Here is a 56,675-nt window from a genome sequence, read left to right as displayed (position 1 = left end):
CCGCCTCGGCGCGTTGAGCCACAGCAGCCAGACGATGCCCGTCGCCAACATCGCGAAGAAAATATCGACACGCCAGCGTTCCGGGATCGGATAGGAGCCGTAGACGAAATAAGCGGCGCGCTCCTTGACGAAGGGCCAGCAGGCGCCGACCACCGGCTGTGCCGGACTGGCGAGACAGGCCTCGCGATCCGCGCCGCTCCACACCGCGGTGAAGATGAGGAAGTCCAGAATCTCGTAGATCACCCAGACCGCCAGCGCCGTCATCACGACGGTCAGGATGACGTTGAGGATCGACGACAGGAGATTGTCGCGGACCCAGGCGAGCGGTCCGGTCGTCATCGCCGGCGGCGGCAGCGGCGCGATCTGCTCGCGGCGCACGAAGGCGAGTTCGGTGACGGCGAGATCCCCTTCCGACATCGTCATGCCGCCGCCCTCACCGTTCCACCAGCGCGACGCGCCGGTTGTAGAGGTTCATGGCGAACGACGTCACGAGGCTGATCGTCAGATAGACCGCCATGGTGATGGCGACGACCTCGACCGCCTGGCCGGTCTGGTTCAGCACCGTGCCGGTGAAAATCTGCACCAGATCGGGATAGCCGATCGCGACCGCCAGCGAGGAATTCTTGGTCAGGTTGAGATATTGGCTGGTCAGCGGCGGCACGATCACCCGCATCGCCTGCGGAATGACGATGAAACGCAGCGCCGGACCCGGCCGCAGGCCCAGCGAATAGGCGGCCTCCGTCTGCCCGTGCGGCACCGCGCGGATGCCGGCGCGCACCACTTCGGCGATAAAGGCGGCGGTATAGATCGACAGGCCGAGCAGCAGCGCAACGAACTCAGGCAACACCTCGACGCCGCCGCGAATATTGAAGCGGCCCATTTCCGGGAAGATGAAGCTGACCGGAAAGCCGGTCGCGATCAGTGCGGCGAGCGGCAGACCGAGGATCAGCGCAAGCGAGACCCACAGCACCGGCGCCTGAACGCCGGTCTGCATCTGGCGTCTGCGCGCCCGATAACGATAGATGAGCGCACCGGCGATACCGGCCGCCAGCGCCACGAGCACCACGCCGAAGCCCGCGCCGAACTGCGGTTGCGGCAGGAACAGCCCGCGATTGTTGAGGAAGCCGCCGCCGAACAGATGCACGCTGTCGCGGATGCCGGGCAGCGTCTTGAGCACCGCGTTGTACCAGAACAGCAGTTGCAGCAGCAGCGGGATGTTGCGGATCGTCTCGACATAAGCCGCGCAGAACTTCGCCACCAGCCAGTTCGACGACAGCCGCCCGATGCCGACGAGAAAGCCAATGATCGTCGCCAGCACAATGCCGAGCACGGCGACCAGCAGCGTATTCAGCAGGCCGACCCAGAACGCCCGGCCATAGGTCGAGGCGTCGGACGTGTAGGAGATCAGCGTCTGGGAAATATCGAAGCCGGCGGTGTTGTCCCAGAAGCCGAAACCGGAGGCGATGTTGGCGCGCCGCAGATTGTCGACGGCGTTGCCGATCGCGCCCCAGACCAGAAAGGCGACGACCGCGCACAGCACGACCTGGTAGACGACGCTGCGGACGGCGGGATCGTTATAGAACGCGGCGCGCGCGGGCCTGGCCTGCGCGGATTCCGCCATCGCCGGACGATCGCTCGCCATCAGCCCTCTCCCGGTGACGCGCCCTCGCCGGCCGGCGCGCTCCCCGGCCGCGGGCCTTACGGTCCGCGGCCTGATGTCCCCTCAACCAGCGGCTTAGCGGATCGGCGGCGCGTATTGCAGGCCGCCCTTGGTCCACAGCGCATTCTGGCCGCGCGCGATCTTCAGCGGCGAGCCCTGCCCCACGTTGCGCTCGAACACTTCGCCGTAATTGCCGACCAGCTTGATGATGCGCACCGCCCAATCCTTGGTGAGACCGAGCTGCTCGCCGTAATTGCCTTCGGTGCCGACCAGACGCTTGACGTCCGGATTGGTCGACTTCATCGCCTCGTCGATGTTCTTGGAGCTGATGCCAAGCTCCTCGGCCGCCACCATCGCGAAGTGGGTCCACTTGACGATATCGAACCACTGGTCGTCGCCGTGACGCACCGACGGGCCGAGCGGCTCCTTGGAGATGATCTCCGGCAGCACGACATGGTCGTTCGCATTGGCGAGCTTCAGGCGCTCCGAATAGAGGCCCGAGGCGTCCGTGGTGTAAGCATCGCAGCGGCCGGCGTCATAGGCCTTCACCGCCTCGTTGGCGGTCGCGAAGGTCACGGTCTTGAGCTTCATCTTGTTGGCGCGGAAATAGTCGGCGAGGTTGAGCTCGGTCGTCGTGCCCTGCTGCACGCAGACCGCCGCGTCGTTCAGTTCCAGCGCCGAATTCACCTTCAGCGCCTTGCGCACCATGAAGCCCTGACCGTCGTAATAGTTGACGCCGGTGAAGTTCAGGCCGAGCGAGGTGTCACGCGACGAGGTCCAGGTGGTGTTGCGCGCGAGCAGGTCGACTTCGCCGGACTGCAGCGCGGTGAAACGATCCTTCGCGGTCAGCGGGACGAATTTCACCTTCTTCGCGTCGTTGAAGATCGCCGCCGCGATCGCGCGGCAGAAATCGACGTCGAGCCCGGTCCAGTTGCCCTGCGCGTCCGGCAGGCCGAAGCCGGCGAGCGATCCGTTCGAGCCGCAATGGAGCATGCCGCGCGATTTGACCGTGTTCAGCGTCTGCGCCGACGCCGCCGACGCGGCCAATCCCAGAGCCGCCGCCAGGGCGAGAGATGCTACTGCACGTTTCATGACTCGAGCCTTTTCCCTTGTTTTTTGTCGCTGCAGGCGCTTGCCGGTCGCCGCACCGGGTTGAACCGGCCCACCTGCCGCCGATCGGAATGAAGAGCCGTTCCCCACAAGCCAGGCCGGGCGCTATCGCCCGAAAGCGGACCTGACAGTCGCTGAAAGGCATCTCAGAACGATCCCCCCGCAAGGTCAAGCCTTTCGCGGCGCGGGGGTTGACGCATCACGGTCCGGCGGGCGGTATAGGCGCAGACCGCCGTGCCCGCCGCGGCATTCCGGAACACCCATTCCTCCCGATTGCGACTTTCGAAGTAACCGCTCATGGCCCGCAAGAAACCGACCTCCCTGAAGCCCGACACCCGCCTCGTGACCGCCGGCCGCGACCCCGACGAGCAGTTCGGCTTCGTCAATCCGCCGGTCTATCACGCCTCGACGGTGCTTTATCCGACGGCGGAGGATCAGGTCGCGCATCGGGCGCGTTATGTTTACGGTCGCCGTGGTACGCCGACCTCCGAGGCGCTTGAAAACGCACTCCGGGAACTTGAAGGTCCGGGCTGCGCCGGCGTCGCGCTGCTGCCGTCGGGCCTCGCCGCAATTGCCACCGCGCTGATGTCGGTCACCGCCTCGGGCGATCACATTCTGGTCAGCGATAGCGCCTACCGGCCGACCCGGACCTATTGCAACGGCATCCTCAAGCGGTTCGGCGTCGAGACGACCTATTACGACCCGCTGGCGGCCAAGGACATCGCCAAGCTGTTCAAACCGAACACCCGCGTGGTGTTCGTCGAGGCGCCAGGCTCGCAGAGCTTCGAGATGCAGGACATTCCGGCCATCGCGCAGGTCGCGCACGACAAGGGCGCGGTCGTCCTCATGGACAACACCTGGGCGACGCCGCTCTATTTCGACGCCTTCGCCAAGGGCGTCGATCTGTCGATCCAGGCCGGCACCAAATATATCGGCGGCCATTCCGACATCATGTTTGGCACGGTGTCGGCCAATGCGGCAACGCTCGGCAAACTGAAAGACACCGCCGGCAACAGCGGGCTGTGCGCCGGGCCGGACGACATCTATCTCGCCTTGCGCGGCCTGCGCACGCTGTCGGTGCGGCTCGCCCGTCATTATGAAAGCGCGCTGACCATCGCAAAATGGTTTGAAGCGCGGCCGGAAGTCGCGCGCGTGCTGCATCCCGCCCTGCCGAGCGATCCGGGGCACGCGATCTGGCAGCGCGATTTCACCGGCGCGAGCGGGCTGTTCAGCATCGTGCTGAAGCCGATGAGCGACCAAGCCGTCTATGCCTTCATGAACGAGCTGGCGCTGTTCGGCATGGGCTTCTCGTGGGGCGGCTACGAGAGCCTCGTCATCCTGTTCGACTGCGCCGAGTATCGCACCGCGACGCCCTGGGCGCCCGGCGGCCATACGCTGCGCTTCCACATCGGCCTCGAGGATACCGGCGACCTGATCGCCGATCTCGAGCGCGGCTTCGCCGCAATGAAGCGCACGAACTGACGGGTGAGATCAGAGTGAACGGTCATGCCCGGCCTTGTGCCGGGCATCCACGTCTTGCTTGCGATTGTATCAAAGACGTGCATGGCCGGGACAGGCCCGGCCATGACGATGCTCTACACCGCCGTGGCGCTGTTGCGGTGGTCGCGCATTACGAAATAAAGGTTACGCGCGTAGACGAACACGCCGAAGCCCTGCCCCGCGATGAACACCGGGTCCTTGCGGTACAGCGCGTAGACGAACAGCAGCAGACCGCCGCCGATCGACAGCCACCAGAACGCGAGCGGGATCACGCTCTTGCCGGCGCGCTCGGAGGCGAGCCACTGCACCGCAAATCGCGCGGTGAAGAAGGCTTGCGCAACGAAGCCCAGCAGCACCCACCAGTCGAGATTGATGACGAAGACCTCGTGCAGATAACCGCCGACGGCGTTCGCAAGTTCGATGAGCATTCTGAAGTCCTTTTCAACCGCGCAAACAAGCGCGCGTTATTCTTCCGAGACCACCGGGATGCGCTTGCGGCGGCGGATCAGCCACCACACGCCGGCGAGATCGAGGATGCCGACCCACAGCCGGTCCCACATGCCGTAATTCGAAACGCCGTGCGCGCGCGGCCGGTCGACGACGTCGACATAACCGATGTCGCAGCCTTCGCGGCGCACCAGCGCCGGCAGAAAGCGATGCAGCCCGTCGAAGGCCGGCAGCGCGAGAAAGACATCGCGCCGGAATGCCTTGAGGCCGCAGCCGGTGTCGCGCGTGCCGTCGCGCAGCACCGCGCCGCGCACCGCGTTGGCGATGCGCGACTGGAATTTCTTGAAGCCGGTGTCCTTGCGGCCGACCCGCTGGCCGGCGATCAATCCCATGCGCGGGCCGCCCGCCTCGAGCGCGCGGATCATCGCCGGCAGGAAGGCCGGATCGTTCTGCCCGTCACCGTCGAGCGTGACCACGATGCCCCCGCGCGCCGCGGCGACGCCCGTGCGCACCGCAACCGACTGGCCGCACGACGCCTGGTGCCGCATCTGCCGCAGAAACGGATACTGCGCCTTCAGCCGCGCCAGTTCGGCCGCCGTGCCGTCGTTCGAGCCGTCATTGACATAGACGATCTCGAACGGCCACTGGCCCTCGAGCGCCCTGACGATCTCGGCGACCAGCGGCGCGATATTCTCCGCTTCGTTGCGGACCGGCACCACGACGGAGACCGAAGGATCGCTGGAATTGGCAGGCATAGCGTTGTGATTCCCCGCGGCCACGGCCGCCGTCCCGCTTCTTATTCAGACAGCAGGCCGCGGGCAACTGCCTTGATGCGGCGCAGCGAAGGCATCGGAAACGCAACGATCCGGCCGTCCGGCCCGATCGAGAATCCGAGCCGCCGGGTCGCGAAATAATGCCTGATCAGCATGGCCCCGCCGGCCCCGACGGCGGCTCCTGCCAACACGTCGCTCAAATAATGTGCCGTCAGCACCACGCGGCTCGCCAGAATAACCACGACATAAATGAGCACGACGACCCGGCTGCGCGGCCAGAGCGTCGCGACCGCGACCGCCACCGCACCCGCCGTTGCCGCGTGGCCGGACGGCATCGAGGCATAGGCGGCCGGCCAGGAGAACGGGTTCATGTGGAACGGATCGAGCGAACCGCCGACATAGGGCCGGCCGCGGCCGATGACGTGCTTGAGAATGTTCACCGCCACACCCGGTATCGCGATGGCCGCGAACAGAAACTCCAGACGCACCACCAGCGCGATCAGCACCAGCCGGCTGCGCTCCGGCAAACGCGCCGGCAACGCGGCGATGGCCAGCAGCACGACGCCGACGGGCCAGAGAAACCAGCCAGACTTGCCGAAGGTAGTCACGGCGTCGAACAGATCGACCGGCCAGCGCGGCAGTGCGCGCGCGCCGCGCGCGAGCGGCGCATCGAGCAGCAAGGCGATGACGAGCAGGACGGCAAGCGCCACGGCAACGGCCACCGCCCAGCGCGGCCAATTGAACGCCGCAGCCGGCCGGCCCCGCGCCGGCCGCGACAGCAAACGCAGCGCCGCGCCGATATGCATCGCCATGCGGCGCGGCCAGCGGTCGTTGCGCGCATCGCCGGTGGCGGACGTCGTCACGGCCCCTCGCTGGAGCGAAACACCGACATCGAAACCCGGCGTCCGTTTGAAATATTGAAGCCCTCGATCTTCGTCACCTGCCAATAGCGCAGGCCGAGACCTTCGGCGCGCTGCACGAAACTGCGCTCGTGCCGCTGTTCGACGAAGGCGAAACGGCATGGCCCCTGGCGCAGGAAATCGGCGGCGCCGGCGCCGTCGGTCAGCAGCGTTTTCGTTCCGGCGAGAAAAACGAGGCTCGGCTCGTGAAAACCGGCCGCCGCCGCTTCGGGCTCGCTGCAGTCGCTGTCGTGCAAGGCCTGCGCCATCGTCACGCTCGGAAACAGACCCGGCAAAGAGGTCAGCACGATTCCGAACAGCGTCACCGCGACGAGAAGTGACGCTGCGATGGCGCGCAGCATCGCGTATTCGGCGCCGTCGACGTCATAGAGCCACCACGCGAACAGCCCCATCACCAGCGCGCCGGCGGCGAACGGCCAGGCCAGAAAACCCAGCTCATGCGCCAGCACCACAAAGCCGGCGACCGACGCGATCGCCACCGCGAGCGGCATCAGAACCCAGCCGACCGTGCCGTGCGCGAGCCAGCGCGATCGCGACAAGCCGCCCCGCTCGAGCACACCGGCGATCAGAATGGCGATGGCGGGATAAAGCGGCAGCACGTAATGCGGCAGCTTGGTCACCACCAGTTCGAACACGATCCACGACGGGATCAGCCACGCGAGCAGGAACTTCGCGCCCGGCTCGCGCCGCGCGCGCCACACTGTCGGCGTCGCAAGACCGGCGATGACGGCACCCGGCCAGAAGGTCGCCCAGAACAGCAGAAAATAAAATCCGGGCGGCGCGCCGTGGCCTTCCTGACTGCCGAGAATCTTCGGCAAGGCGTCGGCGCCGATCGAGCCTTGAATGAAGGCCGAGCCGCTCTTCGTCATGATGAGGATGAACCACGGCGACGCGAGCAGCAGAAGCCAGACGATCCCCGGCAGCGGGCGCAGCGCCAGCAGCCAGCGCGCGCTGCGGTCGATGACGGAAACGACGAGCGCGGTCAGACCGACGAACAGAAAGATCAACGGCCCCTTCAGCAGCGTGCCGGCGGCGAGCGCCGTCCAGAAGATGAAAGCAATCGGCCAGCCCACGGTTTCCGTCGGCGTGCGTTTCGGACCGAGATAAGCCCGCGCCAGCGCGCCGAACGCCGCGGTCGTCGTGAGAAACAGCATGGCGTCCGTCTTGGCGAGCCGCGCCTCGACGCCGAGCAGGATGCAGCTTGCCATCATGGCGGCGGCGAGCAGCGCCGCACGACGGCTGACGAAGGCGAGCGCAGCCCAATAGGTCAGCAGCACGCCGCCGATCGCGCCGAATAGCGACGGCAGCCGGTAAATCCAGATCCGCGTCGTCGCCTCCTCGACGCCGACGGCCTCGGCGACGTTCACCGCCGCCGACTGCAGCCAGTAGATGCCGACCGGTTTCTTGTAACGAACCTCGTCCTGGAAGCGGATGTCGACATAATCGCCGGCTTCCACCATCTGCTTGCTGGCCTGCGCGAAACGCGCCTCGTCGCGGTCGACCGGGGGCAAGGCAAAGAAACCCGGCAGGAACATCGCGAGCGACAGGACGACGAGCAGCGCCGCGGCGCGGGCATGCGACACCGTGGCGATGTCGAGCAGGAGCGCGAAGCCGCGCGTCTGCCATTTCGACCGGCCGGGAGCCGGGGGCGCTGCGCTGTTGGGAAGCGAGGGGTTGGCCATGCGGGCGGGACAATAGTGTCAACGCGGGCGGCGGAAAAGAACGGCCGAGGGCCGTTTGCGCTATTAATGTCTATTGTAGACGGACGACAACACTGTCCGTCGCGCCCCGCCCATCCATCACCGTCAGCCGCACGAAGCCGCCGCCGTCCGGGGTGAAAAACACGGTCCGCCGGCCGTCGCCCTCCGGCAGCGGCACGCCGTTGACCAGAACCGACAGCCTGCCCTCGCCGCCGGAAATCTTGACCGCGACCGGGTCCGGGCGGCGAAGGTCCGGCAGGTCGAGGGTCGCGCCGTCCGGCGGGAACATGATTCGGGGCGCCCGGCCATCCGTCCCGGCGATCTGCCCGGGATGATAGTGCCGGAGCGTCGGCGGCAGCCGGCTGTTTGACACGCGCATGACACCGCCGGGCGGTGTCTCGAGCGCGGCGGGCGAACGGCCGAGCCGCGCAAAGGCGTCGAACAGGATCGGCGCGGCGGCGGCGCGGCCGATCAGGCCCGGCACCGGCGCGCCATCGGGCCGTCCGACCCAGACGCCGATGGTGGTGCGCCCGTCGAACCCAACCGCCCAGGCGTCGCGGAAGCCGTACGACGTGCCGGTCTTGAAGGCGATCTGCCCACGCGGTGCGTTGTCGGGCGGCGGCGCGCCGAGGAGCACATTGCCGATGTACCAGGCCGCAACCGGATCGAGCAGCCGGCGATCCGGCGACGATCCGCCGGCGCGCTCGATCAACGGCCGCGCCACGCCGCCGCGCGCAAGGCCGGTATAGAGCATGGTGAGATCGGACAGCGTGACACCGACACCGCCGAGGCCCATCGCAAGGCCCGGCGCCTCGCCCTTGGGCAGCACCAGCGAGGCGCCGGCTTGCTGCAGCCGCGCGGCGAGCCGGCTGGTGCCGAGACGGTCGAGCACCGCGATCGCCGGCACGTTGAGCGACAGTTGCAGCGCGCGACGCACCGTCACCGTGCCCTGGAACGACTGGTCGAAATTCTCCGGCGCATAACTGCCGTAGCGCACCGGCGCATCGTCGATCAGCGTTTCGGGATGCAGGAAGCCGTCCTCGAAGGCGAGGCCGTAGATGAACGGCTTCAAGGTCGAGCCGGGCGAGCGCAACGCCTGCGTCATGTCGACCTGCCCCGCGCGCTCGCCCGCGAAATAACCGGCCGAGCCGACACGCGCCAGCACGTCGCCCGTCTCGTTGTCGACCGCGACGATGGCGGCGGAAATATGCGGACCCAAAGCGAGCGCGCGGGTCTGCGCGAGCTGCTCGAGATCGTGCTGCAACCGGCTTTCGATGGTCAACCGGTGCACACGAATGTCGGCATCGAGCGCGATGATCTCGTCGGCGGCATGCGGCGCGAGGATCGGCATCGGCCTGCGCGCATGCGGCACCGGCTCCGCCTTGGCGGCCGCGAGGTCGGCATAAGGCACCGCGCCGGCGCGCGCAACGCGCTCCAGCACGCGATTGCGCGCGGCAAGCGCATTGTCGTGATGGCGATCGGGCCGCCGCGTCTCCGGCGATTGCGGCAATGCGACAAGCAGCGCCGCCTCGCCGAGCGTCAGCCGTCGCGGCTCCTTGCCGAAATAGGACCACGAGGCCGCGCGGATGCCTTCGATATTGCCGCCATAGGGCGCCAGCGAAAGATAGAGCGCGAGGATGTCGTCCTTGCTCAGCACGTATTCGAGTTCGAGCGCACGCACCGCCTGCTTGAGCTTGGCATAGAGACTGCGCTCGCGCCGCGGCTCCAAGAGCCGCGCCACCTGCATCGTCAGCGTGGAGCCGCCGGAGACAATGTGTCCGCTTTTCGCGAACTGCCAGGCCGCACGCGCCATCGCGAACGGATCGACGCCGATGTGATCCTCGAAACGGTGGTCTTCATAAGCAAACAGGATCTTCAGGAACTGCGGATCGACCTGCTCGACGGTCGCCGGCAGCCGCCAGCGGCCGTCGCCGGCGGTATAGGCCCGCAGGATCTGTCCGTTGCGGTCGAGCACCACGCGCGAATAGTCGATGTCCTTGCCGAGCGGCACCGGGCCGAGCGAGATCACCCACCACGCCGCCACCAGCAGCGTGGTGACGGCGAGCGAGGCAAACCCGGCGAGGATGATCTTCAGGCGCATTATCGCACTGTCGAAATCTCGATGGAGCCGGTGTCGGTGCGGCCGAAGCGATCCGGCCGGTACATGTCTTCGACCATCGCCTGCGGCAGAACGTATTTGCCGGGCGTCACCGCGCGCACGACATACGCAACGGCGAACACCGCCGGATTTCCGGCTTGCCGCTCGAAGGCCGCGCTGAAGCGGTCGTCGCGGAATTCGGAGCTGACCGGCGTCGCCGCATTGGCGATCCAACCGAGCGTGCCGGTATCGCCCGATGACACGAGCCGCGGGTTATCGATCTCGAAACCGGCCGGCAGATAGTCCGCCACGATCAGCCTTGCGAATTGCGGGTTCGGATCGGTCACCTTCAGCACCACCGCGAAGCGCTGGTTCTGTTTCGCCTGCGCCGGATCGGCCGCCTGCCCGTCGAGCGTAAAGAAAGACCGCTCGATCTTGAGGCCGCGTTCGGCGGCAGGCTCCGGCGTCAGCGGTGAACCGCTCACCGTCACCACCGCCTGCACATTGCCCTCGCCGGCATTGGTCAATGTCACCGGCGCGGTGAAGCCCTGCGCCGTCATGCTGCGCTGATAGACGCCCTTGTGCGCGGCGCCGCCGACGGTGAGCGAGATGCCGGCGGCTTCCTTCGCCATCGCGCGGGCGGCAAGCACCAGCCAGGCCTGCTCCTGCGTCGAGGTGAAGGCGGACAGCCCCCGCGCCGCCTCGACCCGCGTCAGCGCGGTATCGATGGTCGCGCGCGGCGCATTGCTTTCGGACGCCAGCGTCACCAGCGCCGCGCCGTCGCGCAGCACCGAGCCGTAGTCGGCGCGGCCGAGTTGCAACACGGGCCGTTGCGGGATGGCGGCGAGCGCCGAGGCATAGACCTTCTCCGCCCGCGCACGGTCGCCGTGCAGCGCGAGCGCGGCGGCAAGCTGCGCCCGTGCAATCGGCGTCGCGAAGTCGGCGAGCTTGACGTCCGCGTAGTAGCGCAGATCGCCGATCGGCGCGGTGCCGTTGCGAGCGAGCACATAGAGCGCATAAGCGAGATTGCGGCCGCCGTCCTTCGCCGGCTCCGGCGCGGTGCCGACGAAGTTCTTCAGCCGGTCGAGCGCAAGGCGGAACGCCGTGTCCGATACCTCGAATTTCCGCTCACGCGCCCGCGTCAGGAAGTCGGTCACATAGGCGTCGAGCCACACGTCGTCGCCGCCGACCGACCACAGGCCGAACGACCCGATCGAGCTTTGCCGCGCCAGCAATTGCGCGATGCCGTCACGGATGCGCTGGTCGATGGCGCCATCGACGGAGAGCTTCACCTGCTGCGCGAGTTCGTTGGCATAGAGCAGCGCCACCGCGCGGCTCGCGATCTGCTCGGAGCAGCCGAACGGATAACGGTCGAGCGCGTTGAGAAGCGCCGCCGCATCGAGCGCCGACGAGATCGACACCGACACCGCCGCCCGTCCCGTGCCCGGCACGAAATCGGCGAACATGTCGGGAGAGACCGTGAGACTCTCGCCCTTGCCGAGCGCCGTCACCGTGCGCCGCGACAGGATTTGCGTCGCCGGCCGGGTTTCGAGCGCATAGTGACGTTCGAGCGCGAAACCGTTCGGCCCGCCGACCCGCACCGTCACGCCGCCCGTGCCCGCGCCGGTCGCCTTCAGCGGCACGCCGACACGGTCGCGCTGCTTCTCCTTCAGCGCCAGCTTGGCAACACTGGTTTCCGCCGAGATCGTGCCGTCGGCCACGACATTGACCGCGTAGTCGCCGGCCGCGCCTTCGACATTGTCGAGTTCGACCTGCAGCGCGGCGGTGTCGCCGTTGCGCATGAAGCGCGGCAGCGTCGCCGTGAGTACCACCGGATCGCGCACGGTGACGTCGCCCGACGCCTTGCCGACCTTGTCCTTGCTCCAGGCCACCGCCATGACACGCACGGCGCCGGCAAAGGCCGGAATGTCGAACTTGACCTGCGTGGTGCCGTCGGCGCCGACCTTGACGACGCCGGAATAGAACGCGAGCGGCGCCTGCGTCGGCGGAGCGCCGGAGAGTTCCGCACCGCCCGCGTCGCCACCGGTGCGGATGCGCCCGGCCGCGCCCATCAGGCCGTCGATCAGCTGGCCATAGAGATCGCGGACCTCGGCCGAGAGCCGCCGCTGGCCGAGGTAATAGTCGTCCGGCGCCGGCGGCTTGTAGCCGGTGAGATTGAGAATGCCGACGTCGACGGCGGCGACGACGACATGCGCCTCCTCGCCTTTGGCGAGACCGCCGAGCTTGACCGGGATTGTCAGCGCGGTGTTCGGACGGATCCGGTCCGGCAGCGGCATCTCGACGGCGAGCGTGTGCGCCGCGCGGTCGATGGCTAACCACTGCACGCCGATGGCGCGGCCGGGCTGGCGCTTGGCCGCGGCATCGAGCGGACGCCGCAACGTCGCGACGACATAGGCGCCGGTGCCCCAGTCCTTGCCGACCGGCAACTTCACCGACACCGGCCCCGCCTTGCTCACGACCTGCGAGACCGTGGTCGCCAGCTTGTCGGTAAAGACATTGACGGTGAGACGCCCGGCGCTGCGCGCTGTCACGGTCACGGTCAGGATGTCGCCCGGCTTGTATTCCTTCTTGTCGAGCGCGACTTCGAGAAGGTCCGGCGTGTCGGCGGTCGACTCCGCGTAGAAACCCGCATCGAAGGTCAGCGAGGTACGCATGTCGTTGTCGCCGGTCACGTCGAGCCGATAGCGGCCCCAGGTGACAGGGATCGACAGCTTACCCGGCGCATCGGTGCCGGCATCGACGGTGCCATTGGCGACGCGCGTCGTCAGCTTGACCGGCTCGAAATTCCAGTTTCCGTTCTGACGATACCATTGATAGCGCGTCTCGACGCGCTGCAGTTCCCAGCGCACACCGTTGCGCGCCTCGCGCTTGCCATCCGCGGCGACCGCGATGACGTCGAAGGTCGCATTCTCGCCGTCACCCAGCGAACGGCCCGAGAAGGTCGGCTTGACGCCGAGCGCAGCGCCGTCCGCGGCGATCGGCACGGTCAGCTTGCGCTCGACCGCGCGGCCGCCGCTCTCCGCCATGCGTACCGCAATGCGCGCCTCGAGCGGACGGCCGGTGTCCGGTATGTCGGCGAGTTCGAGGTCGAACGTCGCCCTGCCGTCCTGGCCGGTCTGCGGCAGGTCGCCGAGCTGCTGGCGAGTGGCTGCAACCTCCTCGTCGCTCAGGCCGAACACGTAGCCGGCAAAACCCGGACGCTCGGCGGCCGGTGCAATCACCACCTCGCCTTCGAGCGACAGGTCGGCGGCCGGCGCGCCATACAGGAAACGTCCGTCGACGGAGATTTTTGCAGCGCCGTCGCGCGGCAGCACGGCGGTCTCCGCTTTGAGGTCGAATTCGAGACGGTCGGGCACATAGTCCTCGACCATGAACGCCGCTTCGCCGAGCGCCGGTCGCTTGGGGTCGGCATAGGCGCGCACGCGCCAAGTGCCGGTCATGGTCGAGCGGACGATCGGCACGCTGAGGGCGAACCCGCCGAGACCCTGGTCCTGCACCACGCTGCGGCGATATTCGACGCCGTCGGGGCGCTCCATCACGAAGGTCAGCGGCACGCCGGCCGCCGCAGTTCCTTGCGCGTTGCGCAGCAGCGTCGTCACATGGACGGTCTCGCCGGAACGATAGACGCCGCGCTCGGTATAAATAAACGCGTCGAGCGCGCCGGGCGCGGCGCGGCCGGTGACGCCGCGGTCGCTCAGGTCGAAGGCCGGAGACTTCAGGCTGAGGAACGCGTAGTCGCCGCGCTCGGAGGCGACGATCGCCGCCGGCGCCAGCCCACCCTCGCCGCGCGCGAGCCCGGCGTCGAAGTGCACATAGCCGTAGGCATCCGCGCGCTTGGTCGCGAGCACTTCGTTGTTGCGCGCGACGAGCCGCAATTCGGTCAGCGCCCGCGGCTCGGCGGTGGCGAGCGAATTGACGAACACGTCGATGCCGTCATTCGTCTTGTAGGCGGCAAGCCCGAGGTCGGACACGATGAACCACTGCGTCGCGAGCTGGCCGTAGTCGTTACCGGTGGTGCCTTTCGGCTCCGCCGTCATCGCATAGACACCCGGCGCGAGGTCCGGCACCGCCTGCGTCACCGGGAAAGCGGTGGTGACCTCAATGTTGAGCTTGCGCTCGACGGCGAGTTCGCCGTCCCACACTTTCACGCCCTGCTCGGTGCCGATCCGCTCGGCCTGATGGCGGTAGAGATTGCGCTGGAACTCGTAGCCGAGCACGGTGTCGATCAGGTTGCGGTCGCCGATCCTATAAACCGTGATCGCCACCGCGTCGGTGTTGACGGTCTGCAACGGAATGCCGTTCTGCCCGGTGCGCGGCAGCACGTAGGCTTTGCCGGTGAAGCGCGCGAAGGGTTTGCGGTCGCGCACGAAGATCGTGTAATCGGCCGATTTCGCCAGCGCCTCGCCGACGGTCGAGGGCAGCCCGGCGCGCAGCGTCACCGCGTAGCGCTCGCCATGCTTGAGACCGTCGACACACAACTGCTGTTCGTTGATCGCAATCGCCGGGCGGTCAAAGCCCGCGACCACGACAAACGGCGTCAGGTCGGCGCCCTCCGCCGGCAGCCTTTCCGAAAACTGGAAGCAGGCGCGCGGCGAGGTCGCGTCGGAGTCGACGGTGTAATTGAGGATGCGGAAGCCGTGTTCGGCGCGCACCGTCTCGTAGCGGCGGCGCAAGTCGGCCTGTTCGCGCATCGCCAGCGACATCCGCATGGCGTCGAGCGCCGGCCGCCACTGCTGACGATCCGCCATCAGGCGCCCCAGCAAATCGAGGCTTTCCGCCTCGCCTGCCTGTCCGCCGCTGCGTTGATAGGCGATGTAGGCAGCGGTCGACGCGCGATCGAGGAAAAACGCCTTCTCCCGGTTGTCGCGCGGCTTGATCTCGCTGACGGTGCGGGCCAGCCGCAGCCAGGCCGCTGCGTCGTTCGGCTCGACGACAACCAGTTGGCTCAGCACCGTCATGCCGGCCCGCAGATCGTTCTTCTGGAACGCGGCGTCGGCATCCTTGCGCAAGGTGGCGGCAGGTTTGGCGACGGTGCCCGCGTCCGCCTTGATCTGCGCCTCGAGCTTGATCGCGGCATCCGCCAGCGCGGCGTTGGCGAAATCCTTGTCGGCGGCGGCGGCAGCAGGCTGAAGAACGAAAGCGGCGGCGACCGCCAGAGCCACGGCAACGGCGCGAACGAGCGGCAGCATGCAAGATCTCCAAAGTCCAGAAAGGGTCCGGAGCGACGGCATCCGGAGCGCCGGAAATACGGCAGCGGAAGTCGGCAGCAAGCCCAAATATCGATTCACGCGATGAAGGTGTCGAGGTGATGGCCTTGGAGGTTCAAAGCGTCGCCTTTCAAAAGCGATCTTGTTTCTTAGCGAATGGCATAGGATCGGGCATTCAGAAATCAGATGAATTGCTAAAGCTTTCTCCTGTAACTATCTGATTTTGAATTGATATTTGGAATTGACGCCAGAGCCGGGCGTGTGGCTCGCCGGTGCCGGCGGCGGGAGAGCAAGTGGCGACCCCGGGAGGACTCGAACCTCCGACCAACAGCTTAGAAGGCTGCTGCTCTAATCCTCTGAGCTACGGGGCCGTGCTCGGACGGCCGTGTCCGGCCGGTCGCTGGATTCCCGATCGAACCGCACTGCGTCCGTTTAACCGCACTGGCCGTCCGGCGAAAGGCCGCCGTACGGGCTTGCGCAATCTCCCAGGCCTAGTGCGTCCAGGACTCGCGGCGCTTGAAAGCGAAATTTTCCGAATAGGACATCGTGCGCCGCTCCGGATCGGTCGGCTCGAACACCTGGTAGGCGATGCCGTGGCGTTCGCAATAGGCGACCGCCTCTTCCCTGGTCGGGAACCGCAGCTTGAGCTGCTGGCGCATATCGCCCGACGACGTCCATCCCATCAGCGGCTCGACGGTACGGGCCTCCTGCGGCTCGAAGTCGATGGCCCAATGCTGGGTCCGCGCCAACCCTGACTGCATGGCGGTTTTGGCGGGTTTATAGATGCGGGCGAACATGGCGGCGGCGTCCTCCGAGCGAGTCGTCCGGATATAATTTGACGCGCCGCGGGTGGCAACTCCCGGCTTTTGCGGCAAAGCCGTAAACACGGGCTCTCCGCCCGGCGGACAAGCCGGCCGGTCGCCGTCACGGGCGGTGGCAGACTGTCAGGCGCGATAGTTGGCGACGCGGGCCTGGCGTGAGGTCACGCCGAGATCGTAGCGATGGGGCTGCCGGCGCTTTTGCGCGGGTTTCGCCGCGCGATCCAGCACTTCGCTGTCCACGACAAGCTGGAAGCCGCCGGCCCGGTCTTCAAACACCACGCCTTCGGCGCGCAGCACATCCTCGACCGCATGCACGGTGGCGCGGCGCGGCTCGGTCTCGCCCTGTTCAAGCTTGTGGATCGCCCGCTGCGTCAGCCCAACGCGGTCGGCGAGATCGGACTGGCTCCAGTTCAGGAGCGCCCGCGCGGTTCGCAGTTTCGCGGCAAAGGCCCGGCGCTCGAGCCGGACAAGTTCGACAATGTTCTGATGGCGCTGTGTCGTCAGCAGCATGTTGGCCCGGCCTCGTCGTTCGACATCGCGTCCGACGCAACGTCCCGAATTGCGCAGCCATGCCCGGCGGACATTTCTCGATCCGCAAGCGGGATACCGCCTTCACGGAAAGTCCCCCGGCGGTTTCCCGCCGGGGGTTTTGTTCAGACCACTATCCGATCAGGGATAGAAGCTGCGGGTCGCGCGGAAGCGGATCGCAACCTGGTCCTGGTCGGCCAGCGTGTAGGTGCCGGCCGGCTTGGTGCTGTTGGCAGCAAGGTTGATCGTGCCCGTCGAAGACGACGCCGAGTTCAGCTCGGCGTAGAGCACTTCGAGACCGAGGGCGAGGTTCTTGGTCGCCTTCCACTCGGTGCGCAGACCGACGCCCCACATGCTCCAGTCGGCATCGCAACCCGCGTTGGCCACAGCGGTGGTGCCGGCGCCGGCGCCGTCGCCGAGGCTCGAGCAGATCATCGCGTTGGCAGCGCCGTTGTAGCTCACGTCACGATAGGCGCCCCACAGGGTCGACTTCAAAGCCGGGGTCCAGTTGTGCGTGAACGCGGCGTTGACCGCCCAGGTCGAGGTCAGCTCGAGATCCGAGCCGTTGGCGGTCGCAACCGCACCGCCCATCGTAGCGTCGGACTCGATGCCGAAGCCGAAGGTGGTGCCGTCATACTTGATCTTGTTGAACGGCAACGCAGTGTGGTCGGAGTAGCGCGACGCACCCTTGGTGTAGGTCAGCTGGGCCTGGAAGTAGTCGCCCGCACCGATCATCGGCGCGTTGAACTTCAGGCCGGCGCCGAGGGCGTAGCCGATCTTGTCTTCCGGGTGACCGGTGGTCTCGTTGGCGCCGTAGTAGGACGCCTGCACGCCGTGCAGAGCACCCATGATCTGGGCCGAACCCCAGGCCTGGTCGACGCGCAGGTTGGCGACGAGGTCGGGCATATTGTGCCCGGCGTAGTTCGTCGACAGCACGTTACCGGTCGCCAGCGCACCCGCCATGATCTGCGTGCGGCGCTGCACTTCAGCCGACAGCGAGGCCGACAGGCCGTTGCCGAACTGCGCGGTGTAGCCGAACACGTCCCAGCCGCCGTCGCCGGTATCGGACGAGGCGTTCGCGAAGCCGTACTGGTTGCCGCCGATCGAGTAGAAGTCGAAGAACGACGTGGCGTGACCGATCGTGAAGCCGGCCCACTGGATGAACCAGCGGTTGGCGTAGTTCGCGGCGATCGCGCTGTCGCCGTTGTTGTTGTTGCTGACGCCGAGCGCGGCATAGCTGCGCAGGGTGCCGTAAGCGGTCTGCTCACGGGCGTCGAAGGTCACGGTGCCCTTCACGCGCCAGTTGTTGTTGTTGGTCGAACGGTTGTTCAGGTTGTTGAAGAACCACTCGGTCGTGAAGCTGCCGTTGTAGCCGTAGCCGGTTTCCATGCGAACCCAGCCGCCGACCTTCAGGCAGGTATCCGTGCCCGGGATGTAATAGAAACCCGCGCCGTACAGGCTGCAAATCTTCACGTACTGGATGGAGAAGCCGTTTTTGCGCTCCCGGCGATCGCAGAAGTCCGCATGAAACGGGCCTTTCCCTCGCGCGCAGGAATCGAGCGCGGCGCGTTCCTCACCCGCGCATCTCGGCTCGTTCTAGGTCGCATGGACGGCCACACCGTTGAACGCACGAACTTTTCGGCCGCCGTTCGCTTGACGTTCGCCATTCTCCGGTGGGTATGGTCTGGGACGCGGCCGCTGCGCGCACGCAAAACCGTGCATCGACGCGGCATCGAGCATCGTCAATCCGGCTAAAATTTCGATGAATGACGGAACGTCACACGCGCACACGCGCCTGCGCGCGCAAAGAGTTGCGCGCGGCAGACGGCGGAAAACGGAACGTCAGGCGATGGCGACGGTATCGCGCGGCAGCGGCACGATGTCCTGGATCAGATCGGCAGCGCCGATCAGCGTTTCCTGCGTCAGATGCGCGTAGCGCTGCGTCGTGCGCGCATGCAGATGGCCGAGCAGGCCCTGCACCACGTAAAGCGACACACCACGATTGACGAGGAAGCTGGCGAAGGAATGTCTGAGATCATGCAGCCGCACATCGGGCAGCGCGGCGCGCGTGCGGATGCGATCCCACGGGAAGAACAGCGAGGCGCAGGGCTTGCCGTTGACCTCCGAGGGGAAGATGTAGGCGTTGCCCTCGCGCGGCATCGACGACAAGAGCGCCATCGCGGACTGGTTGAGCGCGATGGTGCGCGCGCGGCCGGACTTCGACTTCGGCACCAGCAAGGTGCGGTTCTTCCAGTCGACGTAATCCCACTTCGCCTGCGTCACCTCGTTGCGGCGCGCGCCGGTCAGCAGCAGCAGCATGATCGCGCGGGCCGCCGTCTTGTTCTCGTCGACCTCGATCGCCCGCACCAGCCGTTCGGCTTCTTCCTCGCTGAGGAAGCGGTTGCGCTGGACGTCCGGTCCGGCGCTCAGGCCCGCTGCGGGATTGCCGGTCACGCCCGGCGTCTTCCAGCGCCGCGCCAGATTGTACATGTAGCGCAGGATGACGATGACGCGGTTGATGGTGCCGGAGGCATAGCCCTCCTCCCGCATCCGATTGACGATGCCGGCGATGGCGTCGGTCGTCACTTCGTCGAGCGCGTGAGCGCCGAGCGCCGGCAGGATATGGATCCGCAGCACCGTCTCGTCGGTCATCCAGCTGTTCTTGTAGGTGCGCACGTAAGGCAGATAGGTCTCGCGCGCGAACTGGGCGAGCATCGGCACCGCGCGCGCCGCGCGGCGTTTCTTCTGCGGATCATCGCCCATGATGGCTTCCGCCATCACCTGCCGGGCCTTGCGGCGGGCCTGATCCAGATTGAGGACGTCGGCCGGGCCGATCTTGAACTGGCGCTCGCGGCCGCGTTCGTCGCTATAGCGCTGATAGAATGTCTTGCCGCCGGACGCGCGAACCTCGAGCAGGAACCCGCGCTGGGCCTGATCGAAGAAATCGACCTTGCGCCGCCCCTCGGGGCAGCACGCATGCCTGACGAAACTTGCAGACAAGACAACGGTCGGCATCGGTCCCAGCCATCGATCGGTGATTGAAATTCACCGAAAGCCCCGTCTGAAACCGACAAGTTTCCGTAAACACGACAGTTTCAAACATAAATTCTGTATAAATTTCTAAGTCATGATCGCAGTAAAGCAAGCATAAATCATATTTTATGTACTGTCTGATCTATTTCAGGCTGTATGCTCGTTTAATAAATAAATATCAAAGCTTTGGCGCTGTTCCATCGTGCGATGCGCGAGGAAAATCAGCGCCAATGCCGGCCGGATTTTCATCATCGAAAAGCTTCTGCGCGGCCGCTTCACGTTACGGCCGGCCAGAATAGCCTGACGTCTTGAGAACAGAATCGGCCGAGCCGTGGTCGGGGCAGCAGGATTCGAACCTGCGACCTTCTGGTCCCAAACCAGACGCGCTACCAGACTGCGCTATACCCCGAATGACGCCGGACAAAGGCCGCACCCGGCTCGGCTTCGGCGTGGTTACACACTTCGCCCCGCAGCGGCAACTCGGGCTGGCTATCGGCCCCTGAACATCGGATGCGCGACCCGGTCGCCCGGCGCGATGCCGAGTTTCTGCGCCGTGCCGCCGATGACTTCGAGGACGGCCCGGACCGGCCCGCCCGACGCGATGATCCGCTCCGACAGCGGCGTGGTGTTCTCGGCGATGCGCAGAATCCGTCCGTCGCCTCGGATGAACATCATGTCCAGCGGGATGTAGGTGTTCTTCATCCACATCGCGACGTCCTGCTCGCGGCCGAAGTCGAACAGCATGCCCTGCCCCTCGGGCAGGCTCTTGCGATACATCAGGCCCTGCGCGCGGTCCTTGTCGTTATCGACGAACTCGACCGAAAACAGATGAACGCCGGTCCGGCTGGCGATCTCGATCGTGGTCCGCTCGGCCGCCCGCGCCGGCCCGTTGCCGGACCACACCAGGCCGGCGACCGCCAACAGCAGCACGGTCTTGGACAGCAATATGCGGATCATGGACTGCATCCGCCGCCTTTACGCCGAAGCCGCAGCGCGGGCAATGGCGCAAACCATGCCCGGCGTGCGGCAGGAATGTCGGTGATCGGAACGCCTAGTGGGCAGCGAAGTTGAGCGGCCCGCCATCCGGCCGGACCTCGGCGGCCATCAGGCCCTTCGGTCCGGGTCCGAAGCGGACCAGCACGGTCTGTCCCGGCCGCAGCTCGGCAATGCCGAACCGGCGCAGCGTCTCCATGTGGACGAAGATGTCCGGGGTGCCTTCGCCGCGGGTCAGAAAGCCGAAGCCGCGCAGGCGGTTGAACCATTTGACCTGGGCCCGCTCGAGACCGCTGGTCGGCGTCACCGTGACGTGGGTGCGCGGCGGCGGCATCTGCGCGGGGTGGATCGCGGTCGACTCGTCCATCGACACCACCCGGAACGCCTGCAGCCCCTTGGAGCGGTTCATCACCTCGCAGACGACCCGCGCGCCCTCATAGGCGGTCTGGAAACCGTCGCGGCGCAGGCAGGTGACGTGAAGGAGAACGTCGGGCATGCCGTTGTCGGGAACGATGAAGCCAAAGCCCTTGGCGACATCGAACCACTTGATCACGCCCGAGATTTCGATGAGGTCCGTTGCCGTTTCATCGGCGAGGTCCCGGGCCGATCCCGGCCCAAGAATTGCCCCTGGCATTTTTGGCTCAATCCCGTCCGACGCCATGACCGTTTTGCGCTGAACGCCAAGCGCTAACCGCTAAGCGCCGCCGTTGTTTTGGCGCCTCTTCTGGGCGCTTCCCCGAATCTCTTGAATAAAGATAACACCCGCCCTTCGGTCGCAAAGCGCAAATTCCGCTTGCGCACAGGACTATTCGGACGACGGCGGCGTCGAATCAATGCGCGGCGAACGGTGCGAGCGTGTCGCCGATGTCGTGTCGCACCACAAGATCGGCAAGTTCGTCGAACTCGGTGGCGTCGCGATTGACGATGACGAGTGCAGCGCCGTTGCGTTTTGCCAGCAACGGCAATCCGGCCGCCGGCCAAACCACCAGCGAGGAGCCGACGACCAGAAACAGGTCGCAGGCGCGGCTCAGTTCCTCGGCACGCTGCATCGCCTGCGTCGGCATCGCCTGCCCGAACGAGATCGTCGCGGTCTTGATGAAGCCGCCGCAGTGCTCGCAGTCCGGAGCCTCCTCCGAGGCGGCAAAACGCGCGCGAACCCACTCGATTTCGTAGCGCGCGGCGCAGCCGAGACAGCCCGCATAGGTCGTGTTGCCGTGCAATTCGATCACGTCGGCCGCCGCAATGCCGGATTTCTGGTGCAGGTTGTCGATGTTCTGCGTCACCAGCGCCGGCGCCTTGCCGGTCCGGTAGAGCGTCGCCAGCGCGCGATGGCCGCGGCCGGGTTCCGCGCCGGAAAAATGCGCGTCGATCGCGAAACGCCGCCGCCAGGACTCGTTGCGCGCCTCGCGGCTCGCCATGAAGTCGTCGAAGTCGATCGGCTTGTTCTTGGTCCACAGCCCGCCCGGCGAGCGGAAGTCCGGGATGCCGCATTCAGTCGAGATGCCGGCGCCGGTGAACGGCAGAACGAGGCTCGCCTCGTCGAGCAACTCACGCAGCCGTGACACGGCCGTGTCGAGATCGGGGGCAATCACTGCTATAGGACTCCGGCCGTTCGCGAGGAGTTCATCGATGCGATACCTTCACACCATGCTGCGCGTCCGCGACCTCGACGCCGCGCTCGATTTTTATTGCAACAAACTTGGCCTCAAGGAAGTCCGCCGGCGGGTCGACGAGAAAAATCGCTACACACTCGTTTTCCTCGCCGGACCCGACGACGAGAAACTGGTCGAGGACAGCAAGAAGGCCGGCCGCGACGCGCCGCTCCTCGAGCTGACCTACAACTGGGACAGCGAGGACTATGGCGAGGCCCGCCACTTCGGCCACCTCGCCTTCGAAGTCGACAATATTTATGAGACATGCGAACGCCTGATGAAGGCGGGCGTCACTATCAATCGTCCGCCGCGCGACGGCGTCATGGCTTTCGTGCGTTCGCCGGACCGCCAGTCGGTCGAGCTTCTGCAGAAAGGCGCGCCTCTTCCCGCCGCCGAGCCGTGGAAATCGATGCCGAACACCGGAAAATGGTGAGTTTTGGCCGGTTCGGTCGCTTGCCGCTCGCGGCGAACGTCTTTATACCTCGCCGCGCCGGCGCGCAGGGGAACCCCCTTGGGCGTTGTTCAGCGCCCTTCGTCTAGCGGTCCAGGACGCCGCCCTTTCACGGCGGAAACACGGGTTCGATTCCCGTAGGGCGCGCCATCCTGCTTTGCTCGCGAAGCGAGCTGCGCAGGATGCCCTGCGAAGCCATTATCCGCGATAATCTCGGCGAAGCAGGGCTGATGCGAATGTCCCGCCTCAAAACCTAGCCATCCTGCTTTGCTTGCAAGGCGGCCATGCAGGATCACCGGCTCCTCCGCGTGCTGCATATCGCCTCACGGACAATTGCCCACATGGGGCAAGGCCGGCCGCTCACATAGCTTTGACATGATTTTACGCCAAGAGACCTCGGCGCGCGCAGCGCCGCGTCTTATCGTTTGATCCGCATCGCCGGGCGATCGTTCCATTCGATCGTCCCGCGGACGTCCCATTTGGGAGCGTGGCATCATGAATACACGCGAAGTCGTTTCGATCCTGCGAAGGGATGCCTCCTTCGTCTGGCACGCCGTGGTCGCCGTGGTGTTCATCGGTTTCGTCAGCCTGGCGCTGGCCGCCGCTCTGATCGACCTGCTGGCGATCTGACTTAAACGCCGGACCCGCGCGGCGGATAGATGTGCGCACGACCGTTGAAGTCGGTCACCGTCACCTGTCCCGCCTCGCCATTCGCCGTGACATAAGCCGGGCCCGCCGGGGCCTTGCCATAGCCGCCGGGAATATCGAGCACATAACTGGGCAGCGCGAGGCCCGACAGCCGCCCTTGCAGCTGCCGCATCAGCGCCTGACCGGTCGCAATGTCGGTGCGCAGGTGCGACGTGCCCGGCGCGAGATCGCCGTGATGCAGGTAGTACGGTTTGACCCGGCACTCGATCAGCGCGCGCATGAGATCGGCCAATACATCGGCGCGATCGTTGACGCCCTTCAACAGCACGGTCTGGCTCACCATCGGAATGCCGGCCTCGACGATCCGCGCGCAGGCCGCGCGTGCGGCCGCCGACAGTTCGCGGGCGTGATTGACGTGCAGCCCGAGATAGGTGGTCTTGCCAGAATCCTTCAAGGCTTCGACAAGCGCCGGTGTAACCCGTTCCGGCTCGACGGTCGGCACGCGGGTATGGATACGCACGATCTTCACATGCGGAATGGTGCCGAGCCGCGCCATCACGGTGCGCAGCCGGCGCGGCGACATCACCAGCGGGTCGCCGCCGGTCAGGATGACTTCCCAGATCTCCGGGCGCGCGGCGATGTAATTGAACGCCGTGTCGAACTGCGCTGGCGACAGCATCGCCGGCCCGCCCTGCCCGACCATCTCGCGGCGGAAGCAGAAGCGGCAGTAGACCGCGCAGACATTGACCAGCTTCAACAGCACGCGGTCGGGGTAGCGATGCACGACGCCTTCGACCGGCGAATGGGCATGATCGCCGATCGGGTCGGCGCGCTCGTCTGCGGTGGTCACCATTTCCGCCGGGCTCGGCACGAACTGCCGCGCGATCGGATCGGCCGGATCGGCCTTGTCGATCAGGCCGAGGATCGTCGGAGAAATCGCGACCGCGTAACGCTCCGCCACCGCTTCGAGCGCCGCGCGCTCGCCGGGCTGCGCAAGGCCCAGCGCGATCAACTCCTGCGGTGTCTGGACGCTCGTGCTCATCGATCCTGTTCCGCGCCGGGTGCGGCGACGCTGCTCCATAGCACATGCTCGATATGTGGCGCGCCGGTGGCCAGCATCGCCAGCCGGTCGAAGCCGAGCGCGATGCCGCTCGCGGGCGGCATTTCGGATAGCGCGGCGAGAAAATCCTCGTCGATCGGATAGCGCTCGCCGTGGATGCGCTGCTTCTCGGCCATCGCCGCCTCGAAGCGTCGGCGCTGCTCGGCCGGGTCGGTCAATTCGCCGAAGGCGTTGGCGAGCTCGACGCCGCAGGCATAAAGCTCGAAGCGTTCCGACACGCGGGGTTCGCCGGGCTTCGCCCGCGCCAGCGCCGCCTGCGGGATCGGATACTCATACAAGATGACTGCGCGATCCTTGCCGAGATGCGGCTCGACCTTCTCGGCCATGATCTTGCTGAACAGGTCGCCCCAGCTGTCGTCATCGGCCACCGCGATATCCATCTGCGCGGCCGCGCTTGCGAGCGCCAATCTGTTCCCTTCGAACTCGCCGCCGTTGTTCTTCTCGAGCGTCGCCAGCAAATCGAGACCGGCATGGCGCGAAAAGGCTTCAGCGACCGTGATGCGCTCCGGCGCCGCGAACGGATCGATGCTGCGGTCGCGATGGGTGAAGCGGCTCGTGCCGGCGGCCTTCGCCGCCACCGCGAGCAATGCCGCGCAATCCTCCATCAGCGTCTCGTAGCTCTCGCTAGCGCGATACCACTCCAGCATCGTGAATTCGGGATGGTGCAGCGGCCCGCGCTCGCGATTGCGGAACACGCGGGCGAACTCGAACAGCCGCGGCTCGCCGGCGGCGAGCAGTGTCTTGGCCGCGAATTCCGGCGAGGTCCGCAAATACCGCGGCGACCTCGCGCCGTCCGGCCCGATCAGGTCGGTTCCGAAGGCATGGAGATGCGTCTCATTGCCGGGCGAGACCTGCAGGGCCGGCGTCTCGACCTCGACGAAACCGGTCTCCGCGAACCAGCCCCGGATCGCCGCCTGGATGCGGCCCCGCGCCAGCAGAACCGGCCGGCGGTCGGCGTGGTGGCTCGAATTTGGACGCGGCATCGCCGGCAGGCCCTTCATTGGGGGGTTAACGCGCCGCGCGGCGCGGCCCTCGGAAAGGCTGGCGTCCGGCGGCAGGATCAGTAAGGTGCGGCCCGAATCCGCGGCTTCCCGCCGCACCCCGATCAGGAAACGCTCTCGTGAAAGTCATCGCCAGTTCCCTCCGCAAGGGCAATGTCGTCGATATCGACGGCAAACTCTATGTCGTCCTCACCGCCGAAAACTTCCACCCCGGCAAGGGTACGCCGACCACGCAGGTCGATATGCGCCGGATTTCGGACGGCGTGAAGACCTCGCAGCGTTACAAGACCACCGACCAGGTCGAGCGCGCCCATATCGAGGACAGCGAGTTCCAGTACCTCTATCAGGACGGCGACGGCTTCCACTTCATGAACCAGGAAAATTACGAGCAGACCACGCTGCCTGCCGACATCATCGGCGATCAGTCAGCCTACCTGCAGGAAAACATGGTCGTGAAGCTCTCCATGCACGAGGGCACCGCCGTCGCCATCGAGCTGCCGCAGAAGGTGACGCTCGAGATCACCGAGACCGAGCCGGTGGTGAAGGGCCAGACCGCGTCCGGCTCGTTCAAGCCGGCGATGCTGTCGAACGGCGTGCGCACCATGGTGCCGACCCACATCGTCGCCGGCACCCGCGTCGTCGTGATGACCGCCGACGGCGCCTATGTCGAGCGCGCCAAGGACTGACCGGCGCGCCGACGGGACCGTTTGCCGCGCCGGCGGCGGCCCGGATTCCACAAAATCGTGCGATTTTGCGGCTCGCTTGCAGGCCACCGGCTTGGCATCGCCATCCTCACGGCGATAACGTCGGCCGCATGTGCGAGGGGAGCCTGCGTTGGGCTTGAAACATCTTCAACACGCGGCCTTCGGCGCGCTGCTGCTCGTCTCGTCGGCGGCGGCAGCGCAGGAGATGGAACCGCCGCGCGTCACCGTGATGACGGTGGACTGGCGCGCCGCCCTCGACGACGCCACGAAATCCGTGCCGCTGCCGGAACACGGCCTCGCGCTCATCAACGATGCCGTCGCGGTGCGCTTGCCGGCCATTCGCAACAGCACAGTGCCGGTCCTGCTGCCGATCGATCTTGCCGCCATCCTGCGCGACAAGGCCGCCGGCAAGGCCGGTCTGGCAACGTCGAACTCCTATTTCTACGGCTTCGATCCGTCCGCATTCTTTCAGTCCGGCCCGGCCGGTTACGACTCCACCTTCTTCATCGATCCGAAGCAGCACAAGGATCTCGACGTCCGCTTCGCGCAGCCGGTCGAGGTTGCGATCGCCGGCGCTGCCTTCGTCTACGAGATCGACGGGCCGAGCATCGCCGAATGGTCGGGCGAGCCGCGCGACAAGGATGCGCAGGCCGCCTTCCCCGGCATTCGCCGCATCCTGCGCGAAGCGCACCTGCGTTACGCCTTCGAGCGGTTCGGCGTGCCCTATGTCGTCTCGATCGAGTGTTTCGACGGCCGGCCGCGCGCCAAGCGGCTCACCTGCAAGGATGCCGACAAGATCGCGCTCAGGTTCCTCGCGACGCTGAAGGTCGCCGGCGGTACGCCATCCGGAATGCCGGCGCCGGCGCTCGATCTCGCACGGCCGAAAACGGTGTCGCAGTCCTTCACCTATTATGCGCCGGGCGATCTGATCGAGAATTCCGGCTGGCGCGACAAGGGCGGCCGTGCCGACCGTCATGTCTATGCACAAATCCGCTTTCCGATCGCCAAGGCCCCGGCCTTCGCCAAATCGCAGTCCTTCAATCCGTGGGGCGACTGCTACCACAAGGGCGTCGTCGGCCGGATGCGCGGCAAAGGCGCCGCCTATCGCTGCAAGGTCAACGACCGCAAGCTGGTGTTCGACGAATCCGCGCCGGACAATTTCTCCTATCCGTGGCGCGACAACTTTTGTGAATACCGCGACTCTCAGGTCGGGCAATGCCCCGGCGGCTGGGGCCATCAGGGCCAGGACATCCGCGGCTCTTACTGCATGCTCAACAACGAAGGCGCCGACCGCTGCGAGCCCTACCAGCAGGACGTCGTCGCCGTGCGCTCCGGCATGATCTGGCGCAAGGCCGGCAACCTCGCCGCCTATATCTCGGTCAACACCGCGAACGACCGCGTGCGGTTTCGTTATCTGCACATGACGCCGTCGCGTCTCGATGCCGACGAGGTCGTCACCGGCCGCAAGGTCGAACAGGGCGAAGTGATCGGCAAGCTCTCGAACTACGGCGACCACGAGAACGGCACCTCGTATCACCTGCATTTCGACACGCAGGTGTTCACGCGCGACGGCTGGGTCTGGGTCAATCCCTACATGACACTGGTTGCCGCCTATGAGCGGCTGATCGGCGCGCGCGGCACCGAGGTCAAGGACGGCGATCCGGCCGCCGCCCGCAAGGGCGTCATCGCGCCGCTCGTCGCCCATCGCCCGCCGAGCGAAACGCCGGCCTTCGCCGTCAACTCCAAAACACCGCAGGAGTTAACCGCCTCGGTCAAATCCAAGCCTGCGGCGAAGAAACGCAAGGTCCGGCGCAAATCGCGGCATCGGAAGGCCGCCGAATAGCATGCGCCCGCGTTAGTGATTAACGCAGGCACCGCCACGGGCCGCATTGCCCGGCCATATTCGCCCCCTAAGATGCCTGGCATGACATCGATTCCGGAACTTGCGCTGACTGCGCCGACACGCCGCCGCCTCCTGACGCTGTCGCTCGCGGCCGGCGTCAATCTCGCGCTCCCGATCCCCTCCTGGGCCCGATCCTCGTTCGAAGCCTGGGTCCGTGACTTTCGCCCGCACGCGCTTCGCCGCGGCATCTCCGAGAAAACCTATGACCGGGTGATGGGCGCGGTGACGCCGGACACCAGCGTCTTCGAGTTCGAGAAGAAGCAGCCCGAATTCACCGTCGAGATGTGGCAGTACATCAATCGCCGCTGCTCGGAATGGCGCGTCAGCGTCGGCAAGAAGCGCGCCGAGGAATACAAGGCGCTGTTCGACCGCCTCGAACACGACTACGGCGTCGACCGCTATGTGCTGCTCGGCCTGTGGGGCATGGAGTCCTCGTTCGGCGACGTCATCGACAATCCGAAATACATGCGGCCGGTGATCCCGTCGCTCGCAGCCCTAGCGTGGCGCGAACCGCGCCGGCGCCGTTACTGGGAAAAGGAACTGCTTAACGCGCTGGTGATCGTCGAGCGCGGCTGGTCGACGCCCGACAAGATGATCGGTTCCTGGGCCGGCGCGATGGGTCACACCCAGTGGATGCCCGAGGTGTGGCTCAACATCGGCGTTGACTACAACAAGGACAAGCGGGTCGATCCGTTCGGCCCCGAGGACGCCCTCGCCGGCACCTGCAAATATCTGGTCGAGCGCGGCAAATACCGCCGCGGCGAGGCCTGGGGTTACGAGGCGAAAGTTCCGCACGCGCATCTGCGGCTTGCCAACAACCGCACCTGGCGCACTTATGCCCAGTGGCACAGGCTTGGCATCACCCGCGCCGACGGCAAGCCGTTCCCTCATTCGAATCACCGCGCCAAGCTCTGGCTGCCGGTCAAGGGCGGACCCGCGTTCTTCGTCGGGCAGAACTTCTTCGCCGTGCGCTCCTACAATCCGTCGTCGAGCTACACGCTGGCGCTCGTCCATCTCGGCGATCTCATCAAGGGCGGTGGCCACTTCAAGACCGAATTCCCCGGCGGGGAGCGCCCGCCGACGCTCGACGAGGTCAAGGAGATCCAGCGGCTGCTCGCCAAATACGGCTACAAGGTCGACGGCGTCGACGGCCGCACCGGCTCCGATACGGTCAAGGCGATCATCGCCTATGAAAAGAAGAATGGCATGACGCCGCATGGCTATGCCGGGCTGAAGCTGCTCGCGCGGCTGCGTCAGGGGCCGTAACAATCTCCCGTTAGGAGGCGAGCCTTATCGACCGCAACGCCTTGCCCGGCTTGCGGCCGAGTTCGCCGCTCGCCATCCAGGCCGCCAGAAAATCGACAAAGGCCTCGACCTTGCGCGGCGTCGATGCGGTTTGCGGATAGACCGCGAGCAGCGGACGCGGCGGAACGCGATGGCGCGGCAGCACCGGCGCGAGCAGTCCGCGTTCGAGATCGTCGGCCACCGCATAGTGCGGTATCTGCGCGATGCCGAGCCCTGCCACCGCGGCCTTGCGCAAGGTCAGCGCGCTGTTCGAATGAAACACGCCCGGCACCTTGACCGACATCGCGCCCTTGCCGCTCTCGAAATGCCAGACATAGTCGTTCGACGACGCATTGAGATGGACGAGGCAGGCGTGCCGGGCAAGATCGGCGGGCGTCGCCGGGCGCCCGGCCCGCGCCAGATAGTCCGGCGATGCACAGGTCGTCCAGTCGAGCATCGCGATTTCACGGCCCACGGTCGCGGACGTCGAACGCGGCGCGATGCAAAGCACGAGATCGAGGCCACGCTCGATGAAGTAATGCGAGCCGCGCAGCGAGACATTCTCGTGCGACAGCGAAACCCGCAGCCGCGGATGCAGCTTGGCGAAGGCGATGATCGCATCGGCAAGATGCGCGGTGCCGAAGGATTTCGGCGCCGCAAGCCGCAGCACGCCGGCCGGCTCGGCCTTGGCGCCGACAATGGCGCGCTCGCTCGCCTCGACGTCGCGGAACAGACGCTCGCAGAACTCAAGATAGGTGCGCCCCTCCTCCGTCAGGTTGAGCGAGCGCGTGGTGCGGTTCAAAAGCCGGACGCCGAGCCGCGTCTCGAGGTCGTTGATGTGGCGCGACAGCAGCGCCCGCGACAGGCCGAGCTGATTGGCGGCGACCGTGAAGCTGCCGGCCCGCACCACCCGCACGAAGCTTTCCATCACCCGGAAGCGGTCCATTCGGCACCCGATTGTCAATTCTGACGCAACAATCTAGTGCGTATTTATCGGCTATTCTGCACCAATATCAACGCCTATAGTCGAGCCAAGAATGAGCGGCCCTGAGGCAACGGCCGCCGCCCGGGAGGAAGAATGCAAGTCCGCGCGCAAGGGACCGGCGTCACGCCGGCCGTCGACGGCGATATCGACCGGCCCGTTCCGGCCGGCGTCAATGCGCCCGCCTTCGGCAGCGACGTGGTCGCGGATGCGCTGCGCGCGCTCGATATCCCCTATATCGCCCTCAATCCCGGCGCGAGCTACCGCGGCCTGCACGACAGCCTGGTGAACTACCTCGGCAACGCGCGGCCGCAGATGCTGCTCTGCCTGCACGAAGAAAGCGCGATCGCCATCGCCCACGGCTACGCCAAGGTGACCGGCAAGGCGATGCTCGCCGCCGTCCACTCCAATGTCGGGCTGATGCACGCCGCGATGGGCATTTTCGACGCCTGGTGCGATCGCGCGCCGATGGTGGTCCTGGGCGCGACCGGTCCGGTCGACGCCGCCAAGCGCCGTCCATGGATCGACTGGATCCACACCGCGCGCGATCAGGGCGCGCTGGTGCGCGACTACACCAAATGGGACGACCAGCCGGCCTCGCCGCAAGCCGCGACCGAGGCGCTGCTGCGCGCCAACTGGATCGCCAACACCGCGCCGATGGGACCGACCTACGTCAACCTCGACGCCGGCATGCAGGAGGCGAAGCTCACCGAGCAGCCCGCACCCATCGATGCCGCCCGCATGATGCCGCCGGCCGTGATGGCGGCTGCGCCCGAGCAGATCGACAAAGCGGTAGCGCTGCTGCGCGACGCCAAGCGTCCGGTCATCCTCGCCGGCCGCGTCTCGCGCAGCGAAGCGGCCTGGGCGGCGCGCATCGCGCTTGCCGAGCGGCTCAACGCCCGCGTCGTCACCGACCTGAAGGTCGCCGCCGCCTTCCCGACCGACCATCCGCTGCACACAGGCAGCCCGTCGATGATCGCGCCGGTGCCGGACGCCGCCGCGGCGCTCAAGGAGGCCGACGTCATCCTCAGCCTCGACTGGGTCGATGTCGCCGGTACGCTGAAACACATCGGCCCGACGAGCGCCAGGATCATCCAGGTCTCGGTCGATCACCTGATCCATCGCGGCTGGAGCATGGACTATCAGGGTCTGCCGCCGGTCGACGTGATGCTCGCCTGCGAGCCCGACATGGCGGTACCCGCTTTGCTCGCCGCGCTGCCGGCCGGCAAGGCCGCAACGCCGTCCGCGCGCAAACCGAACATGCCGATGCCCGCCGGCGACAAGCTGATGGTCGACCATCTGGCGGTCGCGTTGCGCGATGCGCTCGGCAGTCGGCCGAACGCGCTGACGCACTGCTCGCTGTCGTGGAACGCCGAAACCTGGTCGGTCCGCCATCCGCTCGATTATCTCGGCACCGAGGGCGGCGGCGGCATCGGCGCCGGCCCCGGCGTCACCGTCGGCGCGGCACTCGCGCTGAAAGGTTCCGGCCGCATGCCGGTCGCGGTGTGTGGTGACGGCGATTTCCTGATGGGCGTCACCGCGCTGTGGACTGCGGTGCATTACCGCATCCCGCTGCTGATCGTGGTCGCCAACAATCGCTCGTTCTTCAACGACGAACTGCATCAGGAGCGGGTCGCCCGCATGCGTAACCGTCCGGCCGAAAACCGCTGGGTCGGCCAGCGGATTTCCGAGCCCGATATCGACCTCGCCGCGATGGCGCGCGCGCAGGGCGCGCAAGCCTTCGGCCCCGTCAAGGCGATCGGCGATCTTGCGGCGACCTTCGCCAAGGCCATCGCCGCGGTCGAAGCGGGCCACGTCGCCGTGGTCGATGTTTGGGTCGAACCGGGCTACAGTGCCGCAACCACCGCCGTCATGACCCGGAAAAGCGAGTGACACGAGCCATGACCGCAACATCGTCCGCAACCGCCAATCCCGTCCTCACCGTCGAGCACATCGCCGTCCAGTTCGAGACCCCGGACGGGCCGGTGGTCGCCGTCGACGACGTCTCGTTCAATGTCGCGCCCGGCGAATTCATTTCGGTGATCGGGCCGTCCGGCTGCGGCAAGTCGACGGTGTTCAACGTCATCGGCGGACTGCTGTCGAACCACGCCGGCACGGTGCAGGTTGCCGGCGAGACGATCAACGGCCCGCACAAGTCGATCGGCATGGTGTTCCAGGAGGAGTCGACCTTCCCCTGGCGCACGGTCAAGGACAACGTCGCGTTCCCGCTCGAACTGACCGGCATGGCCAAGGCCGAACGCATGGAGCGCGCGCGGCATTTCATCGCGATGGTCGGTCTCGACGGCTTCGAGAACCGCTATCCCGGCGAACTGTCCGGCGGCATGCGCCAGCGCGTGTCGCTCGCCCGCACCCTTGCCTCCGAGCCGAAAATCCTGCTGATGGACGAGCCCTTCGCAGCGCTCGACGAGCAGACGCGCCTTCTGCTCGGCGACAAGGTGCTACAGATCCAGCAGCAGCTGAACCAGACCACGCTGCTCATCACCCACAACATCACGGAAGCGGTGCAGATGTCGGACCGCATCCTGGTGATGACCTACCGCCCCGGCAAGCTGAAGCGCGTCGTCGACATCAAGCTACCGCGGCCGCGCTCTTCGGAGATCGTCGGTAGCGACGCTTTCGGCCGCTATGTCGCGGAAATCTGGAACGACCTGCGCGAGGAAGCGAGCCGCGGCCTCAACGACGAGGAAGCCCACGCCCGCCAGAACGCCGGAGCCGCCTGATGGCGAGGGGCGGCCTGAGCCGGAATCGCTTTGCGCCCGCCGCGGTCGGCATCGGCTCGCTGCTGATTTTCTTCGTCATCCTCGAGATCCTGATCCAGAGCGGCGCCATCAGCCGCTTCATCGTTCCGCCGCCCTCGGAAATCCTCGAAAGCTTCGAGCGCATCATCGTCGAGGAAGGTGTGATCGGACGCTTCTTCTTCACCGCGCGCGAGTGCCTGATCGCCAGCGTGATGCTGATCGTGTTCGGCGTCGCCGGCGGCGTCATCATGGAGCGCTACAGTCTGCTCCGCCGTGCCTGCGAGACCTGGGTTGCGGCGATGGCGGCGGCGCCGGTCGTGCTCGCCTATCCGCTGTTCATGGTGATCTTCGGCCGCAACATGTGGACCATCATCATGATGGGCTTCGTCGCCGCGTTGCCGCCGGTGATCCTGAAGACCATCGAGGGCATCTCCGGCACCCGCAAGGTGCTGCTCAATGTCGGCCGCAGTTTCAACCTGACGCCGATGCAGATGTTCTGGAAGATTCAGTTTCCCGCAGCGCTCCCGACGATCTTCACCGGCGTGCGGCTCGGTCTCATCTTCGCGCTGATCAACGTGGTCGGCGTCGAATTCCTGATCAATTTCGGCGGGCTCGGCCAGCTGATCAACGAGCTTGCCGAACGCTACGACCTCGGCGGCACCTATGCCGCGATCTGCTTCGTGATCCTGGTCAGCGTGTTGTTTTTCATGTCGATCGAAAAGGCGGAACGATGGCTGAGACCGGTCGACTGACCCGCACCGCAGCGCCTGCGTCGCCGATGGGGGCCGTCACCCTGCTGCGGATCGCCATTGTGCTGATCACGCTGCTGGTCTGGGAGGTGCTGGCGCGTTCCGGCTGGCTCTATCGCGACGTCGTCCCTTCGTTGCTGTCGATCGGCGCGGCGCTCGTCGACCTGCTGTCGACGCCGGAATATTACCGCCACCTCGCCGTCACCTCCGGCGAGATCGCCGTCGCGATGGCGATCGGCGGCGTCGCCGGCATGGTCGTCGGGCTGGCGCTCGGCGCCAACCGCTTTCTGTCGAAAGCCTACGAGTCGTTCCTCTATTATCTCGGGCCCACGCCGAAGATCATCTTCTTTCCGATCATGATCATGTGGTTCGGCGTCGGCCCCGGCTCCAAGATCGCGCTCGGCACGCTGTCTTGCTTCTTCCCCGTGGCGCTCTCGGTCGCCGCCGGCATGCGCGAGATCGACAAGGTCCTGATCCGCGTCGGCCGCAGCTTCCGCGCCAACACCTGGCAGATGGTGATGAAAATCTATCTGCCGGCGATGCGCCATCCGATCATCAATGGGCTGAGGATCGGCTTCGGCGTCGCGCTGATCGGCACCCTGCTAGCGGAAACAAAGCTCTCCAACCAGGGCATCGGCTTTCTCATCATCCAGGCCTACGCGATTTTCGACATGCCGCGGATGTACGCCAACCTCATCGTGCTGTTCGTGTTGGCGATCGGCGTCAACGCGCTGATCGGCAAGGCCGGCGGCATCGAAAGCGTGCGCCGCAGCTGATCTCGACCGAAGCGACCAGAACAGGGAGGACAACGATGAAGCACATTTCCGGCGTCGCCGCGCTTGTTGCGGCAGCCGTCGTCGGCCTCGCCGCGCCCGCGGCCGCCGACGACCTCGTCAAGATGACCGTCGGCCAGCGCGGCAACTGGGATACCGCGGTCACCCATCTCGGCGACAAGGCCGGCATCTTCAAGAAGCACGGCATCGCGCTCGAAATCGTCTACACGCGGGGCAGCGGCGAAACCGTGCAGCCGGTGGTGTCCGGCAACGTCGATATCGGCATTGCCGTCGGCACGCTCGGCGCCATCGGCTACTACGCCAAGGGCGCGCCGATCCGCATCATCGCCGCGGAAGCGACCGGCGCGGCCGACTACTGGTACGTCAAGAACGACTCCAGCGTGAAGATGCTGACGGACGCCGCCTCCGCCAAGGGCAAGACGATCGCCTATTCGACCAACGGCTCCTCGACCCACTCGATGGTGCTCGCCTTCGTCAAGGAATACGGCCTCGACGTGAAGCCGACCGCGACCGGCAGCCCGCCCGCCACGCTGACCACGGTGATGAGCGGCCAGGTCGACATCGGCTGGGCTGCACCACCCTTCGGCCTCAAGGAGATTCAGGAAGGCAAGATCCGCCTGGTCGGCCGCGGCGGCGACACCAAGATCATCGGCGGGCAGACCATCCGCACCCTCATCGCCAATGCGGATTCGCTGAAGAACCGCCGCGACGTGCTCAAGCGCTTCATGACCGCCTACAAGGAATCCATCGACTACATGTATTCCAGCGATCCGAAGGTGCTCGCCGACTATGCGGAGTTCGCCAAGATCACCCCGGACATGGCCAGGCGCGTGCGCGACGAATTCTTCCCGAAGTCGCTGATGCAGTTGAGCGAGATCAAGGGCCTCGACGATCTCCTCAAGGACGCGGTGACGCTGAAATACGCGCCGAAAGCGCTCACCAAGGAGCAGGTCGACGACATGATCCAGATCAAGGCCGTGCAGTAAGGCCGCCCGCACCCAAAAGCGAACGCCGCGGCCCCGCGCGCCGCGGCGTTTTCGTTTCCAGATGCCGCTCAGATCTTGAAGGCTTCCAGCGTGCCCGGATGGAACAGTTCTTCCGGCTTCACCAGCCGTGACGACAGCCCCTGCGCGTGGTGATGCTTGAGAAAGCTCTCCAGCGTCTTGCGGCTCGCCTCGACCCCGTAAGGCCAGAAGTCCTCACCCATCGTGGTGCGCGCCTCGGTCAGCCGCTCCTCGACGAAAGGCAGCGTCACCTTGGTCGCGGAGGTGTCGGACAGCAGTTCCAGCGCCGCCGCCTTCGACTGTTCGAAGGCCTTGAACACCGCGCCGGGCAGCCAGGGGTGCTGCTCGGCCAGTTCCCGGCGCACGCCGACCAGATGCATGATCGGGAAGATGCCGGTGCGCTTGAAATAGTCCTTGGCCGCCGCGACCGGGTCCGGAAACAACCAGCCGACATTCGGATGACCGCCGGGGATCGCCGGCGGACGCGGCGCGATGAAGCCGTCGATCTCGCCCTCGGCCAGCAACTGTGAAATCGACTTGTCCGGCGGCGCGTCGGTGAGCTTCACGTCCTTCGGCAGGTTGATGGTGATCTTTTCCGGCCGCCCGGCATGCTCGATGCCGCCGCGCACCCAATGAATGTCCGACGGCTTGACGCCGTAATCGTCCTCGAGGATCGCGCGCGCCCAGACGTTCGCCGTGAGCTGATATTCCGGCACGCCGACCTTCTTGCCCTTGAGGTCTTCCGGCTTCTTGATGCGGTCGGTTCGCACATAGATCGCGGTATGACGGAACGCCCGCGACACGAAGGCCGGCACGCCGACGTAAGGCGGGTTGCCCTGCGCGGTCTTGACCGTGAAGCTCGACAGCGACAGCTCGCAGATGTCGAATTCCGCATGGCGAAAAGCGCGGAAAAATATCTCTTCCGGCGACAGCGTCATGCAGACGGCGTTGACGCCGTCGATGGCGACCGAGCCGTCGATCAGTGCGCGGGTGCGGTCATAAGGTCCAACGGCGACGGAAAGCGTGAGTTTGCTCATAAGGCGAAGTCCGGCGTGGTGTTGCTTCACCACCCGTCTTAGGCGAAACGGCGCGCCAAATCAAAACGCGATTGGGCAGGCCGCCTATTCCACGCCGCCGCGGCGCTGGGTCTTCTCGTCCGGCGTGACGTCGATCACCGCGGCGCGGCCGGTGATCTTCACCGGCGGCCGACAATCGCTCATGCAGGGCTTGGCGTTCCAGAACGCCTTTTCGGTCTTCTCGCGGTCGTCGTCGACGAAGCCGGCCTGGTTCGGCATCTTGACCTTGTTCCAGGTCTCCTTCGACAGCACGAACTTGTCGTCGACGATGTCGTTGAGGTTCAGCACATAGGCGACGACGGCATAAAGCTCGTCATTGGTCAGCGACTGCGCATCGCCGAACGGCATGGCGCGGCGGATATAGTCGAACACGCTCGACAGGTACGGAAAATACGAGCCGACCGTCTTGACCGGATCGTGCGTCGACAAGGTGCCCTTGCCCTGCGCGAGTTGCGGCCAGCGGCCTGCGCTCTCGCCGAATTCGCCGTGACAGGCCGCGCAGCGTTCCAGATAGATCGCCTCGCCGTCCTTGACCGAACCCTTGCCCGGAGGCGCGCCCTCGCCGTCCGGCCGCACGTCGATGTTCCAGCCGGCGATCTGCTCCGGCGTCGCCGCGGTGCCGATGCCGTAGTGATGAGCCTTTTGAGAAGGTTTGGCGCCTTGCGCGATCGCCGCGCCGGCGAGCGCCGCGACCGCTACGCCGGCGATGAGGAGAGACCTAGCCGACTTCGACATTCTCGACCTCCCCGTCCGCCTTCACATGCCAGGTCTGGATGCCGTTGTTGTGGTAGATCGAGTTGACGCCGCGCACCTTGCGCAGGTCGTCCTTGCTCGGCTGCACGTAGCCGGTGGAATCGATGGCGCGCGACTGCAGCAGCAGCGGCTGGCCGTTCCAGTCGAACTCGTAATAGAAACGCACGCAGGCCTTGTCGAACACCGGGCCGTCGATGCGCGCCTCGCGCCAGTTGCGGCCGCCGTCGAGCGAGACGTCGACGCGCTTCACCGTGCCGCGACCGGACCACGCAAGCCCCGAGACGATCGTGAAGCCCTTCCTCACCTTCGCTACCTGCGGCGACGGCGAGGTGATGACGGACTTGGCGTCCATCACCCAGGTGAACTGCCGCGCCTTCCCGCTCTCCAGCAGGTCGGTGTATTTCGAGGTCTCCTCGCGGGTGAACCACGGCTCGTCGCCGACCTTGATGCGGCGCAGCCACTTCACCCACATATTGCCTTCCCAGCCCGGCACCACGAGGCGCGCCGGATAGCCGTTCTCCGGCCTCAGCATCTCGCCGTTCATGCGGTAGGCGACGATGCAATCCTCGAGCGCCTTGGCCATCGGCACCGAACGGTTCATCGCCGCGGCGTCGCCGCCCTCGGCCATGATCCACTTCGCATTGGACTTGAGCCCCGCCTCTTCCAGCAGAACCTTCAGCGGCACGCCGGTATACATCACGCAATGGACCATGCCGTGGGTATACTGGCAGCCGTTCAACTGCGCGCCGCGCCACTCCATGCCGGAATTGGCGGCACATTCGAGGAAGTAGATCTTGTTGACGCGCGGGAACCGCTTGAGGTCGTCGAGGGTAAACAGCAGCGGCTTGTCGACGAGACCGTGGATCATCAGCCGGTAGTCGGCGGGATCGACCTCGGCGATGCCGGAATGATGACGCTCGAAGCACAGCCCGTTCGGCGTGATGATGCCGTCCAGCTCGTGCAGCGGCGTGAAGCTGACCGAGGACTCGCGGCTCGCGGTGAGCCATTGCACGTCGCGGCGCACGACTTCCTTCTCGAACTGCGAGGGATGGCCGTAAGGCCGCGTGGCGACGCCGTCGCCGAGCGCCTTGGTCCAGTCCGCGACATTGGGCGGCTGGTTTTTCGGATTGCCGAGCGCGGGTGCGGCCGCGCCGGCCGCTGCCAGTCCGGCCGCGCCTGCCAGAAACCCGCGGCGCGAGGTCCGCGCCTTGCCGGCGGCATCGTTGCCGCGCGGCCTGCCACTCGACGTGTCATCGACCTTCGTCATGACGCCCTCCGGCGGCCCGACGGCCGCGCAATCATATTCTTTTTTACGAATATAATTGAGGGCGGCGTCAGACGCCAGAGATTTTGACGCTGCGATTGGGGGTAACTTCGACCGTCTTCGCCCGCGCGATATGGCGCTCGACCAGGTCCCAGACCGGCGGGCCTTGCGTGCCCTCGTTGACGCTCGCCCAGCCGGCGACGGTGTAGTCCTTGGCCGGATCGACCGGCTTGCCGGTTTTCAGGAGCGTCATGCCGGAAATGCGCTGCCCGGCCGGCTTCGACACGTCAATGCTGTAGCCAAGCCCGCCGCAACGCACCATATCGCCGCCCTGCTGATAATACGGGTCGGGATTGAACAGATTGTCAGCGACGTCTTCCAGCACATCCTTGAGCCGCTGCCCGCTCATCGCCATGCGGTAGACCTGCGGATAGGTGATCGCGGTCGCGTTGTGGATGTCCTCGACCGTGATCGGCTGGTTCGGCAGCACGCTGGTGCCCCAGCGGAAACCCGGCGACAGCGCGATCTCGGCGTCGCGCTCCTTCAGCAGCGCCGCGCAGATCACGTCGTCGAAAGTGCCGTTGAAATTGCCGCGCCGGTACAACAGTGATTTGGAGTGACCGACGACGCGGCCGAGTTCGGCGGCGAACGGCGTGCGCGCCTTCGCGACCGCCGCCGTCATCTCGAGGTCCGGCGTGATCGCGTCGGCGAACAGCGGGATCAGCTTGTAGCGGAACGCCTTCACCTCGCCGCCCTGCACGTCGAGATCGAGCCGCGACAGGAACTTGCCATGACTGCCGGACGCGATCAGCAGCGTCTTGCCGACCTTGATCGCCTCGGGCAGCGCATCATGGGTGTGGCCGGTCAGGATGACGTCGATGCCCTCGACGCGGGACGCGAGCTTGCGGTCGACGTCGAAGCCGTTATGCGACAGCAGAACGACGAGCTGCGCGCCCTCCTTGCGAACCTTCTCGACATTGGCGCGCACGTCGTCCTCGCGAATGCCGAACGACCATTTCGGGATCATCCAGCGCGGATTGGCGACCGGCGTATAAGGGAACGCCTGCCCGAGTACGGCGATCTTCACCCCGCCCCGCTCGAACATCTTGTAGGGCGTGAAGGCCGGCTCGTTCCATTCCGTGTCGCGGATATTGAGCGCGAGGAACGCGAAGCCGAGCTTGTCGATCAGTTCCTTGACGCGGCGCTCGCCATAGGTGAACTCCCAGTGGCCGGTCATGGCGTCCGGCTTCAGGAGCGCCATGCAGTCGGCCATGTCCTGGCCCTTGGTGCGGTTGGCGCCGAGCGAACCCTGCCAGGTGTCGCCGCCGTCGAGCAGCAGCACCTTGTCGCCACGCTCCGCGCGCACCGCCTTGACCGCGGTGGCGAGCCGGTCGAGTCCGCCGATCCGGCCGTAGCTCTTGGCCAGCGCTGCAAAATCCTGATCGGTCAGCGCATAGGCCGACGCCGACTTCTTGGAGATGCCGAACCGCTTGAGGAAGTCCGTGCCGGTGACGTGGGGCGGGCGGCCGCGCGCCTCGCCGACGCCGATATTGATCGACGGTTCGCGGAAATAGACCGGCACAAGCTGGCCGTGAATGTCGGTCACATGCAGCAGCGTGACGTTGCCGACGGTGTCGAACTTCAGGAGGTCGTTCTGCGTCAGCCGCTGCTGCGCCAGCGCCCGGGTGAACCCGCCGCCGAACCCCAGTCCGAGCGCCGCGGTCGCGGCACCAACCTGCAACGCTTCACGGCGCGTTATCATGCCGACAACGATCTCCCTGCCCCGCCGGGCAAGTCCGGCGGCGTGCCTGCATCAAAAAGGAAAGGACCGCCGCGATTAGCGACGGTCCCCGGTTTCGGTCAGTGACGGATGCCCGGAACGCTGAGCTTCTGGCCCTGGTTGAGCGAGGCGATGTACAGCTCCAGATCGCCGTATTCCTTGGCGTCCGGCGGCAGCTCGTCGCCGCGGATGTTCACCGAGCACCACTGGAAGCGCTGCCGGATATCCCACACCGTCTGCAGGCTCGTGCGCCAGGTCGGGAAGTGGTCGAGCTGGCCCTTCGGCTCGCCGAGCCACTGTCCGCGGATCCACTTGTTCGCAACGAGACCGTGGCAGTCGGCGCACGCCATGTTGAGCTGGCCGATCTTGCGGTGCGACAGCTTCTCGCCGCGCGCGATGGCCGCCTTCGCGCCCGCCGACGTGGTGTCGACCTTCATCGGCGTGCCGTTGGCGAGGAAGTGCAGATAGACCGACATCGCGCGGTTATCGTCGGTTTCCATCAGCCAGTTCGCGCCCGTTGTCGCGCGCGCGTGACGGGTGATGAACTCCTCGACGCCGAGCACCTTGTTGAGCCGCGGCTCCCATTTCGGCATCGACGCCGCCCAGGTCTTGAACTGCGCGGTTGGATTGCTGTGGCAGGTGTTGCAGGACTTGCCGCCGGCGGCGGCCTGCTTCCACATCGCCTGCGCCTTTTCGACCGACCACATGCCGGGATTTTCCAGCGGGTCGAGATTGTCGCGCTTCTCGACCGGCGCGGGACGCTTGTTCGGGTCGTCAAGCTCGGTCTTGAACACCGCCGGCTTGGTCAGCGTCTTGAGGAACGCGACCATGTCCATGATCTCCTGATCGTTGAACAGGCCGTGCGAACCCCAGGGCGGCATCACCGTCTCGGCGTTATAGACGCGCGCGTCGTTGATGTAGTTGAACAGGTACTCGTCGTCGCGGCCGGCCTTGCCGATTTCGGAAAGATCGGGCGCGACGTTGCCCGGCAGATTGGCGCCGCCCGCCGGACCCATCACATGGCAGGCAAGGCAGGAGCCGCCGCGGCGGCGGTCGGCGACGAGCTTGGCGCCACTCTCGGCGTTGCCGGTCAGGCCGGCGGGAACCTTGCGGGGATCCTTCGGCGCCGGCGGCGACGCAAGATGCGCGAGCGTGTTGTATTTCGACATGTCGCGCGCCGGCCAGCGGTCGTAGCGCTTCCAGGGCCGCGCCGAGGCGTCACCCTTGGTGTCGAGCGGCGCAGCCTGGGCGGCCTTTGCCTTCTTGTCCTTGGCGATCGCCGCATTGTCCGAAGCCTGAAGCGCAAAGCCCGCCACGACGACTGCGGCCACGCCGGCCGTCAGAATCCTCCCAAGCGTCATCGGTTCCTCCAAAAATTTTTTGTTGTCTCGGACCGGCGGCGAGCGCCGGTCCGGCCGTCAATCAGGCCACGGTAATCTTCGACTCGGCGGTCGTCACCGTTCCGTCGTCGTCCTTCCAGCTGAACTTGAAGGTGCCGCTCTCGTCCACCTTGGCGCTGAACTGGATATACGGGTTCGCCGCGATCGCCGGCTCCAGGTTCGCGGTGAACACCGGCTTGCCGTTGAATTCGCAGGTGAAGGTATTGATGATCTTGCGCGGGATCACCTTGCCTTCCTTGTCCTTGCGCTGGCCCGACTCCATGATGTGCGGGATCAGTGTCTTGATCTGGATGACGTCACCCTTCTTGGCTTCGCTCGGAAGCTTCAGGCGCGGTTTTTCAGCCATTCTCTAATCTCCTGTCGCGTTCCGGTCAGCCGCCGCAGCCGCCGATGGTGACCTTGACGAGCTTCTGCTCCGTATAGAGCGCGCCCTTCGAGGTCTTGGCGACGACGATGATGTTCTGGGTGGTGGCGAGGCGGATGCGCACAGCGGCGTCGGCCTTGCCCGACAGCGGCGTGAACTGCAGGCGCGCGACGCCCGGCCGCGGATTGCCGTCGGCCAGCACCAGCACCTCGCTGACGTGATCGTCGGCCGTCATCGGCGCGTCGACCGTGATCGACAGCGGCACGGTATTGCCGTTTTCGGCGATTTCCGGGAGCTCGATGGCGATCTTGCCCTTCTCGGCGGTCTTGCCGCCGGTGAACTTGGCGATCTCCTCGGCTGTCGCCTTGGTGTCGGCCAACACCTCCCCGTTCCAGCCCGCGAGCGCCACCACGACGCCGCTGGCGCCGAGGACGACTGCTTGCCGGCGCGTCAATTGGCGCATCGACTTTTCTCCCTTGTGACACTGGTCGAGACTTTCAGCCCCGCGTTGCGGACACATTAACCGCGGCTCGGCTCATCTTCAAATCATATTCATTAAAAAGAATATTGTTGTTTGCACTGCGGCATGCGGGGATCAACCCGTCTGGCTTTTCACGTATTCGCGAAAACTCTTGCTCTCGTAAGCCTTTTCCCGGACGTAGCGAAACATCGCGAGGAAGTCATCCGGCCGCAGATAGCCCGGCAGCCGTGCGACCTCGCGCTTGGTGGGCTCGAGACTCTTCAGCCCGGCCGATGCCTCGGGAAAAAACTGAAAGGTCGGCGTGAAGCGCACCCCGTAGCGCGCGGCCAGCGCCTTTTCCGACAGCTCTGTTCCATCAAAATCGGTCACCTTGCGCGAGCCGATGATGTTGAGCTGCAGCACCTCGAAATTATTGCGCACATAGTCGGCAATCCGCGGCTGCGAGAAATTGACGAAGTGGGTTTCCTTGCAATACGGGCAACCCTTCAACTCCCACATGATGGCGAGGCGCTTGCCGGCCTTGGCCGCGCCGTCGAGATCCTCGGCAAGATCGAGGAAACTCTCAAGGAACCAAGGCTCCTTGTAGAGCCCGTCGTCGGTAAGGATCGGTTCGGCATGGCCGCGCCCGGAGACAAGCGTTGCGGCCGCCGCGCCGCCGATAAAAACCCGTCGATTGATGTGGTTCGCCATTGCGTTTCCGGCGCCGGTCCGGCACCGCTCGTCGTTCAGATACGTTTGGCTATATATAAGACCGGACGGTCCGGTTCCAGCACGGCCCCGATCACATCATGCGGAACAGCCTTGTAAAAATTGCGGTCATCGCGGCCCTGCTCGCCACGCCGGCCTTGGCCGCCGGGACGCTGGCGGAGTTCAACGCCGCCGTAGAGCGCGCGGCCGCGCATTACCGGGTGGCGCTCGGCTATCTGCGCACCGGCAATACCGACCTCGCCGCGCTCGAGGTCGAGCGCATGCGCGAAACCTGGGGCCAGGTCGCCAGGGATTTCGCCCAGCCGCCAAAGGAAATGGCAAAGGACCTCCAGCTTTATCGCAACACGATGCTCGACGTCGGCGTGCGCCTCGTCACCGCCTCCATGATGATCGATTCCGGCCGCGCGGCCGTGGCCGCCGACGCGCTGCGGGCGATTCGCAACGAACTCTCCGATCTTCGCAAGGCCAATGGCATCGTGGTGCTCGCGGACTGCGTGCGCGACGCCAACGCAGCGATGGATGCGCTTTACGTATTCAACGATCGCGATCTCGACTGGTCGCGCCCCGGCGTCGCAAAAGACCTGCAAGCCAGGGCCGCGAGCTACGGCAGCACCTTGAAACGCTGCGACGGTCTTGCCGACGCGAGGACCCGCGCCGACCCGGAATTTCGCCGGCTGGTCGACGGCGCAGCCGCCAGCCTCACCTTCATCCCGAAGGCGATCGAGACGCGCGATGCCGGGCTGCTGCATCGTGTGATGATCGAACTGCGTGCATTCGATCATCTTTTGGCGTTCCGTTATGGATGAAACGCACTGTCGTCTTGGCCGGCGGCAGAAACTTTTTCTTTTTTGACACCGGCGTTCCGGGCGCCCTTACACGTATTCATGTTTCTTGATATATTTCAGGAAACGCGCCGATTACGCGGTCTTTATGTCGTTGTCACCGATGTCGCTGAAACGTCTCCACGCGGTTTTGATACTCGCCGCGACGCTCGTCGCCGCGCTGCCGGCGCGCGCCGCCGAACTGGTGCTGTTCGAAAACGCCTATTGCCCCTGGTGCACGACGTTTCACCACGAGATCGGCGCGATCTATCCCAAAACCGACGAAGGCAAGCGCGCGCCGCTGCGGCGCGTCGACACCGACAAGCCGATCCCGCCGGACCTCGCCTTCATCGAGCGCGAGCGGCTGACGCCCCTCTTCGTCCTGATCGACCGGGGCCGCGAGATCGGCCGCATCCGCGGCTATCCGGGCGAAGATCATTTCTGGGGTTTGCTTGGCGTTCTTCTGAAGAAACTCGACGACGGAAAGTCCGGCAGCGCGCTTGAGCATGACGCCGGACAACGGTTGCGGCAGCCGGCACAGACCGCGCTCTGATCGTTTGTCATCCGCGGCATCGAACACGGGATCGTTAGCACCATGGAACTGCGGCATCTCGAACCAGCGGCCCGGCAGCGCGAACTCGACAAAATGGTCGAGAACGCCACCCGCGCCAGCGACTTCCTCAAAACGCTCTCGCATGAGAGCCGCCTGATGATCCTGTGCTTCCTTACCGAAGGCGAGAAGTCGGTGAGCGAACTCGAGCAGCTTCTGAATTTGCGCCAGCCGACCGTGTCGCAGCAGCTTGCGCGGCTACGCGCCGACGGCCTCGTTTCGACGCGGCGCGACGGCAAGGCGATCTACTATGCGCTGGCGAGCGACGAGGCGCGCACCATCATCGGCGCGATCTACGACGTATTCTGCCGCAAGATAAAGAAGCGCTAGACCGGGCGTCTGAGCGCTCCGCGTCTCACACCAGCTCGACCGTCAGCGGATTATATGAATAGAGCCACTTGTTGCGGTCGGCGCCTTCGTTGCGCTTGGAGAATTCGGCGCGGATCGCCTCTTCCGTATTCAGGTGAAACAGCCGCCGGTTCGCGGTCGACTGGTTGACCACCTTCGCCGTGCGATCGACCCGGTTGCGCTCGTAACGCTTGAGCGCGGCGGGAATGGTCGGCTCCATCGCCAGCGTCCGCGTCAGCACCGCGCCGTCCTCGATCGACATCACCGCGCCCTGCGCAAGATAAGGCAGCGTCGGATGCGCGGCATCGCCGAGCAGCGTCGCGCGCGGCGTGCTCCAGGTCATCACCGGCGGCCGGTTATGCAACGACCAGCGGAAACACTGGTCCTTGTCGGCATGATCGATGACCGCCTGGAGCGCGGGATGCCAGCCGGCATAGTCGGCCTTCAGCTTCTCCCACGGAAATTTCATCGTCCACGACTCTTCGAACACTTCCTCGGTCTCAACGATGCCGACGAAGTTCAGAAGCGCGCCGCCGCGCAGGTAGTAGCAGACGGCATGGCCGCCCGGCCCCATGAAGACCGACATGACCTTTTCAAGATGCGGCTGCGGCAACCGCTCGATCGGCACGGTGATGCGCCACGCCGCGTCGCCGGTATAGGTCGCGACCGCATCGCCGAGGATCTGCCGGCGCACCGCGGATTTCAGCCCGTCCGCGCCGATCAGGAAATCGCCGCGTGCCGCGGTGCCGTCCTCGAACTTCAGTTCCACACCCTTGTCGTCCTCGGTAAAGCCGGTGACCTTCTTGTTGAGGCGGATGATATCGGGATCGGCCTGCCGGGCGCGCGCGGCGAGAATTTCATGGAAGTCCGCGCGATGCATCTGCGTATAGGGCGCGCCGTGGGTGCGCTCGTGCTCCTCCGCGAGACTGAACCGCTGGATCACCTCGCCGGTGTCGTGCAGGCGGAACACATAGGCGCCGGGATGCACGCCGACGCGGCGGATGTCCGGCTCGAGGCCGAGGTCGCGCAGCACATGCATCGCATTGGCGCTGACCTGGATGCCGGCGCCGATCTCGCCGATCGCCGGGGCCTGTTCGTAGATTTCGACCTGATGGCCCGCCTTGGTCAGGCACGACGCGGCGGCCAGCCCGCCGAGGCCCGCCCCGGCAATCAGGATCTTGTAGCTCGGCATTCCAGTCGTCTCCGCACTCAGAACGGTTCGTAATCGCGCAAGGCGGGTATCACCTTTTCCCCGAACAGGCGAATCGAGCGCATCAGGTCGGCCTCCGGCAAATCCGCGAAATTGAACTCGCCGAAAAAGACATTGAACAGGCCGTCTTTTGCCGCAGCCCGCAGTTTGCGCGCCACCGTTTCGGGCGAGCCGATGAAGACGAGATCGTTCGCCATCAGAAACTCGGGATCGAACAGATTGGCCATGATCGCCGAGGCGCCGGGCTCGCCGCGGCCGATGAATTTTTTCGCGTGCGCCTTCACGCGATCCTCGAACGTTTCGCCGGGCTTGGCGGGATCGAGAAACCCTTCATAGGCGCGCGCCGCGCGCTGGCGCGCAACGTCGAGCGCTTTCTCGTCGGTTTCGTCGACATAAATCACGGTACAGTAGGCGATCTTCGGCTTGTCGGACCAGCCCGCTTTCGCCCAGTCGTCGATGAAGGTGCGGTAGCGCGGCGCCGCATCGGCGCGCGGATAGACCAGGAAATAACCGGGGTTGATCCGGTTCTGCGCGCAGAATTCAAGCGTCTGCGGATCGCGGCTCATCATCCACAACGGCGGATGCGGCTTCTGAACCGGCAGCACCGACAACGCGGCCTCGTCGGTATGAAAGTCCGCGCCGTGATAGGAGAACGGCTGCTTGCCGTAAGCCGCGCGCAAGTACGAGACAAACTCAAGCGTCGGTGACTTGCGCTGACCGTAATCGAGACCGAACGGCCGGAAGTAGCTCGCGGTGATGCCGGGCACGAGGCCGAGTTCCATGCGTCCGCCGGTCATCTGGTCGACGATGGCGATTTCTTCCGCCAGCCGCAGCGGATGATAGAGCGGCACGATGTAGCCCATCGAGCCGACGCGCAGCCGCTTGGTCCGCGCGCCCGCTCCCACCGCATAGAGGCTGGGCGACGACATCCAGCTTTCTTCCGGCGTGCAGTGATGCTCGACGCAGAAGCTGTAGTCGAAGCCGAGGTCGTCGCAGAGCTGAAGCTCGCGCCAAAGCTCCTCATAACGCTGGTGCGGCGTAAGGCCGGGCTTGGCCCAGACGTGGGAAAAATGTGCGAATTGCATTCGGCCTGCGTCGTCGTTGGAAGGGCGGCTAGCTTACTGCGATATCGATCAGCCGCAATTGCGGCCGTTCGGCGCCCTGCCAGCGGTCGATGGTGAGCGTGCCGGCCGCGTGCACGGCACGGCCGCGATTGTCGAGAAGCGCCTTGCCCAACGGCTTGTTCGTGGCGCGAAAGGCGATGCCGTTGACCATGCTGCCGTCGCCCGCGCGCAGCCGCACGCGGACATGATCGGCGCCGACCGGGTCGGCAAAGGCGAGCGTATGCGCGGGAAAGGCCAGCACCGGCTCCGGATTGCCGGCGCCGAACGGACCGGCCCGCGACAGCGTTTCGATCAGACCGACGGTCGCGCCGCCGGCGCTTACGGCGCCGTCGATGGAGAGGCTCCGGTCGCGCCGTGCTTCGGTGACGCTCGCGCCGAGTGCATCCTCGAGGAAGGCGCGGAACGGCGCGATGCGGTCCTTCTTCAGCGTCACGCCCGCGGCCATCGCGTGGCCGCCGCCCTTCAGCAGCAGGCCGTCCGCGACCGCACGGCGTACCGCGCTGCCCAGATCGACGCCCGTGATCGAGCGCCCCGAGCCGGTGCCGGTGCCCGACGGATCGATGGCAATCGCAAAGGCCGGTCGCTGAAAACGTTCTTTCAGCCGCGCCGCGACCAGCCCGACGACGCCCGGATGCCAGCCGGTCGCCGCCGTCACCACGGCCGCGCCCTTCTCCTCGAGGCCGAGCGCGGCGCTCGCCTCGGCTTCGGCTTCCGCGACGGCGGCGATCTCGATCGCCTGCCGCTCCTTGTTGAGACGATCGAGTTCAACGGCGATGGCCGACGCCTGCGACGGGTCGGCCTCGAGCAGCAGCTTGACGCCGAGTGCGGCGTTGCCGATCCGCCCGCCGGCATTGATGCGCGGCCCGAGCAGAAAACCGAGATGGAACGGCTCCGGCGGTCCGGCGAGCCGCGCGACATCCATCAGCGCGGTCATGCCCACGCTGTCGCGCCGGCGCAGCGCGATCAGCCCTTTCGACACGAAGGCGCGGTTGAGGCCCTTCAGCGGCACCACGTCCGCCACCGTGCCGAGCGCGACGAGATGCAGATAGGACAGGAGATCGGGTTCGGGCCGCGACGCATTCCAATAGCTGCGCTTGCGCAATTCGCGCGTCAGCGCGACCAGCGTGACGAACACCAGGCCGACGGCGGCGAGATGGCCGAGGCCGGACAAATCGTCGGCGCGGTTCGGATTGACCACCGCGACCGCTGGCGGCAACTGCTCGTCGGCCTGATGGTGATCAATCACCACGGTGTCGAGGCCGAGTTTCTTCGCCTCGGTCAGCGGCTCCATGCTGGTAGTGCCGCAATCGACGGTGATGAGCAACGTCACGCCGCGCTCTGCAAAGGAGCGGATCGCATCCACGTTCGGCCCGTAGCCTTCGAAGATGCGGTCGGGAATATGGATCGCGGGATCGAGCCCGCAATGGCGCAGGTATGATGCGAGCAACGCGGAAGACGTCGCCCCGTCGACATCGTAGTCGCCGAAGATCGCGACGCTCTCACCCGTCACAACGGCGTCCGCGATCCGCGCCGCAGCGGCCGGCATCGCGGTCAGCGTGTCGGGGTCCGGCATCAGCCGCCGGATGGTCGGATCGAGAAAGGCCTCGGCGTCGTCCGCCTCGACACCGCGCCCCGCCATCACGCGGGCGAGCAGCTCCGGCAGGCCGTAGCGCTGCGCGATGGCGAGCGCCCGCGCCTCGCCGCGCGCATCGAGGCGGTCGCGCCACGTCCTTCCGGTGACCGATTGCTCGACACCGAGAAACACGCGCGACGGCACTGCGGAAGCGGCTTTGGGAACAGCGGCCGGAATCATGGGAACACCCCGTCGATCAGACGCGGTTTGCCCGTCCGGCGCAACCCGCGTCTCAGTCGAGATGGAATTTCTCGAGCTGGCGATGCTCGGCGAGAACACGGCGCACCGTGCCGGTCAGCGAGCGCATCACCACCGTCTCGGTCTCGATCACGTTCTTGCCGAACTTGACGCCCTGCAGCATCGCTCCGGTGGTGACGCCGGTGGCGGCGAACAGGCAATCGCCCTTCACCATGTCCTCGATCTCGTATTTCCGCTTGGCGTCCTTGATGCCCATCGTCTCGATGCGCTTGCGCAACTCGTCGGAGTCGATGACGAGCCGGGTCTGCATCTGCCCGCCGATGCAGCGCAGCGCCGCCGCGGCCAGCACGCCTTCCGGCGCGCCGCCGATGCCGAGATAGATGTCGATGCCGGTCTTGGGCTCCGCGCAGTGAATCACGCCGGCGACGTCGCCGTCGCTGATCAGCGCCACCGCGGCGCCGACCTTGCGCACCTTGGCGATGATGTCGGCGTGGCGCGGCCGGTCGAGCAGGATCGCGGTGATCTCGGAGGGCTTCACGCCCTTCGCCTTGGCGAGCGCGATGATGTTCTCGTCCGCCGGCGCGTCGAGGTCGATCACACCCTTCGGATAGCCGGGGCCGATGGCGATCTTGTCCATGTAGCAGTCCGGCGCGTGCAGCAGCGTGCCGGCTTCCGCCATCGCCAGCGTCGCGATAGCGCCCGGCATGTTCTTCGCGCACAGCACGGTGCCCTCAAGCGGATCGACCGCGATGTCGACTTTCGGGCCGCCCTTGTTGCCGACCTTCTCGCCGATGAACAGCATCGGCGCCTCGTCCATTTCGCCTTCGCCGATCACCACGGTGCCGTCGATCGGCAGGTTGTTCAGCTCGCGCCGCATGGCGTCGACCGCCGCCTGGTCGGAGGCCTTGTCCTTGCCGTGGCCGCGCAGCCGCGCCGCCGACACCGCCGCGCGCTCGGTCACGCGCACGATCTCGAGCGAGAGAATGCGCTCCAGCGCCTGGCTCGACGGAACGGTAATCGTATTGCTCATCGCACTTACGCTCCCCACACGGGCGCCTTCGTCGCGGCGCTTCAGTTCTTCTCGATGCGAATGACCTGCGGCCGGCCAGAGATCACCCTATCGCGGCCCACCGCCGCAAGGGCTTTTCGGACCGCGTCCTCAGATGTCGCATAGGTGATCAGGATAACGGGGACGGAACCGTCCGATTTCGCGGATTTTGCCGCCGGCTGCCCCTTCGGGTGGCGCTGCACAATGGATTCCAGCGAAATCTGCTGCTGGGCCAGCCGCCGCGCGATGGTCGCCGCGGTGCCCGGCTTGTCGCGCGCCTGCAGGCGAATGTAGTAGCCGCCCTCGTGGCGCTGCATCGGCGCCTTGCGCACGGTGGCGAGTTTCGCGACCGGCTGGCCGAACGGCGCGCCGCAAACGCCGCGCGCGATGTCGCCGATATCGGAGGCAACCGCAGACGCCGTCGCCATGCCGCCGGCGCCAGGGCCGACCAGCGTCATCGGATTGATGCCGACCGCGTCGATGGTGACGGCGTTGGTCACGCCCATCACCTGCGCGATGGCCGCGTCCTTGCGCACCATCGTGGGATGCACGCGCTGCTCGATGCCCTGCGGCGTCTTCACCGCGACGCCCAAGAGCTTGATGCGGTAGCCGAGTTCGTCGGCGGCGATCAGATCGGCCGGCGCGATCGAGGAAATGCCTTCGACGTAAACGGCGCTCTCCGACACCTTGGTGCCGAACGCGATGCTGGCGAGGATCGCAAGCTTCTGCGCGGTGTCGTAGCCCTCGACGTCGAAGGTCGGATCGGCCTCGGCATAGCCGAGCGCTTGGGCCTGCTTGAGACACTCCGCGAAAGACAGGCCCTCCTGCTCCATCCGCGTCAGGATGTAATTGCAGGTGCCGTTGAGAATGCCGTAGATGCGCTCGAAGGAATTGCCGGCCATGCCTTCGCGCAGCGTCTTGACGATCGGGATGGCGCCGCCGACCGCCGCCTCATAGTTCAGCGCGACGCGGTTTTTCTCCGCCAGCGCGGCAAGCGCGACGCCGTGCTTCGCCAGCAGCGCCTTGTTGGCGGTGACGACCGACTTGTCCGACGACAGCGCGGCCTCGATGGCGGCTTTCGCCACCCCGCCCCCGCCGCCAATCAGCTCGACGAAGACGTCGATGCCCGACGCCTTCGCCAGCGCCACCGGATCGGACATCCACTTGATGTTTTTCAGGTCGACTCCGCGCTTCTTGGCGCGCGAGCGCGCCGTCACCGCGACGACCTCGATCGGCCGGCCGCAGCGCGCGGCGATCAGCGCGCGCTGCTCACGCAGCAGGGTGACGAGCGAAGCGCCGACTGTTCCCAGTCCGGCGACACCGATTTTGAGCGGCGCAACCATGAAGAGCCTGCAGCCTATGGAAAGACCACGCGCCTAGCGGCGCGTGGCGAGCGGAACGACGTTGTGCAGCTTTTCCGGCCCGCTTTCAAGGAAGCGGCGGATGTTGCGGGCGGCCTGGCGAATACGCTGCTCGTTTTCCACGAGCGCGATGCGAACATAACCCTCGCCGTATTCGCCGAAGCCGATGCCCGGCGACACCGCGACCTCGGCCTTCTCGATCAGCAGCGTGGCGAACTCGACGCTGCCGAGGCTCTGGAACGGTGCCGGGATCGGCGCCCAGGCGAACATCGAGGCGCGCGGGCTCGGCACCGGGAAGCCGGCGCGGCCGAAGCTTTCGACCAGCACGTCGCGGCGCTGCTTGTAGATCGCGCGCATCTCCTTGATGCAGTCATCGGGTCCGTTCAGCGCCGCGGCGGCCGCGACCTGGATCGGCGTATAGGCGCCGTAGTCGAGATAGGACTTCACGCGGGCGAGCGCCGCGATGACGCGCTCATTGCCGACCGCGAAGCCCATGCGCCAGCCCGGCATCGAATAGGTCTTCGACATCGAGGTGAACTCGACCGCAACATCGATCGCGCCGGGCACCTGCAGCAGCGACGGCGGCGGGTTGTCGTCGAAGTAGACTTCCGAATAGGCGAGATCGGACAGCACGAGGATACCGTGCTTCTTCGCAAAGGCGACGAGGTCTTTATAGAAGTCGAGCGAGGCGACGTAAGCCGTCGGGTTCGCCGGATAGCACACCACCACCGCGGTCGGCTTTGGGATCGAATGGACGATGGCGCGTTCGAGCGTGTGGAAGAAGTTCGGTGTCGGCTCGGACGGCACCGAGCGGATCGCGCCGCCCGCCATCAGGAAGCCGAAGGCATGGATCGGATAGCTCGGGTTCGGCACCAGCACGACATCGCCCGGCGCGGTGATCGCCTGTGCAACGTTGGCGAAGCCTTCCTTGGAGCCGAGCGTGGCGACAACCTGCGTGTCGGGATTGAGCTTCACGCCGAAGCGGCGCTCGTAATAAGCCGCCTGCGCGCGGCGCAGGCCGATGATGCCGCGCGAGGCCGAGTAACGGTCCGTGCGCGGCTTGCCGATCGTCTCCTTGATCTTCTCGATGACGTGCGGGGGCGTCGGCAGGTCCGGATTGCCCATGCCGAGATCGACAATGTCTGCACCGGCGTTGCGCGCGCGAGCCTTGGCCCGGTTCACCTCTTCGAACACGTAGGGCGGCAAGCGGCGGATGCGGTAGAAATCGTCCATTGTCTTGGTTCCTCGGGATCCGCCTGCCCTCCGGAATGAGCCCCTAAAGGGTGCGGACGGGACAGGCTTTTAGCATGGGGCGCGGCCGGTGCCAGCGGCTCAGCGGGTTTCGGCGGCGGCCGGCGGCTCTGCCGGCGTTTTGGCGGCCGGCCGAGCCCCTGTTTTGGCGGCTTCGATGGCGCGGGCGCGGGCGGCGCCGGCCTTTTCGACCTCCGCCTGGGCCCGGCTGATGGCGCCCTTGTTTTGCAGGGTATTCTGGCGGCTCCGGGCCTTGCTCAGTTGTTCCTCAAGCTCGAACTGCTGCTCGGCGGTGAGCGGCTTGTTCGGGCGCGCGCGCACGTCATGCACGGCAGGATACTGCGCGGGGTTGTCGGAACGCTTGGGGGCGCTCGCCGGCAGACCGCCGACCTCGGTCGGCAGGCTGTCGATCACCGAGGCCGCCGAACAGCCGCCGAGCGCCAGCGCAACCGCCAGCGCGGCGGCCGCGAGATTCCGGCTCACAGTCGAACGTTGCATCGGTTATCTGCGCCCGGTTCGGGACAATCTATTCGCGAAGTCAAAGCATTATACTACGGCCACATTACAACCTAATATGGTCAAAGAATGGTTGATGTCGGTCGCACACGCGGGGTTAAGGGCAATCCCAAGCGCCTTGCAGTCGGCGCGCGGTCGCGCCATGTCTGGGCCGGGGCGGACCGACACCATGGATGAGGCGACCAAAAAACCGGCCAAGCCGGCGAAGCACGTTGCGGCGAAAGAAAAGCCCGCCGCCAAGGTGTCCGGCAAGTCCTCCGGCAAGCCCTCCAGCCCGAAGGAGCTTCCCGCAGACGCCGCGACCGCCAAGCTGGCCGATGCCGGGCCGGTCAACGCGAGGCCGGCCAACGGCAAAGCGGCGCACGAACCGGCGCCCGAGCGGCCTGCCGCGCAGACCGCCCCTTCGCAGGCGGAAAGCAAAGTCGACATCGAAACGCTCGCGCGCAACCTCGCCCGCCTCGTCGAGGAGAGCGGCAAGGCGATCGCCGCCTACATGAAGCCGCGCGAGGAAGGCCAGATCAAAACCGACAACGCCGAAAGCTTCGCCGACATGGTCAAGAGCGTCGGCAAGGTCGCGGAATACTGGTTGTCCGACCCATCCCGCGCGCTCGAACTGCAAACGGGTCTCGGCCGCTCCTATCTCGACCTCTGGGCGACGACGGTGAAGCGCATGGCCGGCGAAGAACAGCCGCCGGTCGTCACGCCCGATCCGTCCGACCGCCGCTTCAACGATCCGGAGTGGACGTCGAACCAGTTCTTCGACTTCATGAAGCAGGCCTATCTGCTCACCGCGCAATGGGCGAACCACCTCGTCACCAATGCCGAGGGCGTCGATCCGCACACGCGGCACAAAGCCGAATTCTACGTCAAGCAGATGGTTAATGCGCTGGCGCCGACCAACTTCGTGCTGACCAACCCGGAACTGCTGCGCGAGACGCTCACGAGCAATGCCGACAACCTCGTGCGCGGCATGCATATGCTGACCGAGGACATCAAGGCCGGCCGCGGCAATCTCAAGATCCGCCAGTCCGACGGCTCGGCTTTCAAGGTCGGCGAGAACCTTGCGACCACGCCGGGCAAGGTGATCTTCCAGAACGACCTGATCCAGCTCATCCAGTACGAAGCGGCGACGAAGGACGTATTGAAGGTTCCGCTGCTGATCGTGCCGCCGTGGATCAACAAGTTCTACATTCTCGATCTCGCGCCCGACAAATCCTTCATCAAGTGGTGCGCCGATCAGGGCCTCACGGTCTTTGTCGTGTCGTGGGTCAACCCGGATGCGCGGCAGGCGGCCAAGAGCTTCGAAGAGTACATGAAGGAAGGCATCCTCACGGCGATGGACGTCGTCGAGGAGGTCACCGGCGAGAAGCACCTTCACGTTCTCGGCTATTGCGTCGGCGGCACCCTGCTCGCCGTCACGCTCGCATGGCTTGCCGCGCAGAAGCGCGACCGCGCGCTGACCGCGACGCTCCTGACCACGCAGGTCGACTTCACCCACGCCGGCGATCTTCTGGTGTTCGTCGACGAGGAGCAGGTCGCCAACGTCGAAAAGCACATGAAGGAACAGGGCTATCTCGAAGCCGCCAACATGGCGACGGCGTTCAACCTGTTGCGCTCGAACGATCTGATCTGGCCCTACGTCGTCAACAACTACCTGCGCGGCAAGAAGCCCTTCCCGTTCGACATTCTCTACTGGAACGCCGACGCAACGCGCATGCCGGCCGCCAATCACTCGTTCTATCTGCGCAACTGTTATCTCAACAACACGCTGACGCAGGGCGAGATGGAGATCGGCGGCGTCACACTCGATCTGCGCAAGGTCACGGTGCCCATCTATAATCTCGCGACCCGCGAGGACCACATCGCGCCGGCGAAGTCTGTGCTGGCCGGCTCGAAATTCTTCGGCGGGCCGGTGAAATATGTGCTGGCCGGCTCCGGCCACATCGCCGGTGTCGTCAACCCGCCGGCCAAGCACAAGTACCAGTACTGGACGGGGGCTGAGCCCTCCGGCTCCGACGTCGCCAAATGGCTGAGCCACGCGACCATGCATCCCGGCTCATGGTGGCCGGACTGGATCGGCTGGATCAAGGACCACGGCGCCGAAACGGTGCCCGCGCGCAAGATCGGCGGCGGCAAGCTGACGCCGATCGAGAACGCGCCGGGATCCTACGTCAAGGTGCGCGACTAGAATCTCACCGCTTACGACGCGAGTTTCACCGGCACCTTCAGGTAACGCACGCCATTCGCCTCCGCCGGCGGGAACTTGCCGGCCCGGATATTGACCTGAATTGACGGCAGCAGCAGCGCCGGCGCGGCGAGTTTGGCATCGCGCGCCTGCCGCATTGCGACGAAATCATCTTCGCTCACGCCCTCATGGACGTGAACGTTGCGCGTCCGCTCTTCGCCGACGGTGGTTTCCCATGCATAGCTGTCGCGGCCCGGCGCCTTGTAATCGTGACACATGAAAAGCCGAGTCTCAGGGGGCAGTGACAGCAAGCGTTTGATCGAACCGTAGAGCGCCCGGGCATCGCCGCCAGGAAAATCGGCCCGCGCGGTGCCGTAGTCCGGCATGAACATGGTGTCGCCGACGAACACAGCATCCGCGATCTTGTAGGATACGCAGGCCGGTGTGTGGCCGGGCGTGTAGATCACGTCGGCTTGCAGGCCGCCGATCGTGAACGTCTCGCCGTCCTTGAAAAGATGGTCGAATTCCGAGCCGTCGCCGGAGACATCCTGCGCGTCGAACACCGGGCGGAAAATGCGCTGCACCTCCCGGATATGCTCGCCGATGCCAACTCGCGCACCGGTTTTCAACTTGATATAGGGCGCGCCGGATAAGTGATCGGCATGCGCGTGGGTCTCGAGGA

Annotated in this window: 50 protein-coding genes, 3 tRNA genes and 1 pseudogene (2 of these 54 cut by a window edge); 17 read left to right on the top strand and 37 right to left on the bottom strand. The window is 65.9% G+C overall.

The genetic code is table 11. The features are described 5' to 3' along the window. The 3 genes from AB7F10_RS05250 to AB7F10_RS05240 form a co-directional block, all read right to left on the bottom strand. On the bottom strand, positions 1-423 hold the start of the coding sequence (locus AB7F10_RS05250) for an amino acid ABC transporter permease (protein WP_428562914.1). It extends 744 nt beyond the left edge of the window; 423 of the gene's 1,167 nt are visible here — the first part of the coding sequence; the start codon lies at positions 421-423; the stop codon falls past the left edge of the window. Positions 424-433: 10 nt separating this feature from the next. Continuing rightward, positions 434-1,642: an amino acid ABC transporter permease gene (locus AB7F10_RS05245; RefSeq protein ID WP_428562916.1), complete on the bottom strand. Its 1,209-nt coding sequence runs from the start codon at positions 1,640-1,642 to the stop codon at positions 434-436. A gap of 93 nt (positions 1,643-1,735) precedes the next feature. Beyond that, on the bottom strand, positions 1,736-2,752 hold the full coding sequence (locus AB7F10_RS05240; protein WP_428562918.1) for an amino acid ABC transporter substrate-binding protein: 1,017 nt from the start codon (positions 2,750-2,752) through the stop codon (positions 1,736-1,738). 315 nt (positions 2,753-3,067) lie between these two features. Between AB7F10_RS05240 and metC the strand changes: the two genes are divergently transcribed. Next, entirely contained in the window at positions 3,068-4,252 is a 1,185-nt protein-coding gene (gene metC / locus AB7F10_RS05235) for a cystathionine beta-lyase (RefSeq protein ID WP_428562920.1), read from the top strand. Between the two features lie 113 nt (positions 4,253-4,365). Here metC and AB7F10_RS05230 read toward each other — a convergent pair whose 3' ends face one another. The 15 genes from AB7F10_RS05230 to AB7F10_RS05160 form a co-directional block, all read right to left on the bottom strand. Further along, entirely contained in the window at positions 4,366-4,698 is a 333-nt protein-coding gene (locus AB7F10_RS05230; protein WP_428562922.1) for a lipid-A-disaccharide synthase N-terminal domain-containing protein, read from the bottom strand. A gap of 36 nt (positions 4,699-4,734) precedes the next feature. Beyond that, on the bottom strand, positions 4,735-5,472 hold the full coding sequence (locus tag AB7F10_RS05225; RefSeq protein WP_428562924.1) for a glycosyltransferase family 2 protein: 738 nt from the start codon (positions 5,470-5,472) through the stop codon (positions 4,735-4,737). A gap of 41 nt (positions 5,473-5,513) precedes the next feature. Beyond that, positions 5,514-6,353, bottom strand: a complete 840-nt coding sequence (locus AB7F10_RS05220; protein WP_428562926.1) for a phosphatase PAP2 family protein — start codon at positions 6,351-6,353, stop codon at positions 5,514-5,516. Then, positions 6,350-8,092, bottom strand: coding sequence for an ArnT family glycosyltransferase (locus AB7F10_RS05215; RefSeq protein WP_428562928.1), 1,743 nt, complete (start codon positions 8,090-8,092; stop codon positions 6,350-6,352). The genes AB7F10_RS05220 and AB7F10_RS05215 overlap by 4 nt, the downstream gene beginning before the upstream one ends. Before the next feature lie 70 nt (positions 8,093-8,162). Beyond that, complete coding sequence (gene pbpC / locus AB7F10_RS05210) at positions 8,163-10,211, bottom strand: penicillin-binding protein 1C (RefSeq protein ID WP_428562930.1); 2,049 nt, start codon at positions 10,209-10,211, stop codon at positions 8,163-8,165. After that, positions 10,211-15,418 (bottom strand): alpha-2-macroglobulin, encoded by a 5,208-nt coding sequence (locus AB7F10_RS05205; RefSeq protein WP_428562932.1) that lies wholly within the window; start codon positions 15,416-15,418, stop codon positions 10,211-10,213. The genes pbpC and AB7F10_RS05205 overlap by 1 nt, the downstream gene beginning before the upstream one ends. Positions 15,419-15,730: 312 nt before the next feature. After that, a tRNA-Arg gene (locus AB7F10_RS05200) sits at positions 15,731-15,807 on the bottom strand. A 120-nt stretch (positions 15,808-15,927) separates the two neighbouring features. Next, complete coding sequence (locus AB7F10_RS05195) at positions 15,928-16,233, bottom strand: ETC complex I subunit (RefSeq protein WP_428562934.1); 306 nt, start codon at positions 16,231-16,233, stop codon at positions 15,928-15,930. 147 nt (positions 16,234-16,380) lie between these two features. Continuing rightward, complete coding sequence (locus AB7F10_RS05190) at positions 16,381-16,767, bottom strand: helix-turn-helix transcriptional regulator (RefSeq protein ID WP_428562936.1); 387 nt, start codon at positions 16,765-16,767, stop codon at positions 16,381-16,383. Positions 16,768-16,926: 159 nt separating this feature from the next. Continuing rightward, positions 16,927-18,258, bottom strand: a complete 1,332-nt coding sequence (locus AB7F10_RS05185) for a porin (RefSeq protein WP_428562938.1) — start codon at positions 18,256-18,258, stop codon at positions 16,927-16,929. 369 nt (positions 18,259-18,627) lie between these two features. Further along, positions 18,628-19,800 carry a tyrosine-type recombinase/integrase gene (locus tag AB7F10_RS05180; RefSeq protein WP_428562940.1) on the bottom strand — a complete coding sequence of 391 codons (1,173 nt, stop codon included), beginning with the start codon at positions 19,798-19,800 and terminating at the stop codon, positions 18,628-18,630. A gap of 350 nt (positions 19,801-20,150) precedes the next feature. Further along, positions 20,151-20,227: transfer RNA gene (locus AB7F10_RS05175), tRNA-Pro, on the bottom strand. A gap of 80 nt (positions 20,228-20,307) precedes the next feature. Beyond that, a complete protein-coding gene (locus AB7F10_RS05170) occupies positions 20,308-20,775 on the bottom strand; it encodes a DUF192 domain-containing protein (protein WP_428562942.1) in 468 nt (155 codons plus the stop codon). 94 nt (positions 20,776-20,869) lie between these two features. Then, entirely contained in the window at positions 20,870-21,472 is a 603-nt protein-coding gene (locus tag AB7F10_RS05165; protein WP_428562944.1) for a cold-shock protein, read from the bottom strand. Between the two features lie 169 nt (positions 21,473-21,641). After that, complete coding sequence (locus AB7F10_RS05160) at positions 21,642-22,403, bottom strand: SIR2 family NAD-dependent protein deacylase (protein ID WP_428562946.1); 762 nt, start codon at positions 22,401-22,403, stop codon at positions 21,642-21,644. A gap of 37 nt (positions 22,404-22,440) precedes the next feature. Here AB7F10_RS05160 and AB7F10_RS05155 point away from each other — a divergent pair, with 37 nt between their 5' ends. From AB7F10_RS05155 to AB7F10_RS05145, 3 genes are all read left to right on the top strand, one after another. Beyond that, positions 22,441-22,896 carry a VOC family protein gene (locus tag AB7F10_RS05155; RefSeq protein ID WP_428562948.1) on the top strand — a complete coding sequence of 152 codons (456 nt, stop codon included), beginning with the start codon at positions 22,441-22,443 and terminating at the stop codon, positions 22,894-22,896. 92 nt (positions 22,897-22,988) lie between these two features. Next, positions 22,989-23,064, top strand: a tRNA-Glu gene (locus AB7F10_RS05150). 345 nt (positions 23,065-23,409) lie between these two features. Beyond that, complete coding sequence (locus AB7F10_RS05145; RefSeq protein WP_428562950.1) at positions 23,410-23,544, top strand: hypothetical protein; 135 nt, start codon at positions 23,410-23,412, stop codon at positions 23,542-23,544. Position 23,545: 1 nt separating this feature from the next. On the opposite strand, the gene AB7F10_RS05140 is transcribed toward AB7F10_RS05145, so the two are convergent. Then, entirely contained in the window at positions 23,546-24,604 is a 1,059-nt protein-coding gene (locus AB7F10_RS05140; RefSeq protein ID WP_428562952.1) for a lysine-2,3-aminomutase-like protein, read from the bottom strand. Then, positions 24,601-25,665 carry an EF-P lysine aminoacylase EpmA gene (epmA, locus tag AB7F10_RS05135; protein ID WP_428562954.1) on the bottom strand — a complete coding sequence of 355 codons (1,065 nt, stop codon included), beginning with the start codon at positions 25,663-25,665 and terminating at the stop codon, positions 24,601-24,603. The genes AB7F10_RS05140 and epmA overlap by 4 nt, the downstream gene beginning before the upstream one ends. Positions 25,666-25,802: 137 nt before the next feature. Between epmA and efp the strand changes: the two genes are divergently transcribed. The 3 genes from efp to AB7F10_RS05120 all read left to right on the top strand — a co-directional run bounded on the left by efp (position 25,803) and on the right by AB7F10_RS05120 (position 29,556). Next, the gene (gene efp, locus AB7F10_RS05130; RefSeq protein ID WP_428562956.1) at positions 25,803-26,369 is read left to right on the top strand and encodes an elongation factor P; all 567 of its coding nucleotides are present in this window, start codon (positions 25,803-25,805) and stop codon (positions 26,367-26,369) included. A gap of 154 nt (positions 26,370-26,523) precedes the next feature. Continuing rightward, the gene (locus tag AB7F10_RS05125; RefSeq protein ID WP_428562958.1) at positions 26,524-28,230 is read left to right on the top strand and encodes a M23 family metallopeptidase; all 1,707 of its coding nucleotides are present in this window, start codon (positions 26,524-26,526) and stop codon (positions 28,228-28,230) included. Positions 28,231-28,311: 81 nt separating this feature from the next. Continuing rightward, a complete protein-coding gene (locus tag AB7F10_RS05120) occupies positions 28,312-29,556 on the top strand; it encodes a lytic murein transglycosylase (RefSeq protein WP_428562960.1) in 1,245 nt (414 codons plus the stop codon). Between the two features lie 10 nt (positions 29,557-29,566). Here AB7F10_RS05120 and AB7F10_RS05115 read toward each other — a convergent pair whose 3' ends face one another. Further along, positions 29,567-30,520 carry a LysR family transcriptional regulator gene (locus AB7F10_RS05115; protein ID WP_428562962.1) on the bottom strand — a complete coding sequence of 318 codons (954 nt, stop codon included), beginning with the start codon at positions 30,518-30,520 and terminating at the stop codon, positions 29,567-29,569. Positions 30,521-30,652: 132 nt separating this feature from the next. Between AB7F10_RS05115 and AB7F10_RS05110 the strand changes: the two are divergent. From AB7F10_RS05110 to AB7F10_RS05085, 6 genes and pseudogenes are all read left to right on the top strand, one after another. Continuing rightward, positions 30,653-31,021 (top strand): annotated as a pseudogene (locus tag AB7F10_RS05110) (thiamine pyrophosphate-binding protein); the annotation flags it as partial. Positions 31,022-31,213: 192 nt separating this feature from the next. Beyond that, the gene (locus AB7F10_RS05105) at positions 31,214-32,449 is read left to right on the top strand and encodes a thiamine pyrophosphate-dependent enzyme (protein WP_428587125.1); all 1,236 of its coding nucleotides are present in this window, start codon (positions 31,214-31,216) and stop codon (positions 32,447-32,449) included. 8 nt (positions 32,450-32,457) lie between these two features. Then, positions 32,458-33,297, top strand: a complete 840-nt coding sequence (locus AB7F10_RS05100; protein WP_428564810.1) for an ABC transporter ATP-binding protein — start codon at positions 32,458-32,460, stop codon at positions 33,295-33,297. After that, positions 33,297-34,067: an ABC transporter permease gene (locus tag AB7F10_RS05095; protein ID WP_428564813.1), complete on the top strand. Its 771-nt coding sequence runs from the start codon at positions 33,297-33,299 to the stop codon at positions 34,065-34,067. Before AB7F10_RS05100 ends, AB7F10_RS05095 begins: the two co-directional genes overlap by 1 nt. Further along, complete coding sequence (locus AB7F10_RS05090; RefSeq protein ID WP_428564816.1) at positions 34,046-34,840, top strand: ABC transporter permease; 795 nt, start codon at positions 34,046-34,048, stop codon at positions 34,838-34,840. The genes AB7F10_RS05095 and AB7F10_RS05090 overlap by 22 nt, the downstream gene beginning before the upstream one ends. A gap of 35 nt (positions 34,841-34,875) precedes the next feature. Continuing rightward, on the top strand, positions 34,876-35,844 hold the full coding sequence (locus tag AB7F10_RS05085) for an ABC transporter substrate-binding protein (RefSeq protein ID WP_428564819.1): 969 nt from the start codon (positions 34,876-34,878) through the stop codon (positions 35,842-35,844). A gap of 68 nt (positions 35,845-35,912) precedes the next feature. Here AB7F10_RS05085 and AB7F10_RS05080 read toward each other — a convergent pair whose 3' ends face one another. The 8 genes from AB7F10_RS05080 to AB7F10_RS05045 form a co-directional block, all read right to left on the bottom strand. Next, a complete protein-coding gene (locus AB7F10_RS05080) occupies positions 35,913-36,899 on the bottom strand; it encodes an ABC transporter substrate-binding protein (RefSeq protein ID WP_428564822.1) in 987 nt (328 codons plus the stop codon). An 84-nt stretch (positions 36,900-36,983) separates the two neighbouring features. Then, positions 36,984-37,673 carry a c-type cytochrome gene (locus AB7F10_RS05075; protein WP_428564825.1) on the bottom strand — a complete coding sequence of 230 codons (690 nt, stop codon included), beginning with the start codon at positions 37,671-37,673 and terminating at the stop codon, positions 36,984-36,986. Then, positions 37,657-38,958 (bottom strand): sulfite dehydrogenase, encoded by a 1,302-nt coding sequence (gene soxC, locus AB7F10_RS05070; RefSeq protein ID WP_428564828.1) that lies wholly within the window; start codon positions 38,956-38,958, stop codon positions 37,657-37,659. The genes AB7F10_RS05075 and soxC overlap by 17 nt, the downstream gene beginning before the upstream one ends. 67 nt (positions 38,959-39,025) lie before the next feature. Continuing rightward, a complete protein-coding gene (gene soxB / locus AB7F10_RS05065; protein WP_428564830.1) occupies positions 39,026-40,717 on the bottom strand; it encodes a thiosulfohydrolase SoxB in 1,692 nt (563 codons plus the stop codon). A gap of 98 nt (positions 40,718-40,815) precedes the next feature. Further along, positions 40,816-42,096: a sulfur oxidation c-type cytochrome SoxA gene (soxA, locus tag AB7F10_RS05060; protein WP_428564833.1), complete on the bottom strand. Its 1,281-nt coding sequence runs from the start codon at positions 42,094-42,096 to the stop codon at positions 40,816-40,818. Between the two features lie 61 nt (positions 42,097-42,157). After that, positions 42,158-42,481: a thiosulfate oxidation carrier complex protein SoxZ gene (soxZ, locus tag AB7F10_RS05055; RefSeq protein ID WP_428564836.1), complete on the bottom strand. Its 324-nt coding sequence runs from the start codon at positions 42,479-42,481 to the stop codon at positions 42,158-42,160. A 25-nt stretch (positions 42,482-42,506) separates the two neighbouring features. Further along, positions 42,507-42,962, bottom strand: coding sequence for a thiosulfate oxidation carrier protein SoxY (gene soxY / locus AB7F10_RS05050; protein WP_428564839.1), 456 nt, complete (start codon positions 42,960-42,962; stop codon positions 42,507-42,509). Positions 42,963-43,094: 132 nt separating this feature from the next. Beyond that, complete coding sequence (locus AB7F10_RS05045; RefSeq protein ID WP_428564842.1) at positions 43,095-43,670, bottom strand: SoxW family protein; 576 nt, start codon at positions 43,668-43,670, stop codon at positions 43,095-43,097. Positions 43,671-43,768: 98 nt separating this feature from the next. On the opposite strand from AB7F10_RS05045, the gene AB7F10_RS05040 reads away from it, so the two are divergent. The 3 genes from AB7F10_RS05040 (at position 43,769) to AB7F10_RS05030 (ending at position 45,449) form a co-directional block, all read left to right on the top strand. Further along, positions 43,769-44,494, top strand: coding sequence for a hypothetical protein (locus AB7F10_RS05040; protein ID WP_428564845.1), 726 nt, complete (start codon positions 43,769-43,771; stop codon positions 44,492-44,494). A 124-nt stretch (positions 44,495-44,618) separates the two neighbouring features. Beyond that, entirely contained in the window at positions 44,619-45,062 is a 444-nt protein-coding gene (locus AB7F10_RS05035) for a hypothetical protein (protein WP_428564848.1), read from the top strand. Between the two features lie 42 nt (positions 45,063-45,104). Then, entirely contained in the window at positions 45,105-45,449 is a 345-nt protein-coding gene (locus AB7F10_RS05030) for an ArsR/SmtB family transcription factor (protein WP_428564851.1), read from the top strand. Between the two features lie 25 nt (positions 45,450-45,474). On the opposite strand, the gene AB7F10_RS05025 is transcribed toward AB7F10_RS05030, so the two are convergent. The 7 genes from AB7F10_RS05025 to AB7F10_RS04995 form a co-directional block, all read right to left on the bottom strand. Beyond that, positions 45,475-46,659: an FAD-dependent monooxygenase gene (locus tag AB7F10_RS05025; RefSeq protein WP_428564854.1), complete on the bottom strand. Its 1,185-nt coding sequence runs from the start codon at positions 46,657-46,659 to the stop codon at positions 45,475-45,477. 17 nt (positions 46,660-46,676) lie between these two features. Further along, positions 46,677-47,762, bottom strand: a complete 1,086-nt coding sequence (locus tag AB7F10_RS05020; RefSeq protein WP_428564857.1) for an LLM class flavin-dependent oxidoreductase — start codon at positions 47,760-47,762, stop codon at positions 46,677-46,679. Between the two features lie 28 nt (positions 47,763-47,790). Next, complete coding sequence (gene recJ / locus AB7F10_RS05015; RefSeq protein ID WP_428564860.1) at positions 47,791-49,614, bottom strand: single-stranded-DNA-specific exonuclease RecJ; 1,824 nt, start codon at positions 49,612-49,614, stop codon at positions 47,791-47,793. 52 nt (positions 49,615-49,666) lie between these two features. Then, positions 49,667-50,662 (bottom strand): class II fructose-bisphosphatase, encoded by a 996-nt coding sequence (gene glpX, locus AB7F10_RS05010; protein WP_428564863.1) that lies wholly within the window; start codon positions 50,660-50,662, stop codon positions 49,667-49,669. A gap of 41 nt (positions 50,663-50,703) precedes the next feature. Next, positions 50,704-52,023, bottom strand: a complete 1,320-nt coding sequence (locus AB7F10_RS05005; protein WP_428564866.1) for a homoserine dehydrogenase — start codon at positions 52,021-52,023, stop codon at positions 50,704-50,706. A 33-nt stretch (positions 52,024-52,056) separates the two neighbouring features. Then, the gene (locus AB7F10_RS05000; RefSeq protein ID WP_428564869.1) at positions 52,057-53,274 is read right to left on the bottom strand and encodes an LL-diaminopimelate aminotransferase; all 1,218 of its coding nucleotides are present in this window, start codon (positions 53,272-53,274) and stop codon (positions 52,057-52,059) included. 99 nt (positions 53,275-53,373) lie between these two features. Further along, on the bottom strand, positions 53,374-53,790 hold the full coding sequence (locus tag AB7F10_RS04995; RefSeq protein ID WP_428564872.1) for a hypothetical protein: 417 nt from the start codon (positions 53,788-53,790) through the stop codon (positions 53,374-53,376). 187 nt (positions 53,791-53,977) lie between these two features. Between AB7F10_RS04995 and AB7F10_RS04990 the strand changes: the two genes are divergently transcribed. Continuing rightward, complete coding sequence (locus AB7F10_RS04990) at positions 53,978-55,996, top strand: PHA/PHB synthase family protein (protein WP_428564875.1); 2,019 nt, start codon at positions 53,978-53,980, stop codon at positions 55,994-55,996. An 11-nt stretch (positions 55,997-56,007) separates the two neighbouring features. Here the strand turns inward: AB7F10_RS04990 and AB7F10_RS04985 are convergent, their stop codons facing one another. Beyond that, positions 56,008-56,675, bottom strand: the 3' portion of a protein-coding gene (locus AB7F10_RS04985) for an MBL fold metallo-hydrolase (protein ID WP_428564878.1). Its footprint extends 208 nt past the window's final position; only the last 668 of its 876 coding nucleotides appear in the window; the start codon falls outside the window, past its right edge; it ends in the stop codon at positions 56,008-56,010.

Source organism: Pseudolabrys sp. (genome assembly GCF_050250095.1).
Classification (GTDB): Bacteria; Pseudomonadota; Alphaproteobacteria; order Rhizobiales; family Xanthobacteraceae; genus Pseudolabrys.
This window is presented reverse-complemented; position numbering and strand designations above follow the sequence as displayed.

What these genes read in the sequence shown, in the direction of transcription:
- AB7F10_RS05245 (WP_428562916.1), bottom strand. Translation starts at nt 1,642, where the DNA reads ATGGCGAGCGATCGTCCGGCGATGGCGGAATCCGCGCAGGCCAGGCCC.
- AB7F10_RS05240 (WP_428562918.1), bottom strand. Translation starts at nt 2,752, where the DNA reads ATGAAACGTGCAGTAGCATCTCTCGCCCTGGCGGCGGCTCTGGGATTG.
- metC (WP_428562920.1), top strand. Translation starts at nt 3,068, where the DNA reads ATGGCCCGCAAGAAACCGACCTCCCTGAAGCCCGACACCCGCCTCGTG.
- AB7F10_RS05230 (WP_428562922.1), bottom strand. Translation starts at nt 4,698, where the DNA reads ATGCTCATCGAACTTGCGAACGCCGTCGGCGGTTATCTGCACGAGGTC.
- AB7F10_RS05225 (WP_428562924.1), bottom strand. Translation starts at nt 5,472, where the DNA reads ATGCCTGCCAATTCCAGCGATCCTTCGGTCTCCGTCGTGGTGCCGGTC.
- AB7F10_RS05215 (WP_428562928.1), bottom strand. Translation starts at nt 8,092, where the DNA reads ATGGCCAACCCCTCGCTTCCCAACAGCGCAGCGCCCCCGGCTCCCGGC.
- pbpC (WP_428562930.1), bottom strand. Translation starts at nt 10,211, where the DNA reads ATGCGCCTGAAGATCATCCTCGCCGGGTTTGCCTCGCTCGCCGTCACC.
- AB7F10_RS05205 (WP_428562932.1), bottom strand. Translation starts at nt 15,418, where the DNA reads ATGCTGCCGCTCGTTCGCGCCGTTGCCGTGGCTCTGGCGGTCGCCGCC.
- AB7F10_RS05195 (WP_428562934.1), bottom strand. Translation starts at nt 16,233, where the DNA reads ATGTTCGCCCGCATCTATAAACCCGCCAAAACCGCCATGCAGTCAGGG.
- AB7F10_RS05190 (WP_428562936.1), bottom strand. Translation starts at nt 16,767, where the DNA reads ATGCTGCTGACGACACAGCGCCATCAGAACATTGTCGAACTTGTCCGG.
- AB7F10_RS05180 (WP_428562940.1), bottom strand. Translation starts at nt 19,800, where the DNA reads ATGCCGACCGTTGTCTTGTCTGCAAGTTTCGTCAGGCATGCGTGCTGC.
- AB7F10_RS05170 (WP_428562942.1), bottom strand. Translation starts at nt 20,775, where the DNA reads ATGATCCGCATATTGCTGTCCAAGACCGTGCTGCTGTTGGCGGTCGCC.
- AB7F10_RS05165 (WP_428562944.1), bottom strand. Translation starts at nt 21,472, where the DNA reads ATGGCGTCGGACGGGATTGAGCCAAAAATGCCAGGGGCAATTCTTGGG.
- AB7F10_RS05155 (WP_428562948.1), top strand. Translation starts at nt 22,441, where the DNA reads ATGCGATACCTTCACACCATGCTGCGCGTCCGCGACCTCGACGCCGCG.
- AB7F10_RS05145 (WP_428562950.1), top strand. Translation starts at nt 23,410, where the DNA reads ATGAATACACGCGAAGTCGTTTCGATCCTGCGAAGGGATGCCTCCTTC.
- AB7F10_RS05140 (WP_428562952.1), bottom strand. Translation starts at nt 24,604, where the DNA reads ATGAGCACGAGCGTCCAGACACCGCAGGAGTTGATCGCGCTGGGCCTT.
- epmA (WP_428562954.1), bottom strand. Translation starts at nt 25,665, where the DNA reads ATGCCGCGTCCAAATTCGAGCCACCACGCCGACCGCCGGCCGGTTCTG.
- AB7F10_RS05120 (WP_428562960.1), top strand. Translation starts at nt 28,312, where the DNA reads ATGACATCGATTCCGGAACTTGCGCTGACTGCGCCGACACGCCGCCGC.
- AB7F10_RS05115 (WP_428562962.1), bottom strand. Translation starts at nt 30,520, where the DNA reads ATGGACCGCTTCCGGGTGATGGAAAGCTTCGTGCGGGTGGTGCGGGCC.
- AB7F10_RS05105 (WP_428587125.1), top strand. Translation starts at nt 31,214, where the DNA reads ATGGGACCGACCTACGTCAACCTCGACGCCGGCATGCAGGAGGCGAAG.
- AB7F10_RS05100 (WP_428564810.1), top strand. Translation starts at nt 32,458, where the DNA reads ATGACCGCAACATCGTCCGCAACCGCCAATCCCGTCCTCACCGTCGAG.
- AB7F10_RS05095 (WP_428564813.1), top strand. Translation starts at nt 33,297, where the DNA reads ATGGCGAGGGGCGGCCTGAGCCGGAATCGCTTTGCGCCCGCCGCGGTC.
- AB7F10_RS05090 (WP_428564816.1), top strand. Translation starts at nt 34,046, where the DNA reads ATGGCTGAGACCGGTCGACTGACCCGCACCGCAGCGCCTGCGTCGCCG.
- AB7F10_RS05085 (WP_428564819.1), top strand. Translation starts at nt 34,876, where the DNA reads ATGAAGCACATTTCCGGCGTCGCCGCGCTTGTTGCGGCAGCCGTCGTC.
- AB7F10_RS05080 (WP_428564822.1), bottom strand. Translation starts at nt 36,899, where the DNA reads ATGAGCAAACTCACGCTTTCCGTCGCCGTTGGACCTTATGACCGCACC.
- AB7F10_RS05075 (WP_428564825.1), bottom strand. Translation starts at nt 37,673, where the DNA reads ATGTCGAAGTCGGCTAGGTCTCTCCTCATCGCCGGCGTAGCGGTCGCG.
- soxC (WP_428564828.1), bottom strand. Translation starts at nt 38,958, where the DNA reads ATGACGAAGGTCGATGACACGTCGAGTGGCAGGCCGCGCGGCAACGAT.
- soxB (WP_428564830.1), bottom strand. Translation starts at nt 40,717, where the DNA reads ATGATAACGCGCCGTGAAGCGTTGCAGGTTGGTGCCGCGACCGCGGCG.
- soxA (WP_428564833.1), bottom strand. Translation starts at nt 42,096, where the DNA reads ATGACGCTTGGGAGGATTCTGACGGCCGGCGTGGCCGCAGTCGTCGTG.
- soxZ (WP_428564836.1), bottom strand. Translation starts at nt 42,481, where the DNA reads ATGGCTGAAAAACCGCGCCTGAAGCTTCCGAGCGAAGCCAAGAAGGGT.
- soxY (WP_428564839.1), bottom strand. Translation starts at nt 42,962, where the DNA reads ATGCGCCAATTGACGCGCCGGCAAGCAGTCGTCCTCGGCGCCAGCGGC.
- AB7F10_RS05045 (WP_428564842.1), bottom strand. Translation starts at nt 43,670, where the DNA reads ATGGCGAACCACATCAATCGACGGGTTTTTATCGGCGGCGCGGCGGCC.
- AB7F10_RS05040 (WP_428564845.1), top strand. Translation starts at nt 43,769, where the DNA reads ATGCGGAACAGCCTTGTAAAAATTGCGGTCATCGCGGCCCTGCTCGCC.
- AB7F10_RS05035 (WP_428564848.1), top strand. Translation starts at nt 44,619, where the DNA reads ATGTCGTTGTCACCGATGTCGCTGAAACGTCTCCACGCGGTTTTGATA.
- AB7F10_RS05030 (WP_428564851.1), top strand. Translation starts at nt 45,105, where the DNA reads ATGGAACTGCGGCATCTCGAACCAGCGGCCCGGCAGCGCGAACTCGAC.
- AB7F10_RS05025 (WP_428564854.1), bottom strand. Translation starts at nt 46,659, where the DNA reads ATGCCGAGCTACAAGATCCTGATTGCCGGGGCGGGCCTCGGCGGGCTG.
- AB7F10_RS05020 (WP_428564857.1), bottom strand. Translation starts at nt 47,762, where the DNA reads ATGCAATTCGCACATTTTTCCCACGTCTGGGCCAAGCCCGGCCTTACG.
- recJ (WP_428564860.1), bottom strand. Translation starts at nt 49,614, where the DNA reads ATGATTCCGGCCGCTGTTCCCAAAGCCGCTTCCGCAGTGCCGTCGCGC.
- glpX (WP_428564863.1), bottom strand. Translation starts at nt 50,662, where the DNA reads ATGAGCAATACGATTACCGTTCCGTCGAGCCAGGCGCTGGAGCGCATT.
- AB7F10_RS05005 (WP_428564866.1), bottom strand. Translation starts at nt 52,023, where the DNA reads ATGGTTGCGCCGCTCAAAATCGGTGTCGCCGGACTGGGAACAGTCGGC.
- AB7F10_RS05000 (WP_428564869.1), bottom strand. Translation starts at nt 53,274, where the DNA reads ATGGACGATTTCTACCGCATCCGCCGCTTGCCGCCCTACGTGTTCGAA.
- AB7F10_RS04995 (WP_428564872.1), bottom strand. Translation starts at nt 53,790, where the DNA reads ATGCAACGTTCGACTGTGAGCCGGAATCTCGCGGCCGCCGCGCTGGCG.
- AB7F10_RS04990 (WP_428564875.1), top strand. Translation starts at nt 53,978, where the DNA reads ATGGATGAGGCGACCAAAAAACCGGCCAAGCCGGCGAAGCACGTTGCG.